The sequence below is a fragment of the Nocardia sp. NPDC049737 genome (assembly GCF_040674755.1).
Taxonomy (GTDB): Bacteria; Actinomycetota; Actinomycetes; order Mycobacteriales; family Mycobacteriaceae; genus Nocardia.
In genome coordinates this window covers 57,672-104,752 of record NZ_JBFANH010000033.1, presented here as the reverse complement: position 1 = coordinate 104,752, position 47,081 = coordinate 57,672, and the positions used below count along the sequence as shown (strand labels likewise).

The window sequence follows — 47,081 nt, the reverse complement described above, 5'->3', positions numbered from 1 at the left end:
GCGGCCGATACTGGCGACTTCGTCGCGTGCGCTTCGGCCGCTCGGCCGCGAGACGGGCCGCGAACGGTCGCTCGTAAGACTCGCTCCGTGGTGGCTGAGTAGTGGCGAAACTCGCGGACTTCGTCGCGTGTGCTGTGGTCGCTCGGCTGCGAGCGGGTCGCTCGTGAGACTTGCTGTGTGGCTGAGTTGTGGTGAAACTCGTGGCACCGCTCGCACCATCTTTCACGATGGTGCGAGCGGTTTCATTTGTGGTGGAGGTCTATTCGGAGAAGGGTGCGCGGCCGACCAGTTGACGGAAGCCCGCGGTGCGTATGAGCCATCGAGTGCGTCCGTCCGGCACCGCGGACGCCTCGTTCGTCAGCGCTTCCGTCATGTGCTTTTTGAAGTCGTGTCGCGGATGACGGCGCAGCAGTTCCTCGACCCAGCGCGGATCGAGATCGGACATTCGAGCTCCGAACACGTCCACGGCAGCACCGGCGGAAACAAAGCCGAGATCGTCGACCTTATCGGCGACCCCGATGGTGAGATGCGCGGCGATCGCGGCACCGACCGTCTCCGCCTGCTCCGGTGTGGCACCTGCGCCGAGGACGAATCCGACGGCGCGCTCCGCCCCGGTCACCGCGAAACACCTTCCGGGCGTTGGATGTTCGAGCTGCAAATCGTGCAGCAGGCAGGAGACGTAGGCCAGCTCGTCGTCGTATTTCGTGCCATCGAATTCAGCGAGCGCGCGCCCGAAGAAATAGCTCCGATACGAGTGTTCCGATACGTGCACCGAAAGGCATTCCCGCGCTTCCTCTTCGGCGGCCTTGGCCAGCTTCGAATCGGGCAGTCGGAGTTCCGCGAAATCCACCCGCCCGCTGCCGCCTCTCCCGAGTGCCAACGCGGCCTGCCCGGCAACGAGCCGGGGCACGCCCGCAACGAGCTTGGCGGTCAGCTGCCTGCGCTGACTACTGGAAAGCGCCCCACCGGTACGCCTCGCCCATTCCCAATCCATCCCCGCAGGCGCACCCACGTTGATCTCCTTCTCCTCGAACACGTCTCGCTCTCAGTGAAGCCCCCCAGTCCCACACCGACGAGTGGCGCAAATGCCAGTAACCCTCGGATTCCCGCCAATTGTGCGCCCCGCCAATTCGTTGAACCATCGCAGCCCGGTCGTCTCCGTCACACCGACAGCCGCCCCGGCCGCCGACGGCCCCAACCAACGCCCAGAACCGGCGCACCACCCGGCTCGGACCCAACGGCTCCATCCAACAACCCCTTCGATCACCCGACGGTGCTGTTGCAGTCACCCCTCGAGCCCAAGCGAGAAGCCTCAGCCAGTTCCACCTGATCTCGATCGGTCAGCGGAAGTCGAGAGCGTGATCTTGTGCCCACTGGGCGAAGGTGTGGGCGGGGCGGCCGGTGAGGTCTTGGACGATCGTTGATACCTGCGGCGGGTCGGTAACTCCGGCCTTCCATCCGGCCAGGACGGCCTCGACGCCGATTTCCGGCATGGTCTTGAGCATCTCCACGCGGGCCTGCTCGTCGGAGATGACTTCGAAGGCGATTTCGCGATCGATGGCCGCGCCGATCTGCTGCACTTGCTCGCGCAGCGTCAGTGACTCGGGACCCCAAACGGTGTAGGCCTGGCCTTCATGACCAGGTTCGGTCAGCGCGGTGACCGCGAGCTCCGCCAAATCTTTCTCGTGGATGGGTGCGGTTCGGGCATCGGGATACGGCAGCCGGACGACACCCTCGTCACGGATGGAATGCTGCCACCACCACAGCGCGTTCGTGGCGAACATGCCGGGGCGGATGAAGGTCCAATTCAGACCGGACTTCTCGATCGCCGACTCGATAACGCTGTGCATCAAGGCAATTGGATTGCTCGACGCATTGCTCTGCAGCACGGCGCCCGACGATAGGAACACCACGTGCTGGATCCCGGCGGCTTCGGCGGCTGCCACGAAACCGTCGATCCCCTCGGGCTTGGCGTAGAGGAATACGCGCTGCGCACCTTCGAGCGCGGCGGGCAGCGTTTCGGGCTGCTCGAGATCGGCCGCGACGACCGTCGCGCCCGGCGGGGAGCCCGCGACGGAGGGTTCCCTGCTCGTCGAACGGACCTGTTCCCCTCTCGAAATCAGGCCCGCCACCACGTGGCGACCGACATTGCCTCTGGCTCCGAAAACAACTGTGACCATGGCGGCAGCGTAGGCCGGCAGGCTTACCTGCGGTAAGGACATACCTTCAGGTAAGCTCCAGAGATGGCGGTACGTTCGCAGGTCCAGCCCACTACCTGGCAGGGCATGAGTGACGCATTCAACAGCGAGTGTCCGGCGCGTGAGGTGCTCGACCACATCACGAGCCGCTGGGGCATGCTGATCCTGACCGCGTTGACCGATGGCCCGCACCGGTTTTCGGAGCTGCACACCAAAATCGGTGGCATCAGCGAGAAAATGCTGTCGCAGACGTTGCGCACGCTCGGGCGCGACGGGCTGATCGCGCGCACCGTCGAGCCCAGCACGCCACCGCGGGTCAGCTACGAACTCACCGAACTCGGCCAGGGACTCACCGAGTCGCTGCATCAGTTCCTCGGCTGGATCCGTGAGCACACGGTCGAGGTGATGGCCGCCCAGAGCCGCCACGACCGTCGGATCAGCCCCACAACATAGAGCCGCTCCGCGAGGGGCCGCCGCAGTGCTGAAGACGAGGGCCAGCGGTGCACAGCAGGTGGCAGGAGTTACGTTGACACTCGGATTCATGCCAGACTGAGAGTGTGAAGCAGGTAGTCGCGCTGGCGCTGGATGGCGTCATGACCTACGACCTGGCATGTGCGGTGCAGGCATTTCGCCACGGGCCGGGCAAGACCGGGGAACCGGTGGGGTTGGAGATGCGGACCTGCGGCGTGCGGCCGGGGCCGGTGTGGACGCCGAATGGTTTCGAACTGCGGGTCGACGAAGGGCTAGAGGCGCTGGCGAGCGCCGACATCGTGGTGGTTCCGGGCATCGCATTGCCCACGCTGCCACCGGCCTACGAGGTGCTCGATGCACTCCGGGCCGCATCGGCGCGTGGCGCGACCATGGTGAGCATTTGCGTCGGCGCATTCATCCTGGCGCGGGCCGGAGTCCTCGACGGACGGCCTGCCACCACCCATTGGGCGTATTGCGATGAGTTCGCTGCGTTGTTCCCAGCGGTCAAGCTCGACCCCGCCGCACTGTATGTGGACGACGGCGATGTGCTCACCTCGGCGGGATTGTCCGCGGGAATGGACCTATGCCTGCATATCGTGCGTCGTGAACTGGGCGCGGGTGTGGCGGCCGATCTGGCCCGCTGGAATGTGACACCACCGCACCGTGAGGGTGGTCAGGCGCAGTACATTCCGGATGCTTTGGGCGGCAATGAGTTTCCCGGCGCCCTGGCCGCGACCATGGCCTGGGCGGCGGCGAATCCGGCGGCGGCGCCGGATGTTTCAGCGCTTGCTGGACATGCGCTGATGAGTGAGCGCACGTTTATCCGTCGATTCAAAGCTGAGGTGGGCACCACGCCGCGGCGCTGGTTGGACGGGCAGCGAACGGCGCGTGCCAGGGAATTGCTGGAGGTCACCGAACTGCCCGTCGAAGTTGTTGCGGCACAGTCCGGATTCGGCAGCGTCACCGCGCTGCGGGTGCATTTGCGCGCCGCTACCGGGACGACGCCCGCCGGTTATCGCCGGTCGCTGCGCCGCTAGCGGATCTCGTCGGCGAATGCGCGTGCCGCGTGGTATCGATCTGCCGATGTTCTCGGATTGTCGGACCTGCGGCCGCAGGTGCGCTACCGTTGATTTGCCCGGACGTGCTTCGTACTGAAAGAAGGCCGGTCCGGCAGGGGTTTATGCTTTGCGTGTTCTTCGTCTCATGACCGAACAGTTCGATTGCTAATTATTAACTGTATGACCTATATCGACTGAACTACTTCCCTTTCGACTCGCGAATCCGCCTACCAGCGGCCAGCGATGAGATCGACGCATGAGAGGTGGTTGGAGCATGACCGATCTCGAAATCGGCCGGTTGGCGCCGCAGGTCGCCGGTATCGAGCCAGCGCCGGCGAGCACCCCGCTACGGCGCGCTGCCGGACGTTTGCAGGAGGTGCTGCCAACGGGTTGGCAGGTCGAAATCGTCGACGCCGGTGCGCCGAGCATCGTCGACGCACCGGGCCGTCAGCCGGTAGTCCGGGTGGTTATGCCGGGGGCTTGACTACTCCGTCCAGCCCATCGGCATGAGCAGGGACTTCTGCTCGCAGAATGCGTCCAGACCCTCCGGTCCGTTCTCCCGGCCGAGGCCGGAGTTCTTGTATCCGCCGAACGGCGAACTCGGGTCGAACGCATACCAATTGATCGCGTAGGTTCCGGTGCGCACCCGCGCCGCGATTTCCGCGCCGTGCTCGATATCCGCGGTCCAGACCGAGCCGGCCAGGCCGTATACGGAATCGTTCGCGATGGCCACCGCTTCGTCCTCGGTCTCGTACGGGATGACCGACAGGACCGGGCCGAAAATCTCCTCCTGCGCGATCGTCGACTTGTTGTCGACATCGGCGAAGATGGTCGGCTCGACGAACCAACCGCGGTCCACATCCGCCGGGCGACCGCCACCGAGTACCAGTCGCGCACCCTCTTCCTTGCCCATGGCGATATAGCCCTCGACACGGTCACGCTGACGTTCGGAGATCAGTGGGCCGAAGGTCGTCGCTGGATCGGTGGGATCGCCGGTCTTCAGCGTCTGCACGTGCTCGACCAGCGCGTCCAGGATCTCGTCGTAGCGGCTGCGTGGCGCGAGAATGCGGGTCTGCGCGACGCAACCCTGGCCGCTGTTCATCAGACCGGAGAACGCGAGCACCGGAATATTGGCGATATCCATATCAGGCAACAGGATTGCCGCCGATTTGCCGCCGAGCTCGAGCGAGACGCTCTTGAGCTGTCCGGTCGCAATGGCGCCGATCTTGCGACCGACCGCGGTGCTGCCGGTGAAGGTGACCTTGTCGACACCCGGATGCGAGACCAGGTACTCCGCGGCATCCGCCTCGGCGGGCAGGATCGACAGCACGCCCTCGGGCAGGCCCGCCTCGGTGAAGATTTCCCCGATCTTGTTGGCGGTCAACGGAGTCAGCGGCGCGGGCTTGAGCACCATCGTGCATCCGGCGAGCAATGCGGGCGCGATTTTATTGACCGCGAGGAACAGCGGGACATTCCATGCCGTGACGGCCGCGACCACCCCGCGCGGTTCCCGCGAGACTCGCGCGGTGCCGAACAGGCCGGTGCGGGTTTCGTTCCAGGGGAAGGATTCGGCCAGTCCGGCGTACGCGTCGAGCGCGGCCACCGCCGGAATCTGGTTGAGCGTCATGGCGATCATCTGCGGTGCGCCCATTTCCGCGGTGAGCGTGGCGAGCAGATCGGCCGAACGCTCCTCGATCAGGCGGGCGGCGCGTGTCAACACCTGGGCGCGCTCCGCGGGCGGTGTGGACGGCCAGGGACCGTTGTCGAAGGCGTGCCGGGCGGCGGCGACGGCTGCGTCGACATCGGCGCGACCAACCACCGGGACGCTGCCCACCGGCTCGACCGTCGCGGGCGAGATGACCTGGAGGCGCTCGGTGCCGGCGGGCGCGGTCCAGCGGCCGCCGATGAACAGGCTGTCGTAATGCATGAGAACACGTTACAGTTTTGTCGCCCGATTGTCTGTAACGTGTTTCAGTTTCCCGTGCGGTCGACCTTCTGAACAGCGCGAATTCCAACCTGTCGGTTCGCTTTTCAGAGAACGCACTATTGCGTTCTGTTAATGCACCGGTCATGCTGTAGCTACTGATCAGCTCGCTCGATTCATGAACCGATTACGCAATTGGGGAGTCAGAGCCATGGCGGTGCAAGTGATCGGCCGGTCGCTGATGACCAGCGACCAGACCGAGCATCAAGCTAAAAGCGTCGGCGCAGGTGGGTGGGTAGTTTCCTTCCTACCGGGCCGGACGCTGACCATCGAGCAGGCTACGGCCGCGATGCAGGCCGCCGAGGCGGTCGCCGTCGTCGGAATGCTGGCTGATCAGGTCGGCCTGACCACCCTCGAGACGGTTGGCCTGGCCATTCAGGAATCCCCCTGGGCGGCCAGGATCAACGCATGTGGGCGCAGGAACTGGCGCCGGGGCTGGCTGGAGAAGTAGCCCTACGGTTTGGTGGCCACAACCACCAGATTGCTCACCAATAACTCTCGCAATACGGGTACGCGAACCACCCACCAGGCCCAGCGTGGGTGGTAGCGGGGGAAAACGATGCGCACATCTGCGGAAGTGCCTGCCGCCCAACGCAACCCGTCGGCGGCACGGACCGCGAACAGCGATTTGCCGAAGCGGTTCTTCGGTTCCCGGCCGGTCTTGCGACGGTATCGGCGCGCTGCGAACTCGCCACCGAGGTAGTGCCACGGTCCCGTTTCGTGGCCGCCGAACGGGCCGTGCCACACCGTGTACGACAGCACGATCAAACCGCCAGGACGGGTCACGCGGACCATTTCGTCGGCCATGACCCACGGCTGCGGCACGTGCTCGGCAACGTTCGAGGAGAAGCAGATGTCGACAGCGTTGTCGCGGAACGGCAATGCCATACCGGACCCGCGCACCGCGCCGGCCACCGAAAGTCCGGCGGCGTGCATCTCCGATGGGTCGGGCTCGACGGGAATGTAGCGTGCACCGGTCTTCACGAATTCGTCCGCGAAGTAGCCGGGGCCACCGCCGACATCCAGGATGGTCGCGCCATCGAGGCCGTGGCCGCTGACGTCTCTGTAGAAATCGCCGATCATCGCCCCGCTGTCGGCGGCCAGACCGCCGTAGAACAGTGCGGGATCGGTCTGCTCGAACCGGAAACTGCCGAGCAGCCGCAACGACCGGCGCAGGGTCGCCCGCCGCGCGAACCGGGACATGGCTCGTCCGCTCCGTGGGGCGTGCGCCACCACGGCCTCGGCTGGCTCGGTTTCAGCTGTCGGCACGGCGCAGAGTCTCGCATAGTGCGGGCGATGCACCGCAGTCCCGCCTGCCTGGGGTGGGAATTCCCGCGCGGTGCGGACTGGCCGGTTGGTGGCGCGGGTTAGGGTGTACGGCGATATCCGTGACCCTGCTGACCGAGAGAAGCTCCACCGTGCGCGAAGTCCTCCTGCTGTGCTGGCGAGACACCGGGCACCCGCAGGGCGGCGGCAGCGAACGGTACCTGGAACAGGTCGGTGCGCAGCTCGCCGCGCGGGGGGTCAAGGTCACCCTGCGCACAGCGCGGTATCCGGGCGCAGCGAAGCGGGAGCGTATCGACGGCATCGATATCAGCCGGGCGGGCGGGCGCTTCTCCGTTTACCCGCGGGCGCTGGCCGCGATCGCACTCGGACGGCTCGGCATCGGTCCGCTGCGGGGCCTGCGGCCCGATGCGGTGATCGATACGCAAAACGGGATCCCATTTTTCGCGGGTGCGGCGACCAAGGCGCCGTCGGTCGTACTGGTGCATCACGGGCATCGGGAGCAGTGGCCGGTCGCCGGACGGTTCGTCGGCTGGATCGGCTGGTGGATCGAATCGCGGCTCTCGCCCCGGGTGCATCGGCACAACCAATACCTGACCGTTTCGTTGCCCTCGGCCGAGGAACTGGCCACACTGGGAGTGGACGGTTCCCGGATCGCGGTGGTCCGCAATGGCGCTGAACCCGTTCCTGTGGATGCGCCCACCGGCTGCACCGAGACACGCGCCGAAGAACCGCGCATCGTTGTGCTCTCGCGGCTGGTGCCGCACAAGCAGATCGAAGACGCATTGGCGGTTGTCGCCCGGCTACGGAGTCGGATACCCGGCCTGCGGCTCGATGTGATCGGTGACGGTTGGTGGGCGGACAACCTGAAGGCCGATGCCCGCGCACTCGGCATCGCCGATGCGGTCACCTTCCACGGCCACGTCGACGAGCGGCGCAAACACGAATTGCTAGCGCGCGCTTGGGTACATGTGCTGCCGTCGCGCAAGGAGGGCTGGGGCCTGGCGGTCATCGAGGCGGCGCAACACGGCGTACCGACGATCGGTTACCGCAGCTCGCGCGGCCTCACCGATTCCATTGTCGACGGAGTGACCGGGATGCTCGTCGACGATGTGAGCCAGCTCTGCGAGTCCGTCGGTGAGCTCATCGGTGACACCGAAGCGTGCGCTGTCATGGGTGAGAAGGCCCGGGCCCGTGCCCGTGAGTTCTCTTGGGAGCAAACCGGGAACGGCGTGTACGAGGTGCTCGCGGCTGCGGCTCGAGGGGAGCACACCTCGGGGCTCATCCCGCCTGGGCCCTGATCGCTCACGCCTGCTGTCGGGCGACGAATTCGTCGGTGACGGTGCGTCGTTGGGAGGTCGTGGCCGGTGTATCCGATCGGGGAGTCGGTGCGTGGTGCGGCCCAGGTGTGAACGCCGTCAACGGTTTTCACGTGGTGGGGCGTGGGCGCAAGGTGGCCGCCAGCAGCAGGCCCCCGACCAGGAGGGCGGCCCAGAGGAGGTGGGCGGCGTAGGTGATCACACGGTGTGCCGACTGTTGATGGTCCGGGGTGTCGGGGACGCGGTACAGCGCCAGTTGGGGGTCGGCGTAGACCGACTCCAGCTGGGCGAGTGTCGTTTTCGACTCGCCGAGCGGTCCGGGTGTGGTGCGTTCGACGAGGACCCAGCCGACCCCGAGCTCAGCCAACCGCCGCGCCGAATCACCGTGCAGCAGTGCGGTTTCCACCTCCCGCGCCCTGGCGCCCTCACCGGCCACGGTGCGCCCGTGTACCGGAAGCTCACCGGTTTGCAGCACATCGCGCGGCAGCATCCGCGGCGCCGGATCCAACACCGCCACCTTGCCGCTGTACGGAAACTTCCGAAACATCCCGCCGGGCAACACCGCAACATCCCCGGGCCCGTCGATCCGCTCCGCAACCCGCTGCCAGCCGACCGGATAATGCACCGGCTTCAGCGCCCCACCGACGCCCCAAGCCATATCGAACAGCGGCAGCACCAGCAGTGCGATGAATACCATTGCGGTCGATGCCATTCCGGGCGAGCGGGCAGGCTGCTTCGTCGCGAAGCGCACGGCGACCGCTCGGCACCCAGCGGCGGCGCACAGCGCATACGCGGGCATGGCAAGCGCCACATACTTCTGCGTATCCCGCAATAACCCCGCCCCCGGGACATGAGTAACAAGCCACTCCATACCGCTCATACCCCACGACGTCGCCCCGAGTGCAGGCAGCACGACGGCGAAAGCCGCCAGTACCAGCAGCCGGCGACGAACTCGCAAGCTCTCACGATCGATGCAGTCGCCAGCGGGTGCAGCGTTGTCTCCGCTGGTCGCGAGAGTGGTATGCCCGACCTCGGGATGCTTCGACGGGGTTGTCGCGGTGCCGGTGTTGGACTCATCGATACGTGCAGTGCTGGTCGGGGGTGTGGACTGAGCAGCGGCATGGCCGTTTGTGCTCGTCTTGATCCCGGCGGTGCTGCGGAGACCAATGGCTACGAGGATCAGGAGTAGGGCGGTGGCGATCAGGGCGAGGGGGGTGGTGCGGGAGGCGGGTACCGAGTCGGCGTTCCAGATTCCGCCCAGTCCGGCCAGGGAGCCGAGTGTGCCGAGGGCGGGTTCGGCGCGGGCTGCGAAGGCGACGATTCCGGCCGGGTCCGAGGGCGCGGTCCCGGCACCCGACAAAGCCGCCGCCGCCAACCAGGGAGCGGACGCCGCCGATAGTAGAACCAGCGCCCCGAGCACACTTCGACGCCCGACCAGCACCAGCGCGATGCTGCCCGCCAGTAGAGCGCCGGTCGGCGTCAGCCCCGCCGCCGCAAAACACCCGGCCAGGGCACCCCAGGAACCGACCGCGCCCGTGCGTGCCCCCGCGTCGGAGCCGCTCGCCCGTCGCCCCCGGATGCGAATTCGATAGGCGGCCAGTGCGGTCCAGGGCAGTGCCGCGTATCCGGTCAGCAGGCTCCAATGCCCTTGGAGCACACGTTCGGCCACGTAGGGGTTCCAGAGCGCGACGGTCACGGCGACCAATTGCGGCCCAATCGATACCCGCAGCAGTTCCCTGGCCAGCACCGCCGCCCCATACCCGGCCGCCCACAGCGCCACGAGCAGGATCGTCTTGACGATCAACCCGCCGTCGACGATCGGCGACAGCGTGGCCAGCATCGCATCCTGGGGAACCGCTCGCGGAGCGGCGTCACCGAGCCCGAGCGCAGAGTCCGTCAGATACGACCGGGGTGTGCTCACCGCATCTCGCAAAAGCAGATAGCCCGGCCCCAACAGTGGCCCAGCGATCACCACCGCCAGCGATCCGCTGTAACCGGCGGGGACGAAGCTTGCCCACCGGTTGCGTCGAGTCAGGCCGCTGCCACTCACGCCTGTGCACCTTACGTACCGACGAGCAAACCACCACCTTCCGGTACCCAGCGCCTGCTACCGGCTGGGCGACCTCAATGCCGCCCTTGCAGAGCCGCACGACGTTCGACCGCCCGCACTGCGGGAAAGTCGGCGGCGAAGCCGCGCAACAGTCGCAGCGTCTCGTCGACGGGTTGACCCGTGGTCGCCGTGTCGATCGCGCCGTACAAGCGCTCCTCCACCCGCGCCACCTCCGCGGCGAGGCGGCCTCCGGCGGGGGTGAGGCCGAGGGTGATCTGGCGTCGGTCGGTGGAGCCGGTCTGCTTATCGATCAGGTCCATGGCGACGAGTCGGTCGACGAGTCGGCTCGGGCTGCCACCGGTCTCACAAACCAGCAGGTCGCCGAGCCCGGCCAAAGTCAGCGGCTGATGGTCGGCAAGTACGCGCAGCACCTCGGCCTGGGATGGAGTCAGTCCTAATGGCCGTAACTCGGACAACAGTTTTCGGTTTCCCTCCCGCTGAATGGCGAGGATGAGATAGCGCAGTTCCTCAGCCGGCCGCACGGGTTTGCACCTGTCGAGTGCCGTCGAATGAGCGGGTGGACGTCATGGGCTACCACTTTAGATGTCGTGTAACGGGCTGACGCGGTGCATAGGCAGCTGGCTGCTGAGCTCCTCGTCACGGAGGAACTCGGCGATGGTGTTCGCGTAGGTGTGCGGGTGGGAGAAGCGGAACATGTGGCCGGTGCGTTCCAGGATGACTTCCCTGGCGTCGGGGATGCCCTCACGTAGCACCGTCGCCGCCGCTTCGCCGATCAAGACGTCATGTGAGGGCGTAAGGATAAGCGTGGGCACCGCCACTTGCCCGAGTTTGCCTGTGTAGTCGGCGTTCAGTGCCGCGATCGCCCGGGCGCCGAAGGATTGGGCGGGGGTGTTGTCGAGGAACAGGTTACGGCTGTCGGCCTTACTCCATGGGATCTGCCCCTCGTGATCATGCGGCGAGGCCAGATTGTGGGCGTGGGCGCGCAGGGCTACCTGACGGTAGAGCGGTCCGCGCATCCGCCCCATGGCGCGCATCGCGGTTTTCAGGACTGGCGAAGAGATCGGATTGGCGGCGAATCCACCCGACAACACCAGGCCTTTCAACCCGCGCGGTCGGCGGACGGCCAGCGCCAGCGCGATATTCGCGCCGAAGGAATCGCCGATCAGCACGAACTCCTTCAGATCCGCGACTACATCGGCCACGGCATCGGCATAAGCCTCTATATCGGCGACGGCTTCGGGGAGCCGCATCGTGCGCATGGGGTGGGCGGCCAGTGGCGTGAGCTGCTCGATATCCCACGGGGCGCCGGAGAAGCAGGGAACAAGTACGAGAGTTGGTTCGGTCATGTATTTAGATTACACGACATACATGTCGTGTAATCTAAATAGTGGCGCAGGTCACGATGGCGGGCGCTTGCGGGGCGTGGAGTGATGGGGTGGGACGATTGCCGCGTGCCTGCAGTGCGTCGCCTCCCCGTCGTGGCGGATCTGACGTTGGTCACCGCCGGGGCGATGACGGCCAATGTGGCGGGATATCTGCTGCAGATGCTGGCCAGCCGTTGGTTGGGGGTCACCGGATACAGCGAATTCGCCAGCTTGCTCGCGGTGCAGCTGTTATGTGCGGTACCCGCACTGGCGTTGCAGAACGTGGTGGCCAGGGAACTGGTGCGCGGTGCGCGTGTCGCGGCGCTGCGCGGGTTGCAGTGGCGGTGTGCGGTGATCGTCGCGGTAGTCGCCGCGGTGCTGGTACCGGTTGTGACCGCAGTACTGGACGTCGGCGTACTCGCCAGTGCAGCCGCCCTCGGCGCGGCCCCCGCGTTGGTCCTGCTATCCGGTGAACAGGGAATCCTGCAGGGCAGCAGACGCTTCCGGGCCCTGGCCGTAGTCCTGGGCGCGGCCGGAGTAGCGCGCGTGGTGCCGGCATTGGTCGTCCTCGCAGCGGGTGGCGGCACAGCTCCCGCATTGTGGGCCGCCGCGACAGGAATCGTCGTCGCCGCCGCATTCGCCCGCTCCACCGCAGGCTCGCCCGCATCACGCATTCGCCCCGCTATTGCCCCCGCGACGGAACGGTCGCAAGGGCCGCCGGATGCCGCGGCCGCCGACGGACCGATGCCCGGCCCAGCGCGGCCGCCATCTCCGGGACGCGATGTTTTCGAGGATGAGGCTGCGCGATCTCGATGCGAAGATGCAGCAGATCCTGCGGCTGAGCAATCGCGGCTCGGGGGTGCGGCCGAGGGGAGCGCAGCGGGAGGGCGGACTCGCGGGACATCGGGCGAGGCCGCACAGGGTGTGCGTTCGGTCGGCGTGTTGCCGGTGTTGCGGGCGGCGCAGGTGCAGGCGGCGTTGATGGCATTGTCGTCGGCGGATTTGATCGTTGCGCGAATAGTTTTGGACGAGGCGGATGCGAGCCGCTACGCGCTCGGGGCGATCGCGGCGAAGATCGCGTTCTGGCTGCCGCAGGCCGTGGGAGTCGTGCTGTATCCGCGGATGGCGCAGCCGACGCATTCGGCGCGTGCGATTCGGGATGCACTGGCAGTGCTGTCGGGCATCGGAATCGTGGCGGTATTGGGCGCTGCCCTGGCGGCGCCGGTCGCGCCATTGTTCGCGGGACAGGATTACGCGCCGATCCAAGGCTTGCTGTGGTTGTTCGCTCTGCAAGGAGCCATACTCGCGGTGCTACAGGGTGCACTGCTTTCGGCGATCGCGGTGGACCGCACCGCACTCGCCGCGGTGACCTGGCTCGGGCTGGGGATCGAGGTGGTCCTCATGACCTGCTTCGCCCGCTCGATACCGACGCTGATCACCACCGCCGTCGGTGTCGCTGCCGCTACCACCATGTTCGTTGCCGTGATCGTATTGCGTACCGCGGACCGCTCCGGCACGGGCGAGCCGCGCGTATCCGGCTGAACACGCGCTATCCGAGGCATAACCGACTCGGCGGGCCGACAGAACAGCCGTCGCGGAGCCCTCCGCTCACCTAGCATCACCAGCATGATCACCGCTGTGCACACACTGGTCTACGCGGAGGATCCGGACGCGGCCCGCGCCTTCTTCCGTGACGTTCTCGGCTGGCCGAATGTCGACGCCCACGACGGCTGGCTCATATTCGGGACCGGGCCGAGTGAGCTCGGAGTGCATCCCGCGGATGGGCCGCCGCGCCACGAGATTTCGCTGATGTGCGATGACATCGAGCAGACGATGGCGGAATTGGGCGGACGTGGGGCGCAATTCGTGGGTGAGATCGCCGAGCGGAGTTTCGGGCGCTGCATCGATATGAAGATTCCTGGCGCGGGGGTGATGCTGCTGTATCAGCCGTCGCATCCCGTTGCCTACGCGCTGGGTTCGTCCACGCCCTAACCAACGCCGAACGAACTCGGCTCCCCGACATAACGTCGGGGAGCCGAGCTGTCGGACTAACTATCAGAGATTCTTCTGGATCCTGATCTGCTCGGTCGGAGCATCATCCCCACCACGACCCGGCCCACGCCGACCTGCACCGGCCGGGGCAGCTCCGTCGCGGATCCCGAGGAAAACACCGCCGACCACGGCGATGACACCCAGCACGCCGAGCACGATCGGCATGATCCGGCCGTACAGCGACAGCTTGTCGATGTTCTCCTTGGCCACCGAGATCTGCGATTCGACGGTGTTCTCGTCGAAGACGAGGTGCGACTTCAGCGCGGTGACATCCGGGTGGTCGCCGCTGCGTGCGTAGTACAGGTGGATCTGCTCGCCACCCTTGATCACGGTGCCGGTCCGCGGCTCGACCCACAGGTCGCGGGTGTCGGTGTAGAAGCGGGTCATGGTGACCGGGTCGTCACCCTCGAGTCCCCACTTCGAGGCGGGCAGGCTCAACTTGTTGGTCGGCGACTGGATCACGTCCCACATGTTGGTTACCGGCACCGACATCTGGAAGCGGTAGACCTTCATGTCGTTGATCTCGGACTCTTCGATGAACTTGGCGTCGTAGGACTTACGCGCATTGACATCGAAGTACGGGTAGCTCTTCTTCTCGGTGCCGATCGGGAAGCGGTACTGCAATCCGGTGTGCTGAACCGGGTCGGCAATGCTCTGCATGTCCTTGTTCACCGTGACGGCGATGGAGCCGTTGGGGTCCTTGGCCACCGGGTCGCCGGACTTGCGGTCGATGGTGACCCGGTCGACGGTCGCGGTGAGCAGGCCGGTGTCGCCCTGCTTATCGATGCGCCGCAGAGTCTGACCGGCCTGCACGGTCATCTCGGTGGCGTCGGAGGGCTCTTCGACGGTGAGGAACCGCTGCGAGATCAGCGGCACGTTCGTGTCGATCTTGGCCGCGCCTTCCGGTGCGGTGAGCGACTTGGAGTCCAGGACCAGGCTGTCCTCGCCCGGCTGGTTCGTCGCGATGGTGGTGATCTCGAGATCGAGTGGAGTTTTCGCCAGTTTGCTGACGGTGTAGGTCGGGATCATCACCGCGGCGACGATCAACAACGCGCCCAGACCCACGAGCAGGCAGGCCACCGTCCTTCTGGTTCCGGCACTCAGTGCCATGCAAACTCTCCTCGTCGTAGAACACAGGTCTGTACGGCGAGTACTGCGGGCGCGCCGCTGCACTCGTGAGCCCCGACACTAACAGCCCGATGTCGTACCATGCGGTGCCGAGGCCGGATTCGACCCAGAAATCGCCCGAGTCTAGCGTGAAATCTGAAACGTTGGGTTACCAGCTGGTAGGAGATTCCCGTAGCGACTGCTTGCAGGTCGCTCGAAAAGGCCTGCAGACTGGAGTTCGATGACCGCCACCCTACCCGCACCGACCACCGACGCTCCCACGCGCGCACGCGGTTTCGTGCCCGCTCTGGAAGGTATGCGCGGCATGGCGGCACTCGGTGTGCTGCTGACCCACGTGGCATTCCAGACCGGCGCCGCGAGTACCCCTGTGCTGGGGCGGATTTGGGAACGGTTCGATATGGCGGTCGCGGTGTTCTTCGCGCTGTCGGGTTTCCTGCTGTGGCGTCCGCACGCGCAGGTGGCGCGCGGACTTGGGACCGCGCCGTCGGTCGGCTATTACCTGCGGCATCGGGCGGCGCGCATTCTGCCCGCGTATTGGGCTGTGGTCGCCGCGGTGCTGATCCTGGTGCCGAGTGCGGCCGATACCGCCGGCCTGCGGGTATGGGCGTCGAATCTGGCGTTGACGCAGGTCTTCGTGCCGCTCACGCTCACCGACGGACTCACCCAGATGTGGAGTCTGTCGGTCGAGGTGGCCTTCTATGTTGTGCTGCCGCTGCTGGCATTCGCGGCGGTGCGGCTGCGTGGCGATGCCGCGCGCTGGCGCATTCCGGCGATCCTCGCGCTCGCGGTGGTGAGCCTGGGCTGGAACTTCATTCCGGTGCCGACTCCCGATGCCATTCACGCCGACAATTGGCTGCCCGGATATCTGCCGTGGTTCGCGGGCGGCATGTTGCTCGCCGAGCTCGTCGAAAATAGCGACCAGCTATCGCCACGGCTTCGGATGCTCGCCAATCAGCCGGTGATGTGGAGTATCGCGCTGGTCGCCTTCCTGATCTCCGCCACCGATCTGGGCGGTCCCGCCGGTCTGACGCGCGCCGAGCCATGGCAATACGCGGCCAAGATGGGTTTCGGCGCGATCATCGGTTTCGCGCTGCTCGCACCGCTGGTGCTGCGCCCGCCCGGCGCCCGTCCGCATCGCTGGTTGGAATCAGGGGTCGCCGCGATGATCGGCCGCTGGTCCTACGGCATCTTCCTCTGGCACCTCGCGGTGCTTTCGGTGGTGTTCCCGGTTTTCGGAATCCTGCCGTTCGGCGGCAATTTCGGGAAGGTGCTCATCCTGACGATCGCGATCACCGTCCCGATCGCCGCGGCCAGCTATGCCCTCGTCGAGGAACCGGCGCGTCGGTTCGCGCGTGATCGGGATCGTGCCAAGGCGGCGCGGCGGGCCGAGGTGAGCTGAGCGCCAGCTGTCGGGCAGATGGTGTTCAACGATGCTCGCGTCGCGTGGGCAGTGCGGCGACGCCGACGGCGATCACGGCGATCAGTGCGGGCAGTTGGACCCAGAGCGAGCCGCCCATATATCCATTTGCCGCGCGCCACGGTCCGGTGGACAGGGCCGCCGCGGCCGCTGCGGTACCGAGACCGGCAACGGCCGCAAGGACTTTCGATGTCACCTGTGCGGCGAATCGGCTCGCGACGAGAGCGGCGACGGTGAGGGCGGTGCCGACGGGTCCGGCGATAACCGTTGCGACAGTGGCGATTCCGAATGCGCCGAGGATGCGGGTGCCCCAGGTTATCGAGGGTGAGTCGGCCGCGTCATCCGGCGCGATGGTGTCGAAACCACCGCTTCGCGTGAGAGTTATCGGAATTCGGCGGGGGCGTGCCGGCCGGGGGATGGCGAGTAGGGCCAGCGGGACGAGGAGAAGTAGGCCGCCGAAGATGCTGAGGCGGTACCAGCGGTCGATGGGGAATGAGACGGTGATGGGATTCGAAGGGGCGGCGTAGTTGTCCGGCAGCAGCCAGCCTTGCTGCCAGCCGTTGACCACGACGGGCTCGAGTTCTTTGCCGTCGGCGGTGCGCGCCTGCCAACCGACATTGGTGCTCAGTGGCAGGACGAGGAGCGGTCGCGATGGCGTTGGCGCGGCGGCAGCGTCGAAATCCGTGCGGTTCAGGCGAAGTCGGTCGACGAAGAACAGATCCGTCGGTGCGACCGTCACGTCCGTTCGCCCTGCGGCCAACGCGATCTCGCCGGTGGCGCCCCGACCGTCGGCCAGCTCGGCAGGAAGCTCCGAATCGGCGCACACGCTTGCGGGAACCGGTGCACCAGAGCGCAATTCATCAGCAGTCGCGGTGACCGACGTATGCACGAAATGTCCACCGAGCGCAATCGTCGGGCCCTGCGCACACGGCACGGTGATCGGCCGATCCCCTGGGGCGGGTGCGGGATAATCGGGCCCGAGCACCGACACCTCGGCGATACCGGGCGGCTGCGCCTGGGCGAAACCGAGGGCGGTGCGGTCGAGTACCGGCTTCCAGGTCTGGATGCTCAGTTCGATGCGGTCGGTCACGGTGGGCTGCAATGAGATTCGGGTCGATTCGCCCGGTTCGACTTCGCGAACCTGTGGGCCGTCGCCGAGATTCACCGCCACCGATGTCGGTGCTGCGGGCAGCCCACCGAGCGACGGTGTCACCTCCAGACCTGTCACCAGCGCGGGTTGGGGCAATTCCAGCGTCAGAGTCGGTTTGCCGCCCGCCAGATTTCGCACCGAATCCTCCGGTGCCGTCCAACTTGTCCGCGGATCCCCATCGGTCGCCGCAAAGGCGGATCCTCGCAGGTCACCGACATCGGCCTTACCCCGGGCAACGGGATGGGTGTGGTCGGTGAGGAGTGCCTCGAGCGCCGGACCCTGCCGAGTTCGCACGGTCAACTGCGGCGTCACGCTCGCCGGTTCCGGTACCGACAGCGTGCGTTCGAATGTGCCGGGCTCCTCGGGTGCCAGCGCGAGTCCCTTACTGCACCGCACCCGGTCCGGTGCATCGAAACACGCACTACGTCCGGGAAATTCCTGACCGAGATCCCAGCCCCGCACCTGCGCGCCCGCCGGGGTTGGTGGCAGTACGGTCCGATGCCGGATATCGACCCGCACCGGCGCACTGCGGTCGGTGTAGTCGTCCAGAGTCAGCTCGCTGATCCCGAATTGTCCACCGCGCGTGCCGTCCTCGGTGCGGATGGCGGAGATGGTGAGCCAGTCCGTCTTGCCCGCAGGCAGCGAAATGGACACCGGCATACCAGGTTCGGGAATCCGCGCGGACACGCTGCCGTTCGTGGTCCGCACCTCGACCCATTTCACCGGATCGCCGATCGCGGCCGCGCTGGTGGTCAACTGCAGTAGCCCGGAGCTGATCGGATGGTCTAGATCGAGCCGAAGCCATTGCCCCAGTGAGTGTTCGGCGCCATTGCTGATCCAGGCGGTCGACGGATCACCATCCACAACCGCGGCGGTCGAACTGCCCGGCGCGGATCCGCCCAACTGGGTGGCGTCGGCGGCGGAACTGGATGCGGTGACCGTCGCCCCCGACCATTCACCGCGCACCAATTCCGCACCGGGAACCGGATAGTCGGGCACCAGATTGTGCGTGCGGCGCGCATCGTCCGGCGCGCGCAGTGCCGAATTGTGATTGTCCACCCGACCGAAGTCGGCCTCGCGATCCATCGGCGTATCCGTCACGGTCAACGGCCCGAGCGGCAGTCCGGCCGCCGCCGCATCAGATGCGAGAAGTGCCGGCGCGGTTCCGGAATCACGGCGCATCCGTTCCAGCACTTCGGGCCCGCCCTGAACCGTCCCGACCGAGGTCATGGGCACCGTATAGGCGCCGGGGAACGATGTCGGCGCGCCTGCGCCGCTGTGGATTTCGATCGGAGTGCCCGCGGCCCTCGCCTCGACGCGATAGATCTCTACCGCCGGATACACGGGCCGCAGATCACCATCGGCGACCAGACCATCGGGTCTGACAGCCTCGATCGGATCGCCGAATTCGGCGACCTTGTGCAATCCCGGCGACCCGTCGATCGCTTGATGCGCCAACATCGGCCGGGTCGAACGCGACGTCTCCGGATCGAGGTCATTGCGCAACACCAGAATTCCGATGCCCTGCTCCGTCAGCGTCGCGGCCAGGCCGGTCGACGGCCTACCGTCGGCGATCAACCGCTGCACCGAATCCATGGCCCGGATGGTGCCCGGCGGATTCAGCGGCACCGCATCCCGGATCGCCCACGGCGTACTCGCCAGCGCCTGCAGCGGTTCGTCACGGGTGAGCCCCCACACCTGACTGCCGAAGGGCGCGCCGGGCACGACCAGCGCTCGGGTCTCGGCGGCATTGTGGGATAACCATTGCGCCGTCTGCTTCCAGTATCCGGGCACCTCGTCGTAGGCGCCGCGCGGTGCGAGCTTCCCGGACCAGGCCAATGATGTGGACAGCGCGAGCGCGGTGAGGATCAAGGCGGCGACGGCGACCGACTTATCGCGTTCGGGATGTGCGAAGGCTTTGCGCCACATCGGCATCGGGACGGACGCGGGTAATGGCACCCTGCTCAACAGATGAGCCAGGCCCAGTACCAATGGGATTCGGATCAGCGGTTCCAGCTTGTGCACATTGCGCAGCGGCGCGCCCCCGGCATCCAGGAACACGCGCACCGAATCCGCGAACGGTCCGCTCAATTCACCGACGAATCCGGCACAGATCCCGACCAGCCCGACCAGCAGGATCAGCGCGAGCCGCCCGCGATGCGGCATGGACCGCATCGCCAATCCGGCCATACCCGCCGCCGCGAGCAGTCCGGTGGCCAGCACCGCGGCCGGCTGGGTCACCAGCACCGCGCCCGCGATCCGCTCTGGCGAGACGAACGGCGTCCAACTGTCGGTGCCGCGCAGCACTTCGCCAAGGGACGCCCACTGCGTGGTCACCCCCGAGGATTCGATGTAGTCCAGGAACGGCGGACTCACTTTGCCGAGCAGCAGCAACGGCACCGCCCACCAAAATGTGGCCAGCACCAGCAGCGGAATCCAGGCCCGGGTGAACCGCCACCACCGCCGGTTCGGCCGATACGACGCCCACCACAGCGCGGCGGGTAGAAATGCGGCGACCGTCGCCACCGCATTGACCGCACCCATCAGCGCCAATGCCAGCGCGCTACCCGCGGGCGAGGCCGCACCGCCGCGCCGCTTCCGGTAGGCGGTGGTGCCCAGTGCGGCGGGCGCGATCAGCACCCACGGCGCGAGCACCATCGGCAGCGTCTCCGAGGAGATCGAACCGAGCGTGGTCAGCACCCGCGGTGACAGCGCGAATGCGGCCGCCGCCACGATCCGCGACCCGCGCGAGCCGATACCGAGCGTTTCGCAGAGCCGCACGATGCCCCAGAACCCGGCGAGCAGCAGCAACGCCCACCAGATTCGCTGCGTCGCCCACGCGGGCAGACCGAGCACATGTCCGGCCGAGAAGAACGCGCCGTGTGGAAAGAAGTATCCGTAGGCCTGGTTCTGCACCTGCCCCATCGGGGCCTGACTGCTCCACATATGGGCGGCGCGTTCGAGGAAGCCCACCGGATTCTGCGCCAGGTCGTATTTGGTGTCGGCGACCGTCAAGCCGGGCGCCTGGAGAAAGGTGAGCAGGAACGCCGCGACCACGGTCCCGACGAACCAGCCTCTGCCCAGCGGGGCGCTGTCATGCTGATGCGCCGCGCCGGAGGTTCCGAACGAATCGGAAAGTGGGGCGGGAGGCTGTATTGAATCTGCGGTGCTCACCGGCCCTCCGTGGTTACGCGGGCTGCCGCCTACGGGCCTATCGCTCGCACCGCCGGGGATCAGCGGCTGCCGTACTCAACGTTGTTGAGTAGCGAAGAGGTGGAGTCGCTGCGCTCGATGTCGGGCCGCGTGTTCTGCTGAACTGCCATCGTGATGACGAACACCGCGATCGCGCCCAACACGGCGCCGGCGACCGCACTCGCAACACCAGGGACAGCAAACTTCATCGCGGCACTCCAATACATCGATGCAGGCACATTCTGGGCCAACCTAGCAGGGCCGCGCGCGATCACCTACGTTCAGGCCACCGATAGCGGAACCGAATAGCGGGGCGCGGGTCCTTCAGCTCGGGATGGCGCAGTGCAAACTGCCGAGCAATGTGCGCAACTTGGCGGTGGTCTCGTCCAATTCGGCGTGCGGATCCGAAGCCGCCACAATGCCACCGCCCGCGAAGGCGCGGATCGAACGCCCGTCGGCGGCGATTTCCGCGCTGCGAATCGCGACCACCCATTCACCGTCGCCGTACGCATCGCACCAGCCGACCGCGCCGCCGTAGAAGCCGCGTTCCTCTTCTATGTGCGCGATGGTGTCGAGGGCGAGATCGGTCGGCGTGCCACAGACCGCCGGGGTGGGGTGCAGTCGGATCGCCAGGTCGAGCGCGGTCGTCGCGGGATCGCGTAGGCGGCCGGTGATCGGGGTGGCGAGATGCCAGACCTCATGGGTATTGATCAGCCGCGGGCTGTCCGGAATGGTGAGTTCCGCGCAGACCGGCGCGAGCACCTCTCGGATCCAATCGATGACGAACGCATGCTCATCACGATTCTTGGTGCTGGCCAACAACTCTTGCGCCTGCGCGGCATCGGCGTCCGGATCGGCGAGGCGCGGCAGTGTCCCCGCTAGCGGATGCAACGTGACGGTCGCGCCGTGCCGTGCGACCAGCACCTCCGGCGTGGCGCCGACCAGCGTCGCACCCGGCCGATCCGCCGCCGTCAGGTCGACCGCGAAAACATTCGCATGCGGATGTCTGGTCAGCAGATGTCCCGCGACCAACTCCGGTTCCAACGCGCTAGCGGCCTCGGCCAGCACCGATCGAGCGGCCACGACCTTGCGCAACGGCTGCGCCGGATCGTTCAACTGCTCGACCAATTTCGTCACCCGCGCGACATGCTCTGCCGGACTCGGCATTTCGGCAATAACCCGAACGGCGGGCAAGTCCGGAAGTGCTGCGGGCCGCCATGACCCGACCGTGCGTTGCGCCTGCTCAGGAACGCACAGCGCGGCCGAATTCCGGGGATCGAACGGCAGGGCCCCCACGATCAGCTCGGCGGTCCCGTCCCGCAGCGCCGCCACCGCCCGCGCCGCCTCATCGAAGGCGACCCGGGTCCCGGACGCGCGGATCACCCCACCGGGCTGAGCGAGCAAGAAACCGTTCATGATTCCTCGACCATAACCCCGCAAACCCGGAGCAGAGCCACCTGAGCGACCCAAATCTCAGCGACGCGGTTCCTTACCAGGCGGCACCATCAGCACCGGGCGGTGGCAATGCTTGAGCACGGCGTCGGCGACGCTGCTGTGCATCAGCGCTCGAATACCGGTGGCGCCGCGCGTGCCTGCCACGATGATGTCGACGTCCAGGTCGTCGGCGGTTTCGACAATGGCGTTCCAGATCGTCGACGTGCATTCCGCCGTGCGCGCCTCGGCGTTCAGACCGGCGAGTTTGGCCAGGCGGACGCCCTCGATATTGGTATTGCGGGCATCGACATAGGCGACGTCCTCGATCTCCTCGTCGGGCACCCATTCCGGCTGCATCACACCGGAGAGTCCGGACAGCCGAGCGGCCTGACGCACCATCGGTTCCCAGGCGGTGAGCACCACCGCTCTGTTGGCCGCGAGAAACCGACCGGCGTATTCGATGGCCCGCTTGGCATTTTCGGACCCGTCATAGGCAATGAGCATGAGATCGCACGGCACGATGACCTCCAGTTGGGAGTCATTTGGCTACGCCACAAGATTACTCCGGACAACCTCGCCTCGCGGTATTGCCGCGCGCGGATAATTTGCTGTGGGAAAGGATTGCACAGAAAAATCGACTGGGCGACACGGACCAGGAGCGGATATGCCCGATGCGAACGAACTGGTGTTCTTCGGCAGGCACGAGATCGACCCGCGGACGCTGCTGTTCTATGAATGGCGGCAGCGGCTCGAATCGGGCTATCCGGTAGCCGAGTTCGAGTCCGAGGTGCGCGCATTGGTCGCCGCCGATCATGCGGAACCGGCCGAATGCTGGGCGGTTTTCGATCGACTCGAAAGCACCGAACACGATCCCGACTGGGGTTATGACGAATCCGAAACCGCGGCACCGCAGTCGGTAATGCGGCCGGTCGCGGCGATACCCGAGCTTTTCGAGCGGATCCACGGCGGCTGGCTCGGGCGCTGCGTCGGCTGCACGCTCGGTAAGCCGCTGGAAAACGGATTCGTCTGGACGCCCGCGCGAATCCGCGCCTATCTCGAGCGCACCGATGCCTATCCACTGACCGACTATGTGCCCGCATTATTGCCGCCGGCAGCGGAATATCCGTTGAATCCGACCTGGCCGGTATCGGCGAAGGGCCGAATCGACGGCGCACCGCGCGATGACGATGTCGATTACACCGTGCTGGGACTGCACCTATTGGAAACGTGCGGAACGAATTTCACGCAGTCCGATGTCGCGGACGCCTGGTTGGCACATCTGCCATTTCTGCAGACCTACACCGCGGAGCGGGTCGCTTACCGCAATCTGATCGCCGGTCGGAAACCGCCGCAGGTGGCCAGGTATCGGAATCCGTACCGTGAGTGGATAGGCGCGATGATCCGCGCGGATATCTACGGTTACGTCAACCCGGGTAATCCGGTACGTGCCGCTGAACTCGCCGCCCGCGATGCCGGACTTTCCCATACCGGCAACGGTGTGTACGCGGCGATGTGGGCGGCCGCATTGGTGGCCGCGGCTTTCACCGCCGACGGCATTTCGGATGCGCTCTCGGTTGCCCAACAATGCATTCCGGAACGTTCGAGGTTGCGCGTCGCGGTTGCCGAAGTGTTCGCGGACCATGGCAGCGGCATGCCATGGGAGCAGGCTCTCGAAGCCATCCATCGCCGCCACGACCACTACAACTGGGTGCACGCCATTCCGAACGCCTGCCTCGTCGCCGCTGGATTACTTTGGGGCGCAGGCGATTTCACCCGCACCATCGCGCTCACGGTACAGGGCGGTTGCGATACCGACTCCAACGGCGCGACCGCGGGTTCGGTCGCCGGAATCCGCGTCGGCGACCGTGGTATCCCGACCCATTGGACCGACCCGTTCCACGACAAACTGCACAGCGCGGTCTTCGGCCATGACGGCAGCCGGATCGGCGACCTGGCCCGCCGGACGCAGCGACTGGCCGCTAGCCGTACCTGAGTCGGACCAGCCGGAGCGCGCCGATTACCGTGGACTCTCATGCGGAAGACGCCTCTCGTCCTGCTCGCAATCCTGGCCGCCGTCGCGACGGCGTGCTCGAACGGTGACTCCGGCCCCGCGCCGTCGAAATCCGCGACTCCCGCCGCGGCGACCGGTTCCGCGGCTCCCGCCACCACCACCGCCAAAGGCGACTGCGGCGCCGACTACCTCGCGAAACTCACCCTGCGCGAGAAGCTGGGGCAGCTGCTGACCGTCGGTGTCACCGGTGCCGACGACGCCACGAATGTGGTGCGCAATTCGCAGGTCGGCGGTATTTTCGTCGGCGGCTGGACCGATAAATCGCTGCTGGCCGATGGCCTGATCAAACAGGTCAAAGCCGCCGCGAAGGTGCCGCTGATGGTGACCATCGATGAGGAGGGCGGCCGGGTCTCCCGGGTCAAGGATCTGATCGGTCCGGCCCCATCGGCCCGGGTGACCGCCCAGACCATGACCGCCGAGCAGTTCCACGACGCCACCGTGACCCGCGGCCGCGCGCTGAAGGATCTGGGCGTCACGGTGGACTTCGCGCCGGACGTCGATGTGAGCAGTCAGCCCGACGAGTCCGTCATCGGTGACCGGTCCTTCTCCGACGATCCCGCGGTGGTCACCGAATTCGCCGACGCCTACATCCGCGCCATGAACGAGGTCGGCGTCGGTACGGTGATGAAGCACTTTCCGGGCCACGGCTCCGGATCGGGCGATTCGCACACGGGTGCCGTCCGCACCCCGCCGTTGACGCAGCTGCAGAGTGTCGACCTCGTGCCGTTCCGCAATCTGGTCGACTCCGGTGCCGCCGCCATGGTCGGTCACCTCGACGTACCCGGTCTGACCACCGCCGATGTCCCTGCCAGCATCAGTCCGCAGGCCATGGCGTTGCTGCGCGATGGGACCGGCTACGGCGCGGCCCCGTTCCAGGGTCCGATCTTCACCGACGACCTCGGCGGCATGGCCGCGATCACCAGCCGGATGAGCATCGAGGACGCGGTCGAGGCGGCGCTGATCGCCGGGGCCGACAATGCCCTGTGGATCACCACCGATGCGGTGCCGCAGGTGCTGGACCGCCTCGAGCAGGCGGTATCGAGCGGACGCCTTTCGGCGGACCGGGTCGACGCGTCGGTGCTGCGGATGGCTCGATACAAGGGCGCGCTACCGTCCTGCTGAAACCCGGCTCTCGTATGTTGTACAGCTGCCTTATCGCCGGACAGCCGTAGTATTCCTCTGCTGGTCAGCTGAACAGCTGCGCCCGCGAATCCAAGGACATCGCGGTCCGCAGGATGGGAGCCGAGTGCCGATAGTTCGCCGAACTTACGAACGCGCAATCCGACCCGCCGAACTTACCTTGGAGTAATATAAGAGCTCAACCATGCGGTAGGAGAGTGATGGCGGGCGGAACGAAGCGACTTCCTCGGGCGGTTCGTGAGCAGCAGATGCTCGACGCCGCGGTCGAGGTGTTCTCGCGTAAAGGGTTCCACGACACCTCGATGGACGCGATCGCCGCCGAGGCGAAAATCTCCAAGCCGATGCTGTACCTCTACTACGGCTCCAAGGATGAATTGTTCCGCGCCTGCATCCAGCGCGAGGGACTGCGCTTCATCGAATCGGTAGCGCCTGCGGGCAATCCGCAACTTTCCCCGCACGAACAGGTCCGCACGGCCCTCGAGGGTTTCCTCGGATTCGTCGACAGCAACCGCAACTCCTGGCAGGTGCTCTACCGCCAGGCGATCGGCCAGCAAGCCTTCGCCTCGGAAATCGAAAACGCCCGCGAACGCGTCATCGAACTGACCGCCAAACTCCTCGAATCCAGCGCCAAGCACGCCGAACCCGGCACCAACTTCGACGTCGTCGCGGTGGCTGTCATCGGGGCGGGCGAGGCCATCGCCGACCGTGTGGCCAGCGGCCGCATCGAAGTCTCCGAGGCGGTCGACCTGCTGGACGATCTCGCCTGGCGCGGTCTCGCGGGGCGCAAGAAGGCGGAGTAACTCCCTGCCCCGGTGGCAGTGCACCTCTATTCGCAGTTGTACACCTTGTCCACGGGGTGATGCGGTCTGTGCGCATGTGTTGATCGCGGCTCGGCTTGCGGCGGCGTTAACGGACTGCCAGAGTGCGGGAGATCAAGAGAGTGGACCGGCGTAGTGGTCGGGGAACGGGGGCGGAATTGTTCGGGATATTGCGGCCGTGTTCGCAGGGGGCCGAGAAGTACGGCATCGATGCGAGCACGTGGCGCACACATATGTGTGGGCTGTGTCTGGGGCTGCGGGATGGGCACGGGCAGTTGGCGCGGGCGGCGACCAATACCGATGCGATCGTCCTGAGCGTGCTGACCGAGGCGCAGATGTCCGGCTCGATAGGGCGAACGACGGCGGGGCCGTGCGCACTTCGGGGGATGCGTCGCGCGGAGGTGGCGAGTGCGGATTCGCCGGGCGTACTGCTGGCCGCCACGGCGTCACTGTTATTGGGATCGGCCAAGATTCGCGATCACCTCGACGATGGTGACAGTTCGCTACTCACCCGGCGTCCGATGACGAAGGTATCGAGCCGCTGGGCTGACCACGCGCGCTCGCAGGCATCCCTGATCGGCCTCGATGTGGAACCGCTTGTCGCCGCGATAAATTCGCAGTCGCGGCTGGAAGCTCTCGCCTCGGTCGATGCCAACCGCTCCGCAGCGGACGCATTGCTCGATGAAGCGTCGGCCTCTCGCACAATCTCTCTCGATGATCTGACCGCGCCGACGCAGGTCTGCGGCGCGGAATTTTTCGCCCACACCGCGGTGCTGGCCGACCGCCCGGAAAACGTTGCCGCTTTGCGCGAGGCGGGCAGGCATTTCGGACGCATCGCGCATCTCGCCGATGCGGTCGAGGACTTCGACGACGACCGAACCCGCGGCCGCTTCAACCCGCTCGCGGCCACCGCGACCACCATGCCCGAAGCCTACGACCTACTGCGGCAATCGGATTCGAACCTGCGCGAGGCGGTCGCGGAGGCGAAACTGGACCAGGTCCCCACCATCCGCTGGATGCTGCTCGACCCGCTGCACGCCCTAGTGCGCAGAGTCGGCCGCGGCCTCGGCACAACCGCTCACGCCTGCAGTACATCTCGGCACACCGCGACAATGCAGTACCCGATGCCGCCGGGAACGGGATTCGATAGGCCGCCGCGTCGCCCCGGCATCGGCGAGGCGCTGGCATTGGTCCTCGGCGTCTACTGCACCGGCTACGCCTGCTGCGCCGACCACACCAACCCGTGCAGCGGCAAGCGCGAGGACGCCTGGATCAAGAACTGCGACTGCGGCGACTGCTGTGACTGCGGCAATTGCTGCGATGGCTGTAATTGCTGCGATTGTGACGGCTGTTGCTGCGACGGTTGCGGCTGCGACTGCTGAGTGAGTCCCACCACCAGCAGATGCTGCGCAGGTTCTGTCACGCCGCGCAGCGAATCGGGTGATTCACTGCGCGGGAGGCGAATTGGTACGCGGCAACCGAATCGGCCTGATGAGTCGGGGAGACAGCGAAGCCGCACCCCTATCCGGGGTGCGGCTTCGGTCGAGATCCGAAATCAGCGCAGGGTGGCCGTCAGATGCGGATACCCCTTCTTCGGGTTCAGCAGCGCCAGATCCCAACCACCGTCGACCTGGTCGGCATACACATTCACCGTGGACGGCAGCAGAATCGGCTTACCGAATTTGACTGCGTAGCTGGCCTTTTCGGGAATCCGCCCCTCGACATTCGAGAGGATATTCGCGGCCGACCACATGCCGTGCGCGATCGCCTTCGGGAAGCCGAATGCCTTGGCGCCCAATGCCGAGGTGTGGATCGGGTTGTGGTCACCGGAGGCAGCCGCATAACGGGTGATCGTCTTCTGGTCCACCCGAACAGTGCGCATCGGCGGCGGCGGAACCTCTTCCGGCTTCGGCTCACCCTTCGGTTCGCCCGAGAGCGAGGTGCGCTGTTGGTGCAGGAAGGTGGTGACCTGGCGCCACACCAATTCCCGGCCGACATTCACCTCGGTGACCGCATCCACCAGCAGCCCCTTCGGGTGCTCACGCAAATTCTCGATATGCGTGGTGAAGTCCAACGGCTCGCTAACCGAGATCTCGCGACCGCGCTCGATCAGATTCTGCGCGTGCACCGCACCCACCGCGACGAACGGAAAGTCGCGTGCCACAACCAGTTGCATCGCCAGCGGGAAACTGAGGATGAACGGGTAGGTCAGCGGCAGTGAGTCGCCGAACCGCAGTCCGGTCGCCCGGCAGTACGCGGCCAGGTGATCCGGATCCACGCGCAGGCCCGCCAACCGGACCACGCGGTCGGGCAGCGTCGATTTGCGCGCCGAGACCAGCGGCACCGGCACCGCACCGAGCGCGGCCTTTACGAAAAGGCTGCTGTTCTTGGGAGGTTCGGTGAGCGTGATGGTTTCGGTCATCATGCTCCGATCAGGCTCTGACCGCAGACCCGAACCACATTGCCGCTCACCGCATTCGACGCCGGGCTGGCGAAGTAGGCGATGGTCTCGGCGACGTCGATGGTCTGTCCGCCCTGCAGTAGCGAGCTCATCAGTCGACCGGCTTCACGGGTGGGCAGCGGAATGGCGGCGGTCATGGCGGTTTCGATGAATCCGGGTGCGACGGCGTTGATGGTGATGCCCTTTTCGGCCAACTTCGGCGCCTCTGCATTGACCATGCCGATGACACCGGCCTTGGACGCGCCGTAGTTGGTCTGGCCGCGGTTACCCGCGATGCCGGCGATGGAGGACACGTCGATCACGCGACCGCCCTCCTTCAGCGCGCCACGCGCCACCAGACCCGCGGTAATGCGGTGCGGTGCGGCGAGATTCACGTTGATGACCGAATTCCAACGGCCCTCGTCCATATTCGCGAGCAGCTTGTCGCGGGTGATACCGGCGTTGTGCACGACGATATCGATGCCGCCGAAGCGCTCGGTGGCGAATTCGGCCAACTTCTCGGCAGCGTCGGGTGCGGTCACGTCGAGCGCGAGCGCGGTGCCGCCGACCTTGTTGGCGGTGGCCGAAAGGGCCTCACCGGCGGCCGGGATATCGGCGACGATCACGGTCGCGCCGTCGCGGGCGAATACCTCGGCGATGGTCGCGCCGATACCGCGCGCTGCGCCGGTGACCACGGCGACCTTGCCGTCGAGCGGCTTGTCCCAGGCGGCCGGGGCGACCGCGTCGGCCTTGCCGACCCGGATGACCTGACCGTCGACGAAGGCCGACTTGGCCGAAAGTAGAAAGCGCAGTGTGGATTCCAGACCGGACGCGGTGGCGGAGGCCTCCGGGTGCAGGTAGACCAGCTGGGCGGTGGCGCCGCGCAGCAGTTCCTTGGCGACGCTGCGGGTGAAGCCCTCGAGTGCGCGCTGGGCGATCTGCTCGTCCACGCCCGCGGTCAGCTCGGGGGTGGTGCCGATGACGACGATGCGACCGGATGCCGCGACGCTGCGCATGGCCGGCTGGAAGAACTCGAACAGCTGCGAGAGATCCTCGACCGTGCCGATGCCGGTCGCGTCGAATACCAGCGCGCCGTACTTCTGACCCGAGGCGGGCGCGTCGGCGAAAGTGTAGTCCGAAAGCAGGGTACGCACCGGTTCGGCCACGCGGCCCTTGCCGCCGAGCAGCACCGGACCGGGCAGCGGCGGCTCGCCGGCCTGGTAGCGACGCAGGTTCTGCGGCTGCGGCAGGCCCAACTTGCTCGCCAGGAACTGGCCGGGAGCGGAGTGTACGAACGATCCGTAGAGGTTGGGAGCACCCTTGCTCTTGCTGGCTACCACTGTTTCTCCCTTTTCTGTCTCGTGAGTCGTGGTTTTCGGCACGCCGGTGGCTGCGTTGCCGAATGGTCTGCTCGCGTACTACATGCCCCGGCGCGAATTTACGCACACTTGCGGGGTACGGTCTCGACAACAAACTTACTCCAGAGTAAGTTTAAAGTAAACCAACCGCGACGGGGCGCCGATCTGCGCGGACACGTCCGTGTCGAACGGCCCACCGGGCACCCGACGAGACCTTGGAGACTCGAGTGACAACCAAAGCCCGTTCAGCGAAGAGCACGGCAAAGAAGGGCCCACGCCCGGTTGCGATCGTGGGCGGTAACCGGATTCCGTTCGCCCGCTCCGATAAGGCCTATGCCCACGCCTCCAACCAGGACATGTTCACCGCCGCACTGGATGGTCTGGTGAGCCGGTTCGGGCTGCAGGGCGAACGTCTCGGCATGGTCGTCGGTGGCGCGGTGCTCAAGCGCGTCGGCGAGCACGGCATGGTCCGCGAGAGCGTGCTCGGCAGCAAGCTCAGCCCCTACACCCCGGCCCACGACCTGCAATTGGCCTGCGGCACCGGCCTGCAGGCGATCGTCACCGTGGGTGACGCGATCGCCGCCGGTCGCATCGATGCGGGTGTCGGCGGTGGTACCGACACCACCAGCGATGCTCCGATCGGGGTCAGCGAGTCCATGCGCGAGTGGATGCTCGACGCCAACCGCGCCAAGAACAATAAGGACCGTCTCAAGCTGGTCGGTCAGCTGCGTCCGGCCATGCTCGGCATCGAAATCCCGCGCAATGCCGAACCGCGCACCGGTCTGTCCATGGGGGAGCACGCCGCCATTACCGCCAAGGAATTCGGCATCGCGCGCGCGGCCCAGGACGAACTGGCCTACCTGTCGCACAAGAATATGGCCGCCGCCTACGACCGCGGTTTCTTCGACGATCTGATCACTCCGTTCCTCGGCCTGACCCGCGACGACAATTTGCGTCCCGGTTCGACCATCGAGAAGTTGGCCACCCTGAAGCCGGTCTTCGGCACCAAATTGGGCGATGCCACCATGACCGCCGGTAACTCCACCCCGCTCACCGACGGCGCCTCCGCGGTGCTGCTGTCCAGCGAGGAATGGGCCACCGAGCGCAACCTGCCGGTGCTCGCGCATCTGGTCGATTCCGAGGTCGCCGCGGTCGATTACATCCACGGCCCCGACGGCCTGTTGATGGCGCCCACCTACGCGGTGCCGCGTCTGCTGGCCCGAAATGGCCTGACCCTGCAGGACTTCGACTATTACGAGATCCACGAGGCCTTCGCCTCGGTGGTGCTGGCCACCCTGCAGGCGTGGGAGTCGGATCAGTACTGCAAGGAGCGTCTGGGGCTGGACGGCGCGCTCGGTTCGATCGATCGCAGCAAGCTGAACGTCAACGGTTCCTCGCTCGCCGCGGGGCATCCGTTCGCCGCGACCGGCGGCCGCATCGTCGCATCCACCGCGAAGATGTTGGCGGAGAAGGGATCCGGCCGCGCGTTGATCTCCATCTGTGCCGCGGGCGGCCAGGGCGTCGTCGCGATCCTGGAGCGCTAGACAGCCGACAGGAGGTGGCGTCCGACTCGGCCGACGCCGCCTCCTGTTTGTGGCCGCACTTGCGAGTTCTATTCGACACCAACGGATTTCGCGGCGATATTTGCGAACTCCGGTATCCGCTCGGCTGACCGGGTAGGTTCCGTTCGGAACCGTTGTCCGAGACCGCTACGGGTGCAGGAGCGATGGATGCCGACCGCGAGGACCCTGGCCGAAGCGCAGACCTACTTGGGCCTGCTCGCCGCAGCCGATGAGACAGCCGATGCGAGCCCGCCCCAGACTTCGCTCACCGAAGGTGAGCACGCATGGACGGTGCACTCGACGTTCGGTGATATCGAGGTCCCGTACGACTCCGAGGCGGCGTGCCGGCGTCTCGGCGTGTGGTTCGGTCTCGGCGTCTCCCCGCTGGTCGACGCCGGGCAGTGGATCATGATCGCGGGCACCTACGCTCGCCGTGCGCTCGACGCGGACCTGGTCTACCAGGGCAGACCCGAACAGGACCGCAATACCGTCGAGCTGAACTGGCAGTTCGCCGCCGAGGCGATCGGCGAGGCGATCAAATTCCTGCCGGAGGGTGCGGACCGCCTCCCGGCTGCCGCATTCTGGTCCGAACTGGGTGAACAGCTACGGCGCGACGAGCCCGAGCAGATCACGCGTGCCAAGCTCGCCGACGACCTGGAGTACTACACCGGCACACTCGAGGACTTCCGCGCGCTCTACGGCGAGGCCCCCTGAGGACTCACTCGCGGGCGAGTGCCGCACGATCCTCGACGAGTCCGCGAGTGATCTCCGCGAGCCGTTGCGCCGGAACCTCCACGGCGCCTTCGGCATTGATGACGACCACGGTCGGATAGATGCCGCGGGTGAGATCCGGGCCACCGGTGGCGGTGTCGTCCTCGGCGGCATCGAAGAGCGATTCGACGGTGATGCGTAGCGCCTGGCCCTCATCGATGCCGCGGCTGTAGGTTTTCTTCAGCGAGGACTTCGCGAACAGCGAACCGGAACCGACCGCGGTGTAGCCGAAGCGCTCCTCACTGCGACCGCCGACGACATCGTAGGAGAAGATCCGCCCGACCTTCTCCGGATCGGTGGCGCTCAGGTCGTAGCCGACAAGTACCGGGACCACCGCCATATCCTGTAGCGCGGCAGGCAGATTGTCGCGCACCATCTTCGATAGCTTGTTGGCCTTGCCCTCGAAGGTCAGCCCGACGCCTTCGATCTTCTCGTAGTGTTCGAGCTCGACCGCGAACAACCGGATCATCTCGATCGCCATGCCGACGGTGCCCGCGAAACCCGCCGCCGAATAGGTATCGGTAATGAACACCTTCTCCATATCCCGGCTGGCCAGCAGATTTCCCATGGTGCCGCGCCGGTCACCGGCGAGCAGCACCCCGCCGCGGTAGGCGACGGCCACGATCGTGGTGCCGTGCGGCGCGATGTCCTGCCCGCGCACTGTGGCATCGCCGAAATCGCTGCCGGGCAGGAGTTCTGGGGCATATCGGCGCAGGTTCTCGGAGAAGGAAGACGTCGCGTACTCCATATCTCCCACCGTAACGACTCCCGCACCCGGCGTCAGCGCACCAGCCTTCCGCGGGCGGCGGCGAATCGGACCGGGCCGGGCGCGAGCTGCCCGAACATGTACTGTGCGCGAACCTGCGAAGTCACCGGGACGATCTCCTTGTTCTTACGAACGGAACGCACGATCTGCTCGGCCCCTTGTCCTGGCCATAACCCCGCAGGCGGTACAGCGCTTGTCGTAGAGCTGCCGCCCGCGTTCCTCCTCGGCGCCGAAACTACGGCGAGTTTCGATAGTCCTACTTCTCGGGCAGCTCGATGTGACCGCCGAAGGCCTTGCGCATGGCCGAGAGCATCTTGTCCGCGTAGAGCGCCTCGCCACGTGAGGAGAACCGAGCGAACAGTGCTGCCGCGAGCACCGGCGCGGGGACGCCGGTATCGATCGCGGCGTCGAGGGTCCAGCGGCCCTCACCGGAATCCGAGACCCGGCCGTCGAAGGATGCCAGGGTCGGATCGGCGTAGAGCTCGCTCGCGGTGAGGTCCAGCAACCATGAGGCGACCACCGAACCGCGCCGCCACACCTCGGTCACCTCGGGTACGTCGATGTCGTATCGGTACCACTCCGGATGTTCGAGCGGCGTCTCCTCGGCGGAGGCCACAGGATCGTGTGTCGCGCCGATATCAGCCTTGTGCAGGATGTTCAGGCCTTCGGCGTAGGCGGCCATCGCGCCGTATTCGATGCCGTTGTGCACCATCTTCACGAAATGACCCGCACCGGCCGGTCCGCAGTGCAGATAGCCCTGTTCGGCGGGCGACGGCTCGCCCGTGCGGCCCGGCGTCCGCTCGGCCGCCTCGACCCCGGGTGCGATGGATTTCAGCAGCGGATCCAGATGCGCCACCGGCTCCGGCTCGCCGCCGATCATCAGGCAGAAGCCGCGGTCCAGTCCGAATACGCCGCCCGAGGTGCCGATGTCCACATAGTGGATACCCTGGGGCTTCAGTGCTGCGGCGCGCGCGATGTCGTCGTGGTAGCGGCTGTTGCCGCCGTCGATGATGATGTCGCCGGGCTCGAGCAGCTCGGCGACCTGGTCGATCACCTGGCCCGTCACCGCTGCCGGGATCATCACCCAGACCACGCGCGGGGTCTCCAGCCTGGACACGAAGTCCTTCAGATCGGTGCAGCCCTGGAAGCCATCGCTGCCCAATTCGGCGACGAGCGTGTCGATGGTCTTGGGTCTGCGTTCGTAGCCGACCACGGTATGCCCGTCCTTGACGATCCGGCGCACGATATTGCCGCCCATCCGACCTAGGCCGATCATTCCCAGCTGCATTCCATCCATCTCCTCGTCGCGTGTGGGGCAGGAGTTCAACTCGATTGTCTCGCGCATGTGTAACGCGCGGTGGGTCGCAGCGATAAACGGGTTGGCTCCGCGTAGTTGCCAGACCCCCGACCCGGCAACTACGCGGGGCCCTTCCATGTGTGGCGCGGACCGTTGCACGAGATTTGCTGGTGAACCGTGCTGTGCTGACGATGTCGGCGCGGGCGATTATCGTGGGCGGGGCTCGCACCGTGCGAGCTCCTGACAATCGAGCGGGGAGGACGGTTCGTGACGAGCGAATCGAGTACCGGGCGGCACGACCGACACGAAGGCGGCCAGGTCGGACTACGACAGCTCCTCGACTCGGCTCGATCCGCCACACCACAGCAGCCCCCGCCGCCGCGCACCGTTGCGCAGCCGTCTCCGGACGCGGATCAGCGGCCGCCGCAACCACCCAGACCGCGGTCGGCGCAGCCGCACCAGGCAGCCGCGCAGCATGAGTCAGCGGTACCGGCGCACTCGCCGCAGACTGCGTCGGGACATCAAGCATCGTCGGGACATCAGGCATCGGAGTGGGCCGGGGACTCCATGCCGACCGAGCCGCTGCGGACAAGCCGACGGCCCAAAGCGACCGAGCCCACCGGTGGCCAGCGGCGTCGTGCACCCGAACAGCCGTCCAGACCGAGCGGGCTGAGATCGCCCATCGCCAAACGCATCGGCATCGGCGTCGGCGCACTGATTGCGGTGTGCGGACTGGCTTACGTTGCGGACCTTGTACTTTCGTCGGGTCACGTACCACGCGGCGTCGTGATGGCCGGTATCGATATCGGCGGCAAGGACACCGCCGACGCGGCTGCCCAGCTGCACACCGCGGTGGATCCGCGCGTCGACCAGGAACTGCCACTGCAGATCGGCGACGTGCAGACCAGGCTCACTCCCAAAACCGCTGGCCTGGCGGTGGATTGGGATACCACCTGGACCCGCGTCGGCGGCCAACCGCTCAATCCGATAACCCGACTGACTTCGCTGTTCGTCACGCATACGGTGCCGGTCGCGAGCACCGTCGACGACAATGCACTCGATGCCCAGCTCACCGCCCTGCGCGTGCACGACCGCGCGACGGTAGAGGGCACCATCGCCTTCGACGGCGCCCGCCCGGTCGCCGTGCCACCGGTCCCCGGCCGCATCCTCGATGTTCCGGTCGCGCGCACCGCGCTCATCGAAAACTGGTATCTCGGTGCGCTGCTCGATCTTCCGGAGACGGCCGCGCCCATTGCCGTGCGCGCGCAGGCGGTCGAGCAGGCCTTGCACACTATTGCCGAGCCGGCGGTGAGTGCGCCGATTGTGTTCGCTGGCAAGAACAATGCGACCGGCAAGCTCGAGCCGGAGCAGATCGCGTCCATACTGTCGTTCGCCCCCGATGGTCAGGGTGGTCTGGCCGCGACCTTCAAACAAGATGTCGCTCTCGGGGTGCTGGGTCCGCAACTCGCGCCGTCCGAGGTCGAGGCCAAGGATGCGACCTTCGCCGTGACCGGGTCGACCGCGTCGGTGGTTCCGGCCGTGATCGGCGACAAGATCAATTGGGCCAAGACGTTCGAGCAGTTGCCGAATCTCATCGTCGCACCGCAGGAGCGCACCGCCCAGGCCGTCTACGAGAAGGTGGATCCCAAGCTCACCACCGAGGCCGCCAATGCACTCGGCGTCACCGAGGTGATGGGCCAATTCACCACAAGCGGCTTCAGCGGACCGTCCGGTGTGAATATCCGCGTGGTCGCCAAGAAGGTGAACGGCGCCATCGTCAAACCGGGAGAAACCTTCTCGCTCAACGACTTCACCGGACCACGTGGCATTGCCGAGGGCTACGTCGAATCCGGCATCATCGACCACGGCCGTCCGAGCACCGCGGTCGGCGGCGGTATCAGCCAGTTCGCGACCACCCTCTACAACGCCGCCTATTTCGCGGGTATGGAGGATGCCGGTCACACCGAGCACAGCTACTACATTTCCCGCTATCCGGCGGCACGCGAGGCCACCGTCTTCGACGGCGCCATCGACCTCAAATTCCGCAATAACAGCCAATCCGGTGTCTACATCGAAACATCGACCACCGACTCGGAGGTCACGGTCCGCCTCTGGGGCACCAAGACCGTCAATGTCGAATCCATCACCGGCGAGAAGACCAAGCCGACCGAGCCGACCGAGGTCAAACTCCCCAAGGGCAAGGACTGCATCGCCACTGAAGGCGCACCGGGGTTCACAATCTCCGATACGCGAGTCATCACCGATCGCAAAACCGGTCGGCAGATCTCACGCACCACGCGGACGGTGAAGTACGACCCGGTACCGGTCGTGAAGTGCGAGTAGGCAACTCCTACAGCGGGGTTCGCATCAGCAGCACGTTGTACTGGTTCCATACCGACAGCAAGAAGTACAGGTCACCGCCGGTCTGATACGGGAAGATCATCGGCGCGTAGGCGCTCGGCAGCGCGGTGCCGTCGACGAGCACCTCCGACTCGCTCCACGGTCCCTCCGGCGCCGATGCGGTGCGCAGCACCACCGAGTTCTTGGAATCCGTGGTGAGCATGATGAATTTGCCGAGATGCTCGTTCCACATGACCGACAGCTCGCTGACATCGCCGACGATCGGTGTGGCGTCCTTGGCCTCGGGCTTCCACTCCTTGCCGTCCCAGTACTCGTAGCGATCGAGATCTGCGATATCGGATTCCTGTGCCCGCGAGACGAATCCGGGATTCAGCCGACCGGCCGGGGTGCCGTAGCGATAGACGTAACCGGCATCTTTCAGGAAGGCGTTCTGCTGAAAGTTCTGATGCCCGTCCACATTCGCACGCCGGGTCGTGGTCAGCGGGGCCCAGGTCTGCCCGCCGTCACCGGAAGCGGCGAGGGTGGAGAAGTTGGTCGTCCACTTGCCGTGCTCACCCCATTCGCGCACCGACATCAGGCTCATGTACTGCACGCCGCCGACCGAAATGCCCGCTGTCGGAATGAGACTGATCTCGATACCCGGAATCTTCGGGCTGGGCAGCGGATTGGTCACGGCGCCCTCGAAGGAGATCCCGTGCGACGGATCCTTGGTCGAGCTGTGGAAAAGCATCTGGCTGCTCCAGGCGAAAACGCTGCCGACCAGCAGGTTGGGGAAGCCGAGGCCCGCGCTGTCACCGAAGGCGGTAATCATCCCGCCGTTGCCGTCGTCCCACATGACGCCGAGGTCGGTGCCGAGCACATTGACGTTCTGGGTGCGATTGGGGCTGTCCATACCGGTCATCTGGAAGACCGCTTGGGTCAATCCGGGTAAGTGCGGCAGGCCGCGTGGCTGTCCGTTGATGCCGGGAATAGGGTTGATGCCGGGGATCGGAAGCACGAAATTCGAATCCGCCGCGGCCGGTCCGGCCAGCGCGACCGAGAGTGCGGCGGCGAGTGCACCGGCTCTGGTGAGTGCGGACAGCGATCGGTTCATCCGGACGATCCCTTCTTGCGCGCGGTCTGCCCGGTCATTGTGCCCCGTTTCGTGACCTATGTCCGGTTGCTGCATGCTGGAGAGCGACATGTGACGACCGCTACACTGAAGATCACCAGGAGACGGGGGCTTCGGCAGGCGCTGGCCTGTCACCGCTTGCTTAATGGTTGCTCGAAATGGCACAGCTGTTCGGTACATCCAGCAGGATTTCGTGAACGCTAGGCGGTGGCTCCATGGGTGACAGTCGCGCGATACTCAGTAGTTGGTGGCGCGATCCGGCGCACTATCGCTGGTTCGTGCGTACTCTCGAATCCCATTCCGGGCTGCGCCTGATCAAGGCGATCATCGGTGCGGGCGGTGCGTTGATGCTCGCGATCAATATCTTGATCTGGATGTCGCCCGCGGGTCCGAACGGCACGGTGGCCCGCACGATCTTCGCGACGGCAGGTGCGACGGCCGCGGTGTGGGCGGTCCGCTGGTGGCTGTTCCCGTGGCCCCGCGCCATCACCTCGCTGGCCATGTTGACGTGGGCGGATCTGGCGATCACGGCGTCGTGCCTGGTGGACAGCGATCGGGTGTACGGCGCATTGAGCGCGATGCTACTTGTGGTCACCGGCGCCTACATCACGTTCTTCCACAGTCCGAAGGCGCTCGCCGCGCACGCCGGATGGTCACTGCTCACGGTGAGTGCGCTGGCGGTATTGCTGGTGACCGACGCGCAGACCAATGATCTCGCGCTCGCCGGTGCGATGGTCTTGATCATGGTCGCGGCCATCGTCCTGGTGCTGCCCGCGTTGCAGTTCTGCTATTGGGTGCTGCGCATCGATGTGCTCTCGGATCCGCTGACCATGCTGCTGAATCGTCGCGGACTCGACTATTACGTGCACCGTTCGCGATACCAGCGCCAACTGTGCGTGATAACTCTCGACCTCGACCACTTCAAAGCGGTCAACGACACCTTCGGCCACACCATCGGTGACGAGGTGCTGGTCTCGACGGCCGCGCGGTTGCGCGCCGCGGCCGATCCCGATGCCGTGGTCGCCCGCACCGGTGGGGAGGAGTTCGCGGTGGTCGATCAGTTGGATCGCGCGGCTGCGCTGAGTCTGGGCGAGCGATTGCGCCTTGCCGTGGCGGAGACGCCCGGCATATCCGTCACCGTCACGGCAAGTGTTGGTGTCGCGGTGCACGACGGCGGCACGGACGGGGGACGATCACGATTGCTGCTGCGGTGTGCTGATAACGCGATGTATCAGGCGAAACGGCTGGGCGGCAATACCGTTGTGCTGGCGGAAGGCCCGGAACAACCGACGATCGATCTCGCCGAGCCCGCCCGAGAGATGGTGCACCGCACAAAATAACGACAGCGGCCCCGGAAAATGAAACAAAATCCGGGGCCGCCGTGTGCGAAGCCTATTGGATCAGAACGCCGCTTCGTCCAGCTCCATGATGTCGTTGTCCAGGTTGGACAGGATGGCGCGGGTCGCGGTCAGCTCCGGCAGCACATTGCGTGCGAAGAACTGCGCGACGCCGACCTTGCCCTTGTAGAACGCCTCATCGGCACCGGTCGCGCCGTTGTCGAGAGCCTTGATGGCGACGTCGGCCTGACGCAGCAGCTGCCAACCGATGAGCAGGTCACCCACGGCGAGCAGGAAGCGCACCGAACCCAGACCGACCTTGTACAGCTCGGTCGGCTGCTCCTGGGCGCCCATCAGATGCCCGGTGAGGGTGGCGGCCATGGCCTGCACATCCTCGAGCGCGGTGGCGAGCAGCTTGCGCTCGGCCTTCAGCCGGCCGTTGCCCGCCTCGGACTCGATGAACTTCTGCACCTGGCCGGCCACGTGGGCCAGCGCGACGCCGCGGTCACGGGCGATCTTGCGGAAGAAGAAGTCCTGCGCCTGGATCGCGGTGGTGCCCTCGTAGAGCGAGTCGATCTTCGCGTCGCGGATGTACTGCTCGATCGGGTAGTCCTGCAGGAAGCCGGAGCCGCCGAAGGTCTGCAGCGACTCGGTCAGGTACTGGTAGGCCCGCTCGGAGCCGACACCCTTGACGATCGGCAGCAGCAGATCGTTGACCCGGAAGGCCACATCCTTATCGGCGCCGGAGACCAGCTCGGCGATATCCGCATCCTGGTGTGCGGCGGTGTAGAGGTAGATGGCGCGCAGCCCCTCGGCGTAGGCCTTCTGCATGGCAAGGCTGCGGCGCACGTCCGGGTGGTGGGTGATGGGGACGCGCGGGGCGGCCTTATCGGTCATCTGGGTCAGGTCCGCACCCTGGACGCGCTGCTTGGCGTAGTCCAGTGCGTTCAGGTAACCGGTCGACAGGGTCGCGATGGCCTTGGTGCCGACCATCATGCGCGCGTTCTCAATGACGTCGAACATCTGTGCGATACCGTTGTGCACCTCGCCGACCAGCCAGCCCTTGGCGGGCACGCCGTGGCCGCCGAAGGTGACCTCACAGGTGGCCGAGACCTTGATGCCCATCTTGTGCTCGACATTGGTGACGAAGACACCGTTGCGGTCGCCAAGGGTCTGGGTCTCGAAGTCGAAGTGCCACTTCGGCACGTAGAACAGCGACAGGCCCTTGGTGCCCGGACCGGCGCCTTCGGGGCGGGCCAGCACCAGGTGCATGATGTTTTCGAACAGGTTGTCGGAATCACCCGAGGTGATGAAGCGCTTGACGCCCTCGATGTGCCAGGAGCCGTCCTCCTGCTCGATCGCCTTGGTGCGGCCGGCGCCGACATCCGAACCGGCATCCGGCTCGGTCAGCACCATGGTGGCGCCCCAGTTGCGGTCGGCGATGATCTGCGCCCACTTCTTCTGCTCATCGGTGCCGTTGTTGTAGAACACCTGCGCGAAACCCGCGCCGGCGGCGTACATCTGAGCCGGCGGGTTGGCGCCGAGGATCATTTCGCCGAGCGCCCAGGAGACGGCGCTCGGGGCACCCAGGCCACCCAGCTCCTCTCGGACGGCGACCTTGGCCCAGCCCGCGTCTTCCAGCGCGCGGTAGGACTTCTTGAACGATTCGGGGAGAGTGACGGTGTGGGTCTCGGGATCGAAGGTCGGCGGGTTGCGGTCACCGTCGACGAACGAATCGGCCAGCGGACCCTCGGCCAGGCGACGCACCTCGTTGAGCATCTCCTTGACGGTCTCGGTGTCGAGATCGCCGTAGGCGTCGCTGTCGAGGATGGTGCCGAGGCCGAGTACCTCGAAGAGGTTGAACTCCAGGTCGCGGACGTTGCTCTTGTAGTGGCCCATTTCTGTTACTCACTCTCCGTTGAGTTGGTGCGGTCGGTTGGTTGCCGTTCCCGCCCGTTGTCCGTCCACCGGGTAGCCGTGCCGGCCTCCGTAGCGAACTGCTTGCAGGTCGCTCGAAAGGATCAGCCGCATGCTACTCGCGGGTAACTTATTCGCCATATTACCGGTCGGTAATGGGGCCGCAAAGGCTCGAGCGGGCAAATGTGATGTGAAAAACACTCGAATGCGTTGCCGTTCGTCTACGGCTCGCGTAGTAGACGATCGAGTCGGGTTAGCCGAGGCATATCTGGCGGCCGAGGCGCCGCGGGTGGCTGGGCGTCTCCGGATAGCTGGGCGTCTCCGGATAGCTGGGGTCTCCGGATAGCTGGCGACTACCGTGAAGAGGTGCGAATCGAGACGAGCGGCGGGCCCGCGGAGATCGAGCTCGACAAGCCGCGCAAGGCGGCGTTCCTGCTGCTGCTCACGCACGGATCCGGCGGCGGTGTCGATGCGAAAGACCTGCTCGCCGTGCGCGATTGTGCCTACGAACTGGGCGGCGCGGTCGCGCGGGTGGTGCAGCCGTATCGGGTCGCCGGACGACGCGCGCCCGGGTCCCCGGTGAAGCAGGACGAGGCCTGGCTGGAGATCGTCGCCGACCTGCGCAAGCGGGTGAAGAAGGTCCCACTGATTTCGGGTGGGCGCAGCAATGGGGCTCGGGTGGCGTGCCGTACTGCCATTGCGGCTGATGCACGCGGCGTACTCGCGCTGTCGTTTCCGCTGCATCCGCCGGGTAAGCCGGAGAAGACGCGGCGCGAGGAACTGCTGGCTCCAGGTGAGATCGAAGTCGTCGTGATCAACGGCGCCAATGACCCGTTTGGTGTGCCCGATTCGGGCGATGCCGCCGAAGTCCGCGTTATCCCAGGTCAGTCACACTCTTTCCGGTCCGGCTTCGACATCATCGCCGAGACGGTCACACCCTGGCTGGCGCGGTGGAGTTCGTAGCTGTTCGAGGTCGCGGTTCGCTACCTCGCTATATAACAAGAACTTCTCGCTATGAGAAGAACGATCTGTTGGACTTCTGATTGCGATTCCACTTCGCTGGAAGACTCTCGGGTCGATATGTCGGTGCCGCACCCGCCCACCGACCGACCCGGCGAAGCGACACCGGAGAGTGAATTGGCGACCTACGTTCTAATCCCAGGCATGTGCCACGGCGGCTGGTGCTACGAATCGATCACCGAGCAGTTGCGCCGGCCTGGTCATCGGGTCTACCCGCTGACCCTGACCGGACTCGCCGAGCGCAGCCATCTGCTGACCGCGTCGGTGAACCTCGAGACGCATATCCAGGATGTGGTGCGGCTATTGGTGGCCGAGGATATCGAGGACGCGGTGCTGGTCGGCCACAGCTACGGCGGGATGGTGATTACCGGTGCCTCCGACCGGGTACCTGACCGGATCGATTCGCTGGTCTACCTCGATGCCGTTGTGCCGCGCCACGATGACTCCATGTGGCGGCTGGTCTCCGAACAGGAGCGGCAGTGGTACCTGGACGTGGCGGAGACCGGTTATGCGGTGCCACCGCTGCCTTTCTTCGATCCACGAGCTACCGGACACCCGCTGGCCTCGCTGCTGCAGTCGGTCCAGCTCACCGGCGACCTCACCCGATTCCGGCGCAGGGAATACGTCTACGCGGCGAGCTGGGACGGTGAATCTCCGTTCACCAGCTGCTATGAGCGGCTTCGGGATGATCCACAGTGGCGCACGCATGCAGTGGACAGCAAGCACAACCTCATGCGTGATGCCCCTGATGAGTTGGTGGCGATCCTGCTCGCGGACCGGTGAATCCGGCTGATCGGCAGGCGGTGCGGCTCGCCCTCGGCACCGCCTCGGCGCTCGGGCTCGCCCGCTTCGCCTTCGGATTGCTCGTCCCGGCGATGCGCGCGGACCTCGACAGGAGTCTGGGCGAGACCGGAGCCATGAGTACCGCCAACGGGCTCGGCTACCGGGAGGGGGCATTGGTTACCGCCGTTGCCGTGGGCGTGCTCGGCGCCACGGGAGCGTTCCGCTGAGGTATGACCTTACTGCGGTGGCATTGGCCAGCACTGCCTTGAACAGCGATTACCTTGTGCTGCTGATAACTCGGGCCGCTGCGGGTGCCGCCGGAGCGCTGGTGTTCATCGCGGGCGGGATGATCGCGGCGCGCTTGGCCACTTGTGCCGGTGCGTCCACACCGATCACCATCTACTTCGCGGGTGCCGGACTCGGAATCGCCTTCAGCCGCACCATAATTCCGCTGCTGAGCGAGCAATGGCGGTTGGCCTGGGTATTGCTCGGCATGGCGGCGGGGCTGGCGACGGTGCTCAGTTGGACCGCCGCGGCGATCGCCATAACCGAGGGCAATCGGATACGGAGACCGGTTCTCTCGGCGCGCAGCCGATCCATGTCAGGTTCCGCCGCGGCCTGCGGATGACCAAGCGGTGAGCTGAATTATCGGGCGCGGCGTCAGGTTTCGCGTGGCGGCTCGATATGCGTTTCGGACTCGACGGCAGGCGGATCTGCCGGGGGTTTGGTGGCGATGACCAGGGCGTCGATGGCGTCGCGTTCCTCTGTGGGGCGGTAGATGCGGTCGGCCATGCGGACGCGGATGCGGTGCGGATCGGGGCCGAGGTCGGCGATGATGTCGTCGGGGGTGAACAGGACCGAGGGGTCCTTCGGGCCGCCGAAGCCCTCGGTGAGATTGGTGGTGTCGTGACCGAGGACCAGCAGGGTGCCCTCAGGGGCGAGTAGATCGGCGAGGTGGCGGACCAGCGGACGGCGTTGTTCGGCGGGCAGGTGCAGGAAGACCATCAGCACGAGTTCGTACGGGCCGGTTATGCCCGCGGCGTCCAGATCGGTGACATCGGCGCACTGCCAACTGATCCGGCTGCGGACCGAGCGGGACAGCCGACTCGCGATGGTACGGCCCTTATCAATACCTACCTGTGAATAGTCGACGGCATGCACCTGCCAGCCATGCGTGGCCAACCACAGCGCATTACGACCTTCGCCGCAGGCAAGATCGAGGGCACGCGGTAAGCCGGGCGGCTCACTGTCGGGAGTATCCGGCACTAACGGGGCGATCCGCTCCAGCCCGTAAACGTGCTCCACCACGGTGCTGTTCGGCGGTGCACCCCAGACCAGTTCACTCTGCGCATACCGCGTGTCCCAATCGGTCGCGTCCATATGCGCGAGTGTATTTGCCCGTGGACCCACGCGATGCCGTGCGCCGCTGTGCGCCACGCGACGCCCGTGCGGTTCGTGACGGGTATGTGGCCCGCGACGGCCATGTGCCGTCCGATGTGCCGTGCGCCATGCAAGTCGGCCGTGTGCCGTACGACGGCCCTATGCCCGTGTGATGGTCATGCGTCCCGCGATGAGGCGTGCATCCAGTGATGGTCATGCGCCACGTGATGGTCGTGCGTCCCGTGATGGCCGTGTGCCCCGCGATGGGGCGCGTCCAGTGGTGGGTCATGCGCCACGTGATGGTCGTGCGTCCCGTGATGGCTGTGCGTCCCGTGATGGTCGTGGGTCACGCGATGGGCGTGTGCCCGTGAGATCGGCGTCTGCCTGTGTGATGAGCATGCGTCCAGTGATGGTCGTTTGCCACGTGATGGGGCCGTGTGCCGTGAGACGGCCGATGCCGTGATGATCCTGGGTCACGCGATAGGCGTGGTTCCGTGATGGTCGTGCGTCGCGCGATGGGGGGTCGCCTGATGGTCATGCGTCACGTGATGGTCGTGGCCCCATGTGATGGCTGTGCGCCATTTGACTGCCATGCGATGGCTGTGCGACTGCGCCCACGCGACCCTCGGTGCACTGCGCTCCGGCCGCGCGTGCGACCGCCGCGCAGCGCGCGAACTCCGCGCGTCCGCGACGATCGCGAATCCGTCTGCCGCGTGCGCCGGGGGATATCGTGGGCGGTCGGACCGAGCCTTAAGAGCTCGGGTGCGGCAACCAATGCACCGGCGAGGTCTCGCGGATATGGACGAGCGCGTCGAAAGCGTCCACGAGGGATCGCACGGTGGTGTGCGCTGTGGCGTCCTTGGCCGGATCGTAGATGCCGCTGATCGTGCGCAGCTTCGCCGGACCGTGCAGCCACAGTCGTACCGATTCCGGTGCGTCGCTGTGCAAGTCGATGTAGAAGGCGGGCAGGTCCACCGTGCCGAGCGTCGAGTCGACAAGGTCCGGCAGCGGTTCCGGTGCCACCGCCATACCGAGATTTCCGTGATGGAAGCCGATGGCGACCGAGATGTACCGAGCACCGAAATGTTCGCGCAAATAGCTACCGGTACCACGGAATTCGGAGCTCTCCGCCGGACCGGCACCGAGGGTTAGGGCGGCGGTGTGGGCGATGCCGTCCCAATACGCGATTTTCGCACCGGTATCGCGCTGCCATTGGATGACCCGGTTCGCGGCAGGTCGCTCGTCGCGCGCGAAACCACCCTGGCCGGCGACGCTTTTCTCGTGGAATTCGACGATGAGCCGCAGATGCGTCAGCGCATTTTCGAATTCTGTTGTCACCGGAAGCTTTTCGAATAATGCCGAGGCATCGCGTGCGTCGTCGATGAACGGACGGCCGGGGTGAATTCCTTGATGGCGCTGCACATGTTCATCGATCTGATGCGCGGTGCGGATCGGGTCGAGGTGGGATTCGATGGCGGCCAACCGATCCGGTGCTTGCTGCCGAACATAATCCAGCACCACGTCGTAATCCGACGGTTCCGCGCGCGGTGGCTCGACGCCGAGAATTCGCACGGGGTCGTTCGGGTGCTCCTGATTGAATTCGCGAATCCACTCCAGTGCCACCGCCATTTCGGCGGTCCGGGTCGGCCGCCACGCACCCGCGAGCACCGATTCGGGATCTCCCGCGCCGGTCCGCACATAGGCATCGAGTCGCTCACCGGAACGCGCACCGTCCTGCACCGCGAGCGTACGGAAACCGTATTCCTCGACCAGTACACGGAATACCCGTTCACGCAGTCCGAAGGTCTGTCGAGAGAACCGGGTCGACTCACCGAGTCCGACCACGGTCGCCGACCCGAGCCGTTCGGTTAATGCGGTGATATCCGATCCGGTGCTATTCGAACCCGTATCAAAAATCGGCCGTGCATGTAGACGCAGCCATTCGCGCAAATCCGAAGTGCCGGTGTCTGATTCACTTGGTGCGAGTGTGGTGCCCATAGTCTCTCCCGAAGCTCGACGACTCAACTCGACCAAGCTTCATACCTGAAGTGCCATTGAGGTCAAATCGAGGGGAACATTCGCACATGACCGCGGGGGAATGCCGCGGCCATGTGCCGTTGGGAAGGACAACGGGGCTAGAGCGTTGTCCGCATCAGCACCACGTTGTACTGGGTGTGCACCGTGGTGACGAAGTACAGGTCGCGTCCGGTCTGGTACGGGAAGATCGACGGGGCGTATGCGGCCGGGAGTTCGCGGGTGTCGATCAGCACTTCGGGATCGCTCCACGGACCCGTGGGTGAGCTGGCCCGCCGCAGCACAACCGAGTTGAACGGGTCGGTGGTGAGCGAGATGAACTGGCCGAGGTACTCGTTGTACATCACCGACATCTCGCCGACGCCCCCCATGATCGGCGCCGCGGCGTTGACGTCGCCCTTCTTGCTCCAGTGCTCGCCGTCCCAGTACTCGTACTCGCCTAGATTCGCCATATCGCCTTCCCGGACCCGTGCGATATATGCCGCCCGGTTGCGACCGGACTGGGTGCCGTATTCGTAGACGTAACCGCCGTTCTTGAGGAACGCGTTCATCTGGAAGTTGGCATTACCGCCCTCATTCGGCCGCCGGGTCTCGGGTAGCTCGGCCCAGGTCTCACCGTTATCGCCGGAGACGGCGAGGCCGGAGAAATTCGTGGTCCACCTGCCGACATCGTCCCAGCTCTGCACCGACATCAGACTCATGTACTGAACGCCGCCGACCGAAATGCCCGCGGTGGGGATCCGGCTGATCTCGATGAATGGAATCTTCGGGCTCGGAATCAGATCGCGCGCCT

41 protein-coding genes (1 of these 41 only partly in view) are annotated in these 47,081 nt (G+C 65.9%); 20 read left to right on the top strand and 21 right to left on the bottom strand.

The annotated features are described in order from the left end of the window. Positions 1-259: 259 nt before the first annotated feature. Complete coding sequence (locus AB0J47_RS34695; protein ID WP_364356097.1) at positions 260-1,012, bottom strand: phosphohydrolase; 753 nt, start codon at positions 1,010-1,012, stop codon at positions 260-262. 328 nt (positions 1,013-1,340) lie between these two features. Then, positions 1,341-2,180, bottom strand: coding sequence for an NAD(P)H-binding protein (locus AB0J47_RS34690; RefSeq protein WP_364356094.1), 840 nt, complete (start codon positions 2,178-2,180; stop codon positions 1,341-1,343). Between the two features lie 63 nt (positions 2,181-2,243). Between AB0J47_RS34690 and AB0J47_RS34685 the strand changes: the two genes are divergently transcribed. From AB0J47_RS34685 to AB0J47_RS34675, 3 genes are all read left to right on the top strand, one after another. Next, complete coding sequence (locus AB0J47_RS34685; RefSeq protein WP_364356091.1) at positions 2,244-2,651, top strand: helix-turn-helix domain-containing protein; 408 nt, start codon at positions 2,244-2,246, stop codon at positions 2,649-2,651. Positions 2,652-2,755: 104 nt separating this feature from the next. After that, a complete protein-coding gene (locus AB0J47_RS34680; RefSeq protein WP_364356088.1) occupies positions 2,756-3,706 on the top strand; it encodes a helix-turn-helix domain-containing protein in 951 nt (316 codons plus the stop codon). A 295-nt stretch (positions 3,707-4,001) separates the two neighbouring features. Then, on the top strand, positions 4,002-4,211 hold the full coding sequence (locus tag AB0J47_RS34675; RefSeq protein WP_364356085.1) for a hypothetical protein: 210 nt from the start codon (positions 4,002-4,004) through the stop codon (positions 4,209-4,211). On the opposite strand, the gene AB0J47_RS34670 is transcribed toward AB0J47_RS34675, so the two are convergent. Continuing rightward, complete coding sequence (locus AB0J47_RS34670) at positions 4,212-5,654, bottom strand: aldehyde dehydrogenase (RefSeq protein WP_364356082.1); 1,443 nt, start codon at positions 5,652-5,654, stop codon at positions 4,212-4,214. Positions 5,655-5,862: 208 nt separating this feature from the next. Between AB0J47_RS34670 and AB0J47_RS34665 the strand changes: the two genes are divergently transcribed. Then, positions 5,863-6,162: a hypothetical protein gene (locus tag AB0J47_RS34665; protein WP_364356079.1), complete on the top strand. Its 300-nt coding sequence runs from the start codon at positions 5,863-5,865 to the stop codon at positions 6,160-6,162. 2 nt (positions 6,163-6,164) lie between these two features. On the opposite strand, the gene AB0J47_RS34660 is transcribed toward AB0J47_RS34665, so the two are convergent. Next, positions 6,165-6,914, bottom strand: coding sequence for a class I SAM-dependent methyltransferase (locus tag AB0J47_RS34660; RefSeq protein WP_364356121.1), 750 nt, complete (start codon positions 6,912-6,914; stop codon positions 6,165-6,167). Between the two features lie 215 nt (positions 6,915-7,129). Here AB0J47_RS34660 and AB0J47_RS34655 point away from each other — a divergent pair, with 215 nt between their 5' ends. Then, positions 7,130-8,296, top strand: a complete 1,167-nt coding sequence (locus tag AB0J47_RS34655; RefSeq protein WP_364356118.1) for a glycosyltransferase family 4 protein — start codon at positions 7,130-7,132, stop codon at positions 8,294-8,296. 127 nt (positions 8,297-8,423) lie between these two features. Here AB0J47_RS34655 and AB0J47_RS34650 read toward each other — a convergent pair whose 3' ends face one another. The 3 genes from AB0J47_RS34650 to AB0J47_RS34640 all read right to left on the bottom strand — a co-directional run bounded on the left by AB0J47_RS34650 (position 8,424) and on the right by AB0J47_RS34640 (position 11,731). Then, positions 8,424-10,364, bottom strand: a complete 1,941-nt coding sequence (locus AB0J47_RS34650; RefSeq protein WP_364356076.1) for a hypothetical protein — start codon at positions 10,362-10,364, stop codon at positions 8,424-8,426. A gap of 74 nt (positions 10,365-10,438) precedes the next feature. Next, the gene (locus tag AB0J47_RS34645) at positions 10,439-10,906 is read right to left on the bottom strand and encodes a MarR family transcriptional regulator (protein WP_364356073.1); all 468 of its coding nucleotides are present in this window, start codon (positions 10,904-10,906) and stop codon (positions 10,439-10,441) included. Between the two features lie 57 nt (positions 10,907-10,963). Beyond that, positions 10,964-11,731: an alpha/beta hydrolase gene (locus tag AB0J47_RS34640; RefSeq protein WP_364356070.1), complete on the bottom strand. Its 768-nt coding sequence runs from the start codon at positions 11,729-11,731 to the stop codon at positions 10,964-10,966. A 165-nt stretch (positions 11,732-11,896) separates the two neighbouring features. On the opposite strand from AB0J47_RS34640, the gene AB0J47_RS34635 reads away from it, so the two are divergent. Together AB0J47_RS34635 and AB0J47_RS34630 are read left to right on the top strand one after the other, a co-directional pair. Then, positions 11,897-13,291 (top strand): polysaccharide biosynthesis protein, encoded by a 1,395-nt coding sequence (locus tag AB0J47_RS34635; protein ID WP_364356115.1) that lies wholly within the window; start codon positions 11,897-11,899, stop codon positions 13,289-13,291. Between the two features lie 84 nt (positions 13,292-13,375). Beyond that, entirely contained in the window at positions 13,376-13,741 is a 366-nt protein-coding gene (locus tag AB0J47_RS34630) for a VOC family protein (RefSeq protein ID WP_364356067.1), read from the top strand. Between the two features lie 63 nt (positions 13,742-13,804). On the opposite strand, the gene AB0J47_RS34625 is transcribed toward AB0J47_RS34630, so the two are convergent. Continuing rightward, positions 13,805-14,911: a DUF3068 domain-containing protein gene (locus AB0J47_RS34625; RefSeq protein WP_364356064.1), complete on the bottom strand. Its 1,107-nt coding sequence runs from the start codon at positions 14,909-14,911 to the stop codon at positions 13,805-13,807. Positions 14,912-15,149: 238 nt separating this feature from the next. Here AB0J47_RS34625 and AB0J47_RS34620 point away from each other — a divergent pair, with 238 nt between their 5' ends. After that, entirely contained in the window at positions 15,150-16,328 is a 1,179-nt protein-coding gene (locus tag AB0J47_RS34620) for an acyltransferase (protein ID WP_364356061.1), read from the top strand. Between the two features lie 25 nt (positions 16,329-16,353). Here the strand turns inward: AB0J47_RS34620 and AB0J47_RS34615 are convergent, their stop codons facing one another. From AB0J47_RS34615 to AB0J47_RS34600, 4 genes are all read right to left on the bottom strand, one after another. Further along, positions 16,354-20,580, bottom strand: a complete 4,227-nt coding sequence (locus AB0J47_RS34615) for an alpha-(1->3)-arabinofuranosyltransferase (protein ID WP_364356112.1) — start codon at positions 20,578-20,580, stop codon at positions 16,354-16,356. A gap of 149 nt (positions 20,581-20,729) precedes the next feature. Beyond that, positions 20,730-20,897, bottom strand: a complete 168-nt coding sequence (locus AB0J47_RS34610; RefSeq protein ID WP_364356109.1) for a DUF2613 domain-containing protein — start codon at positions 20,895-20,897, stop codon at positions 20,730-20,732. Between the two features lie 115 nt (positions 20,898-21,012). Next, complete coding sequence (locus AB0J47_RS34605; RefSeq protein ID WP_364356058.1) at positions 21,013-22,104, bottom strand: isochorismate synthase; 1,092 nt, start codon at positions 22,102-22,104, stop codon at positions 21,013-21,015. Between the two features lie 57 nt (positions 22,105-22,161). Next, the gene (locus AB0J47_RS34600) at positions 22,162-22,641 is read right to left on the bottom strand and encodes a universal stress protein (protein ID WP_063046417.1); all 480 of its coding nucleotides are present in this window, start codon (positions 22,639-22,641) and stop codon (positions 22,162-22,164) included. A 145-nt stretch (positions 22,642-22,786) separates the two neighbouring features. On the opposite strand from AB0J47_RS34600, the gene AB0J47_RS34595 reads away from it, so the two are divergent. From AB0J47_RS34595 to AB0J47_RS34580, 4 genes are all read left to right on the top strand, one after another. After that, a complete protein-coding gene (locus AB0J47_RS34595; RefSeq protein WP_364356055.1) occupies positions 22,787-24,115 on the top strand; it encodes an ADP-ribosylglycohydrolase family protein in 1,329 nt (442 codons plus the stop codon). 39 nt (positions 24,116-24,154) lie between these two features. Further along, on the top strand, positions 24,155-25,315 hold the full coding sequence (locus AB0J47_RS34590; RefSeq protein ID WP_364356052.1) for a glycoside hydrolase family 3 N-terminal domain-containing protein: 1,161 nt from the start codon (positions 24,155-24,157) through the stop codon (positions 25,313-25,315). Positions 25,316-25,533: 218 nt separating this feature from the next. Then, entirely contained in the window at positions 25,534-26,133 is a 600-nt protein-coding gene (locus AB0J47_RS34585) for a TetR/AcrR family transcriptional regulator (RefSeq protein WP_364356049.1), read from the top strand. A 122-nt stretch (positions 26,134-26,255) separates the two neighbouring features. Next, a complete protein-coding gene (locus tag AB0J47_RS34580; protein WP_364356046.1) occupies positions 26,256-27,533 on the top strand; it encodes a DUF5685 family protein in 1,278 nt (425 codons plus the stop codon). Positions 27,534-27,706: 173 nt separating this feature from the next. Here the strand turns inward: AB0J47_RS34580 and AB0J47_RS34575 are convergent, their stop codons facing one another. Then, positions 27,707-28,573 carry a MaoC/PaaZ C-terminal domain-containing protein gene (locus tag AB0J47_RS34575; RefSeq protein WP_364356043.1) on the bottom strand — a complete coding sequence of 289 codons (867 nt, stop codon included), beginning with the start codon at positions 28,571-28,573 and terminating at the stop codon, positions 27,707-27,709. Continuing rightward, complete coding sequence (locus AB0J47_RS34570) at positions 28,573-29,931, bottom strand: 3-oxoacyl-ACP reductase (protein ID WP_364356040.1); 1,359 nt, start codon at positions 29,929-29,931, stop codon at positions 28,573-28,575. The genes AB0J47_RS34575 and AB0J47_RS34570 overlap by 1 nt, the downstream gene beginning before the upstream one ends. A 245-nt stretch (positions 29,932-30,176) precedes the next feature. Between AB0J47_RS34570 and AB0J47_RS34565 the strand changes: the two genes are divergently transcribed. Together AB0J47_RS34565 and AB0J47_RS34560 are read left to right on the top strand one after the other, a co-directional pair. Next, positions 30,177-31,493: an acetyl-CoA C-acetyltransferase gene (locus tag AB0J47_RS34565; protein ID WP_364356037.1), complete on the top strand. Its 1,317-nt coding sequence runs from the start codon at positions 30,177-30,179 to the stop codon at positions 31,491-31,493. A 186-nt stretch (positions 31,494-31,679) separates the two neighbouring features. Continuing rightward, a complete protein-coding gene (locus AB0J47_RS34560) occupies positions 31,680-32,225 on the top strand; it encodes a hypothetical protein (RefSeq protein WP_327095059.1) in 546 nt (181 codons plus the stop codon). Positions 32,226-32,229: 4 nt separating this feature from the next. Here the strand turns inward: AB0J47_RS34560 and prcB are convergent, their stop codons facing one another. Next, on the bottom strand, positions 32,230-33,030 hold the full coding sequence (gene prcB, locus AB0J47_RS34555) for a proteasome subunit beta (RefSeq protein WP_364356033.1): 801 nt from the start codon (positions 33,028-33,030) through the stop codon (positions 32,230-32,232). 274 nt (positions 33,031-33,304) lie between these two features. Further along, on the bottom strand, positions 33,305-34,336 hold the full coding sequence (gnd, locus tag AB0J47_RS34550) for a phosphogluconate dehydrogenase (NAD(+)-dependent, decarboxylating) (protein WP_364356030.1): 1,032 nt from the start codon (positions 34,334-34,336) through the stop codon (positions 33,305-33,307). 576 nt (positions 34,337-34,912) lie between these two features. Here gnd and AB0J47_RS34545 point away from each other — a divergent pair. Continuing rightward, positions 34,913-36,688, top strand: a complete 1,776-nt coding sequence (locus tag AB0J47_RS34545; RefSeq protein WP_364356027.1) for a VanW family protein — start codon at positions 34,913-34,915, stop codon at positions 36,686-36,688. A gap of 7 nt (positions 36,689-36,695) precedes the next feature. Here the strand turns inward: AB0J47_RS34545 and AB0J47_RS34540 are convergent, their stop codons facing one another. Continuing rightward, positions 36,696-37,799 (bottom strand): DUF4185 domain-containing protein, encoded by a 1,104-nt coding sequence (locus AB0J47_RS34540; RefSeq protein WP_364356024.1) that lies wholly within the window; start codon positions 37,797-37,799, stop codon positions 36,696-36,698. A 233-nt stretch (positions 37,800-38,032) separates the two neighbouring features. Here AB0J47_RS34540 and AB0J47_RS34535 point away from each other — a divergent pair, with 233 nt between their 5' ends. Continuing rightward, positions 38,033-39,157 carry a diguanylate cyclase gene (locus AB0J47_RS34535; protein ID WP_364356021.1) on the top strand — a complete coding sequence of 375 codons (1,125 nt, stop codon included), beginning with the start codon at positions 38,033-38,035 and terminating at the stop codon, positions 39,155-39,157. Between the two features lie 60 nt (positions 39,158-39,217). Here the strand turns inward: AB0J47_RS34535 and AB0J47_RS34530 are convergent, their stop codons facing one another. Beyond that, on the bottom strand, positions 39,218-41,053 hold the full coding sequence (locus AB0J47_RS34530; RefSeq protein ID WP_364356018.1) for an acyl-CoA dehydrogenase: 1,836 nt from the start codon (positions 41,051-41,053) through the stop codon (positions 39,218-39,220). A gap of 384 nt (positions 41,054-41,437) precedes the next feature. Here AB0J47_RS34530 and AB0J47_RS34525 point away from each other — a divergent pair, with 384 nt between their 5' ends. From AB0J47_RS34525 to AB0J47_RS34510, 4 genes are all read left to right on the top strand, one after another. Continuing rightward, positions 41,438-42,034 carry an alpha/beta family hydrolase gene (locus tag AB0J47_RS34525; protein WP_364356015.1) on the top strand — a complete coding sequence of 199 codons (597 nt, stop codon included), beginning with the start codon at positions 41,438-41,440 and terminating at the stop codon, positions 42,032-42,034. Between the two features lie 174 nt (positions 42,035-42,208). Then, on the top strand, positions 42,209-42,874 hold the full coding sequence (locus tag AB0J47_RS34520) for an alpha/beta fold hydrolase (protein ID WP_364356106.1): 666 nt from the start codon (positions 42,209-42,211) through the stop codon (positions 42,872-42,874). Further along, the gene (locus tag AB0J47_RS34515; RefSeq protein ID WP_364356012.1) at positions 42,871-43,101 is read left to right on the top strand and encodes a YbfB/YjiJ family MFS transporter; all 231 of its coding nucleotides are present in this window, start codon (positions 42,871-42,873) and stop codon (positions 43,099-43,101) included. Before AB0J47_RS34520 ends, AB0J47_RS34515 begins: the two co-directional genes overlap by 4 nt. Positions 43,102-43,118: 17 nt before the next feature. Further along, a complete protein-coding gene (locus AB0J47_RS34510) occupies positions 43,119-43,502 on the top strand; it encodes a YbfB/YjiJ family MFS transporter (RefSeq protein WP_364356009.1) in 384 nt (127 codons plus the stop codon). A 32-nt stretch (positions 43,503-43,534) separates the two neighbouring features. Here AB0J47_RS34510 and AB0J47_RS34505 read toward each other — a convergent pair whose 3' ends face one another. From AB0J47_RS34505 to AB0J47_RS34495, 3 genes are all read right to left on the bottom strand, one after another. Beyond that, entirely contained in the window at positions 43,535-44,254 is a 720-nt protein-coding gene (locus tag AB0J47_RS34505; protein WP_364356006.1) for a class I SAM-dependent methyltransferase, read from the bottom strand. Between the two features lie 750 nt (positions 44,255-45,004). Then, positions 45,005-46,099, bottom strand: coding sequence for an erythromycin esterase family protein (locus AB0J47_RS34500; RefSeq protein ID WP_364356003.1), 1,095 nt, complete (start codon positions 46,097-46,099; stop codon positions 45,005-45,007). A 290-nt stretch (positions 46,100-46,389) separates the two neighbouring features. Next, on the bottom strand, positions 46,390-47,081 hold the 3' portion of the coding sequence (locus tag AB0J47_RS34495; protein ID WP_364356000.1) for a DUF4185 domain-containing protein. Its footprint extends 418 nt past the window's final position; the window shows 692 of its 1,110 coding nt (coding positions 419-1,110); its start codon lies off the right edge, out of view; the stop codon is at positions 46,390-46,392.

Coding starts and splice junctions, on each gene's coding strand:
- AB0J47_RS34620 (WP_364356061.1), top strand. CDS start 15,150: ATGACCGCCACCCTACCCGCACCGACCACCGACGCTCCCACGCGCGCA.
- AB0J47_RS34640 (WP_364356070.1), bottom strand. CDS start 11,731: ATGACCGAACCAACTCTCGTACTTGTTCCCTGCTTCTCCGGCGCCCCG.
- AB0J47_RS34635 (WP_364356115.1), top strand. CDS start 11,897: ATGACGGCCAATGTGGCGGGATATCTGCTGCAGATGCTGGCCAGCCGT.
- AB0J47_RS34685 (WP_364356091.1), top strand. CDS start 2,244: ATGGCGGTACGTTCGCAGGTCCAGCCCACTACCTGGCAGGGCATGAGT.
- AB0J47_RS34665 (WP_364356079.1), top strand. CDS start 5,863: ATGGCGGTGCAAGTGATCGGCCGGTCGCTGATGACCAGCGACCAGACC.
- AB0J47_RS34590 (WP_364356052.1), top strand. CDS start 24,155: ATGCGGAAGACGCCTCTCGTCCTGCTCGCAATCCTGGCCGCCGTCGCG.
- AB0J47_RS34560 (WP_327095059.1), top strand. CDS start 31,680: ATGCCGACCGCGAGGACCCTGGCCGAAGCGCAGACCTACTTGGGCCTG.
- AB0J47_RS34530 (WP_364356018.1), bottom strand. CDS start 41,053: ATGGGCCACTACAAGAGCAACGTCCGCGACCTGGAGTTCAACCTCTTC.
- gnd (WP_364356030.1), bottom strand. CDS start 34,336: ATGCAGCTGGGAATGATCGGCCTAGGTCGGATGGGCGGCAATATCGTG.
- AB0J47_RS34505 (WP_364356006.1), bottom strand. CDS start 44,254: ATGGACGCGACCGATTGGGACACGCGGTATGCGCAGAGTGAACTGGTC.
- AB0J47_RS34690 (WP_364356094.1), bottom strand. CDS start 2,180: ATGGTCACAGTTGTTTTCGGAGCCAGAGGCAATGTCGGTCGCCACGTG.
- AB0J47_RS34595 (WP_364356055.1), top strand. CDS start 22,787: ATGCCCGATGCGAACGAACTGGTGTTCTTCGGCAGGCACGAGATCGAC.
- AB0J47_RS34630 (WP_364356067.1), top strand. CDS start 13,376: ATGATCACCGCTGTGCACACACTGGTCTACGCGGAGGATCCGGACGCG.
- AB0J47_RS34660 (WP_364356121.1), bottom strand. CDS start 6,914: ATGTCCCGGTTCGCGCGGCGGGCGACCCTGCGCCGGTCGTTGCGGCTG.
- AB0J47_RS34585 (WP_364356049.1), top strand. CDS start 25,534: ATGGCGGGCGGAACGAAGCGACTTCCTCGGGCGGTTCGTGAGCAGCAG.
- AB0J47_RS34575 (WP_364356043.1), bottom strand. CDS start 28,573: ATGACCGAAACCATCACGCTCACCGAACCTCCCAAGAACAGCAGCCTT.
- AB0J47_RS34675 (WP_364356085.1), top strand. CDS start 4,002: ATGACCGATCTCGAAATCGGCCGGTTGGCGCCGCAGGTCGCCGGTATC.
- AB0J47_RS34545 (WP_364356027.1), top strand. CDS start 34,913: ATGCCGACCGAGCCGCTGCGGACAAGCCGACGGCCCAAAGCGACCGAG.
- AB0J47_RS34540 (WP_364356024.1), bottom strand. CDS start 37,799: ATGAACCGATCGCTGTCCGCACTCACCAGAGCCGGTGCACTCGCCGCC.
- AB0J47_RS34535 (WP_364356021.1), top strand. CDS start 38,033: ATGGGTGACAGTCGCGCGATACTCAGTAGTTGGTGGCGCGATCCGGCG.
- AB0J47_RS34625 (WP_364356064.1), bottom strand. CDS start 14,911: ATGGCACTGAGTGCCGGAACCAGAAGGACGGTGGCCTGCCTGCTCGTG.
- AB0J47_RS34670 (WP_364356082.1), bottom strand. CDS start 5,654: ATGCATTACGACAGCCTGTTCATCGGCGGCCGCTGGACCGCGCCCGCC.
- prcB (WP_364356033.1), bottom strand. CDS start 33,030: ATGGAGTACGCGACGTCTTCCTTCTCCGAGAACCTGCGCCGATATGCC.
- AB0J47_RS34605 (WP_364356058.1), bottom strand. CDS start 22,104: ATGAACGGTTTCTTGCTCGCTCAGCCCGGTGGGGTGATCCGCGCGTCC.
- AB0J47_RS34610 (WP_364356109.1), bottom strand. CDS start 20,897: ATGAAGTTTGCTGTCCCTGGTGTTGCGAGTGCGGTCGCCGGCGCCGTG.